Genomic DNA, 57,671 nt, shown 5'->3' with positions numbered 1-57,671 from the left:
AAATGACTTCTCTTGAATAAATATAGGGAATGGAATTTTATAGGACATTGTGCCAATAATATTCCACATAGGTAAACCATACTAAAAGTTCTAAGGGGGTAAAGGATGACTAATATTATGTTAGTTTGTTCAGCAGGTATGTCAACTAGTTTGCTCGTAAACAAAATGAAAGATCACGCGGAGGCGCAGGGCATGGAAGTGAATATTTGGGCAAATTCTGAAGCGGAAGCAAAATCTGTTTGGGAGAAGGCGGATATTATTCTTCTAGGACCACAAGTAAAATATCTGGAATCAAAAATTAGAGAAATGGTTCAAAACAAGATTCCCGTTGCAGTGATTGATATGATGTCTTACGGGACCATGAATGGAAAAAAAGTATTAGAAGATGCATTAGCTAAATTAGGCTAATATTTCTTATAAAAGGGAGAGGAGAATACTATGACAGGTTTTATTAAATGGATGGAGCGGTACTTTATACCAGTTGCTGTTAGAATCGGAGGACAGCGTCATTTAGTAGCAATTCGTGATGGATTCATCGCATTAATGCCATTAATTATGGCGGGTTCATTGGCTGTTTTATTAAACAACCTTTTCTTTACACCAGCTTCACTTATCGCAGATTGGTTTAACTTAAATCCAGAAACAAGCGGTTATTTACAATTTACAACAAAGTACCTTCAGCCACTAATGGGGAATATATGGTGGGGAACTTTCGCAGTTCTTGCATTAGTGGTAGTATTCACAATCGCTTATAGTTTGGCAAAATCTTATGAAGTGAACCCATTATCGGCGGCAGTTGTAGCTGTTGCAGGTTTCCTTGCATTAACTCCACAAGGTGTAACTATTACATTAGAAGATGGTACTACTCAAGGTACATGGGGTAACTTCGGTTGGCAATATTTCAACTTTGGTGCATTATTAACAGCCATAATCGTTACACTAGTCATTACACAAATTTTCGTAACGTTAATGAGAAAAAATCTTACAATTAAATTACCAGATAATGTTCCACCTGCGGTTGGGCGTGCCTTCGCTGCTATCATCCCTGGTTTAATCGCAATCATCGTTGGTGCATTTGTACCAGTATTGTTCTCAATCTTTAATCCAGATTCTAACCTATTCGACTTTTTTACAAAATTCATTACAGATCCATTTATGAACTTATCACAAAACCCATTCTCAGCAATTATTTATGTATTAATGATTCAAATTCTTTGGTTCTTTGGTTTACATGGTGGTAACATGATGGGTGCTATTACAAACGCAGTCTACCTACCAGCAGTTGCAGCAAATGCAGAAGGTGCACAGAATGTTTTCACATCTGTATTCTTTGATGCTTTTGTACACCTTGGCGGAGCTGGTGCCACATTATCACTAGTTATCGCGATTATGATTGCTTCGAAGCGTCGTGATTACAGAGAAATATCTAAAATTGGTGGACCAGCATCTGTATTCCAAATCAACGAACCAATCATGTTTGGTTTACCGGTTGTATTGAGCCCATTATTAATTATTCCATTCTTGTTTATACCAGTTGTATTAACCCTTACAGCTTATTTAGCTACTGTTTCAGGTTTCATTGGTTATACAAACGTTGTAGTGCCTTGGGTAACACCAGTTGGGATTAGTGCATTCTTATCTACTTCCGGTGACATTAAAGCTGCTTTAGTAGCGATTATCAACCTAGTAATTGCCATCATCATTTACTACCCATTCGTAAAGTTAGCAAATCGTTACGAATCAGAAAAAGTCTAATAATATCTAATAAAGGTAGAGAAAAGAAGATTACTTCTTTTCTCTCTTTTCTAAATTGCAAAATGGAGGGAAAGGAAATGGAGAATATCGAATTAGTTTGTTTCCAAATTATTTCAGCAGTTGGTTCTGCTAAATCCATGTATCTAGAAGCGATTCAAGAAGCAAAAAAAGGCGAATTTAACAAGGCAGCATCTTTAATTGAAGAAGGACGCACTCTTTATACGCAGGGGCATCACGCCCATTCCAAATTAATTCAACAAGAGGCAAGTGGAGAAAAAACAGATATTACTTTATTATTACTGCATGCAGAAGATCAAATGATGAGTGCAGAGACCATAAAGATTATGGCCGAAGAGTTTATTGAATTATATAAGAAATTAGAAGTACGATAAAGAGTATGGAAAAATGGAGATAAAAGTAGAATTACAGGTAAGTGCAAATGAAGTATTTGAACAATTGCTAGAATCACTCATCCAGGATATAAAAAATAGTACCGGCCAGACTATTCCTAAAAACAAGTTATCTAAGGGTTTTTCCTATAAAAAAATTCTTAGAAGCAACATGGGTTATGATGTGACTGTAAACGTTCAAATTAATGAGCTAATTCAACCAAATAAGTATAGTGCTACGATTGAAAATCCAAAGGGTACCAATACAATAGAATATTCGCTAAGAGATACTTTAAAAGGTGTAGAAATAACCTATAAAGAATATTACAAAGCCCTATCAAATTTACAAAATTGGAATTATTTATTAGTTTCCCTTATTTATTCTAGAAGAAGTAAAAAGAAAATGCGCAAGCAATTTGCCAATTTAGAACAACAAATACTAAATGCAAAAAACATTAAGTAAAAGAGGTTATGTTATGCCAAGATTAGGTGTTTCGATTTATCCGGAACATTCAACTAAAGATAAGAATTTAGAATATTTAACACTTGCCGCTAAATATGGCTTTAAACGTGTATTCACTTGTTTGTTAAGTGTTGAAGGAAAAAATGTTGATGAACTTAAAAATGAATTCAAAGAGATTATTAGTCATGCAAATTCATTAGATATGGAAGTTATACTAGATGTTGCTCCTAACATTTTTACTAAACTTGGTATTACCTATGAAGATTTAAGCTTCTTTGCTGAACTAGGTGCAGCAGGTATCCGGCTAGATGAAGGTTTTGATGGTGCAAAAGAGGCATTTATGACTTTTAACCCCTACAATCTTAAAATTGAAATCAATGCCAGTACTGGCACAAAATATATTGATAATATCTTAAGTTATAAAGCAAATAAAGAAAATATTATAACTTGCCATAATTTCTACCCACAAATGTATACAGGACTTGGCTTCAAGCATTTCGAAACATGTAGTAAAAGTTTAAAAGACCTTGGTCTTAGAGTTGCAGCATTTGTTTCTAGTCAGAATGATTCTACTTTTGGCCCTTGGCCGGTGAATGAAGGGCTTTGTACGTTAGAGGAGCATCGTTTTCTGCCAATGGATGTAGCTGCACGTCACTTGTTTGCAACTGGGTTAGTAGATGATGTTATTGTCGCCAATGCATATGCAAGCGAGGAAGAATTAAAAGCGCTTAGTAAGGTAAATCCAGCAAAGTTAACCTTCAAGATTGATTTAAATGATCAAGTGAGCGATGTGGAAAAAGAAATTATTTTTAATTTCCCACATTATGTTCGTGGAGACATGAGCGAATACATGGCACGATCAACCATGTCACGGATTGCATATGAAAAGGCGAGCATCGAGCCTCATCATACTGATAACTTAAAGTATGGTGACATCATTATTATCAACAATGAATATGGTCGCTATAAAGGAGAACTTCATATTATACTAAAAGATATGCCAAATGATGGCCGAAAAAATGTAGTTGGTCGTATACCGGAAAATGAACTAAAGCTCTTAGATTACATCGAACCCTGGAGAGTATTCGAATTCATTCAGTAAGAAAAAACTTAGTTTTAATAAGAGACAGAAATCTACTTTTTGGATGGTTACGCACCCCTTTTTTCTTGAGGCTCTTCTTCAATCAGAATTAAAGGATGAAACAAAAAACTGCCTATTTCTTATAGACAGTTTTTTGATTCTTGGACACACAGGGACGGATCTCTGCTTCAGAAGCAGAGATCCGTCCCTGATGAAGAAGCAATCACCGCAATCGTACTATCGTCCCTGTATCTCCTTAATCCCTTTCCCACCTAGAAAGGCATGACCTGTCTGTAAGGTTAAGGCTTTCGTAAATCCGTATCGACTGTACACCTTTTCGACTCGTTCCGTGATGGGGTATATCCATAGTTTTTCTAGTTGTAGGGTTTGGGCTTCTTGTTGAATGCGTTGTAGCAACAGTCCAACTAACCCTTTACCTCTATAGGCTTCTATTGTCGCGACACTTTCTACGCGCCCTTGGTCCCCATGAACAAATAGGCATGCTGTAGAACAAGGCTTTCCATCATAGCTTAATAGAAAATGCGTATAACGCTTATCGTTAAATTCTGTTTCAAATGCCTTTTCGCGAACTGATCTACCTCCAAATTCCTCTATCTGACATTCCACCTCTACCGCTTCAGCATAATTCGTAGCTGTTACCTTCTCAATTGTAATTTTTTCATTCACTGATAACGGTGTTACATCACCATCCCATTGCTGAATGAGCTCCGGAAAATCTTCATACTGAAAGCCCTTCTCTATTAATAGATCGATAAAGGATGTCAGCGACTCTATGTTATATAAGTAAAATCTTGGGGTAACTTGTATTTGTTCATAAAAAGAAATGACCTCATCGATTACCTTTTCTGGCTTCTCTGGTAATTCACTAACACGGGCATGATTGGCATCATAGTAGTCTGGTTGGTCTTCATTCCAAAACATGACACCCCACGGTTTATCCAGCCTAGTAGAAAAAGATTGTAACAGGGCATAATTTAATTCTTCTAACTGTTTTACTACATTCATTTGACTCCCACCTTTCCTGTGTTTTGGTACTCTTTCACTTCCACATCCCATTTACAATCTCCTTTATTCAATTAGGTTTGTCTATATTATTTAATTTAATTAATTAATTTTTTATTGAAATAAACATTTTCATAAAAAAATATTAAAAATAAAATTGACAGCTTAATAGTAACTTTGTAATATTTAACTGATAAAGAGAATCGTTTTCAATTAAAATAAATTTGATAGTTATACAAGCAAAAACAAAGGGGGGAAGCATGAATTGATAAAAAAATTATTTTTAATTATTTCACTTAAACGATATGGTGTTCTAATAACATCAAAACCTAAAGAAAAAGGGCACTTTTCTATACAAGAATTAATAAATAATCCAAATAAATTACACGAAATTCTTGTATGTCATCAAAAAGAAGGAATGAATAATCCCAACCTTACCATCATTGGTACAATGTTTGGTAAACGATATTCAGTCCTTGCTATGTCCGTAATAGATACGATGATTCTTAGTGGTAAGCTGTTTGATGCATCTCCAGAAAATATTTATTTAAAAATAACCGAGAGTGGAGCATTTTACTTTTATATTCATCCAAAAAATATTTTCCCTCTTCAATCTTTGACACTTGATGAGAAGCAGCAGCTAATTCAAAATTTTAATAACAATCATTTAAAAACATTATTTAAGGAAGTCGCAAAAATATCCAACAGTAAGGAGCAACATTTATTGTCGCTTGTTAGTCATAATCTACATCAAAGAAGTCTCTTTTTGCAAAGAAGATTTCCTAAAAAGAAAGGCAATATCGAGCAAATCTTAAACTTATTTATAAAAGATAATAACAGTGAACAAAATAACCCCCTGAACTTTACCTTTAACAAAATTGAAAATGCTGAAGGTTCAGTTCAGTATATTCGTAAATATTGTTGTCTTGAATATTTACAACATAATCGCAATCTCGATAAATGTTGTTCAACATGCCCCCATCTTTATAAATAATATCTAATTACCATCGTTAGACTGATTTTTATTTACTAAATAACCAAATGTAAAGGAGTACTTATGAAAACACGTGAAATAACACTACTTGGAGTAATGGCGGCCCTTTGTGTCGCAAGCATGCAATTTCTCCCATACATAATGCCGTTCTTGTTTATCGTAATATCCCTTACGTTCACAAGGAAACAATCATGTCTGCTTGGGGCTGTCCTCGGTCTTTTATCATTTTTTATTTATGGGAAAATTATGGCACTGACAAGCATCGTAATGTTGCCAGCCGTGGCGCTTGCAACTGCATGGGGCAGAGATCATATTTTGCTTCGCAACACACAAATAAACATATCATCAATACGTTCTAATAAAATGGTACTTTTTACTTTTTTCACTTTTGTTGTACAGTTAATTGTAAATATTTTAAGTGAAATTGCTACAAGCATAGTCTTTTCTTTCGGATTTACATATGTTATAGCATCACTACCGATTTCAATTGCTCTTTCAGCAGTTGCAGCAATTCTTGTCGGTTTGCTCGCGTTGCCACTTTGGAAAGTCTCTTCAAAGATTTATTGGGGATATACAGTAAACAATTAATCGTTGCTCTATTTATACAACATGAATGGTTACTTGTATTGAGGTAAATTGCTGGTGTAATGATTGTTAAACAAGGACAAAAAAGGACTGTCAATGCTCTGACAGTCCTTTTGCAAATACTCTTAACAGATCATTTTAATAGAGTCTTTATTAAAAATTTCATTTATTTATGATATGGTTCCCCCCGATTTATCCGAAACCCCCGATAAACCTGTTCCAACAATATCAACTTCATCAACTGATGCGGGAACGTCATTCTCGAAAAGGATAATGTATCATTTGCCCTCTTCATCACGTCCCCGCTCAAGCCTAATGATCCACCAATCACAAACGCCACCTTACTTTTCCCGTAAGTCGCAAGCTTGTCCATTTCCTTCGCCAACTCTTCAGAAGACCGCTGCTTTCCTTCAATCGCCAAAGCAATGACATGCGTGTCATCGGAGATTTTTCCTAGGATTCGTTCACCTTCTTTATTTTTCACCTGTTCCATTTCGGCGTCGCTTAGTTGTTCTGGTGCTTTTTCATCCGGAAGCTCCACGATGTCAATTTTTGCGTAGGCACTCAAACGCTTCAAATACTCATTTATTCCTTGTTTCAGATACTTCTCTTTCAGTTTTCCAATTGTGATTATTGAGATATTCACATGTCATACCACCTTGCAAACAGTTTATCCACAAAAGTTATCCACATATCAACAATTTCTATCCACATTTAGTGGGCGAATATCAGTTCCCCACCATATATATTGCAGCTTCTTTACAAAATTCACAGGGTGTTGATAACTTCTCTTCTTCCGGTAACATCTCTAATATCGGTGCTTCTTCGTGCTCATCTATGTACATTTCCATTGCTAATTCAATATGCTCTAAACAGCATTTCATTTTATCCACAATCCTTTCCATTCCTTCATTAACTTCACTAGGATACCATTTATCCACATGTGTGGAAACAAAAAGAGGAGAGATTTCTCTTATCCCTCCCCATTTTTACTATTCGCCGGTTGTATCTTCAGTCAAGTCAACCGTCGTTGTATTCTGATCCTGACCTCGATAAAATGTTACCTCCATCTTATCGCCGACTTGCTTTTCATTGTAGAGATGTTTTCGCAACTCGATAACATCACGAACTTGTTCCCCGTCTAGCTCCACGATCACATCATATTCCTGCAAACCTGCGCTAGCAGCCGGTGAACCTGGTGCTACTCCCGTAATATATACACCTGCACTAACATCTTTCGGAAGCTTCAGCGTCTGCTGCCAGTGATAGCTAGATACATCGGACAACGAGCCGATGCTGACGCCGAAGTAAGGACGTTTTACTTGCCCATATTGCTCCAAATCATTAATAATTGGAATCGCTGAGTTGACCGGAATAGCCAAGCCGATTCCTTCCACGGCAGACTGGGCAATTTTCATCGAGTTGATGCCGATAACTTTTCCTTGAATATTGATCAGAGCTCCTCCGCTGTTCCCAGGGTTGATGGCCGCATCCGTCTGCATAACATCTGCATGCCAGTCTGGTGTGCCGTCCCTGTTCACATCCACTGGAATGCTTCGGTCTGTTCCGGAGATGATTCCTTGTGTAACGGATCCGGAGAATTGTAAACCTAGTGGGTTTCCGATTGCAATGACAGGTTCGCCTGTACGGACGCTGTCAGAGTTGCCGAAGTCTGCCACTTTTGTGACCATTTCATCTGCCATTGACAACACGGCAAGGTCTGTAAGCGGGTCTTCTCCTAGTACCTCTGCTGGTACCCTTGTTCCGTCAACTAGGCTCAGCTCCACCTGGGTTGCCCCTTCAATAACATGATAGTTTGTTACGACATAAGCTTTTCCGTTCTCTTTTTTATATATAACACCTGAGCCTGTTCCGGCTTCGCCTTCCTCATCTGTTTCCACCTCTGTATCGTTCCAGAAGGAAGCGTTTTGAAGATTGATGACGCCGACGACTGCTTCTGCGACATTATCAACCGCTTCTGTAACACCTGATGTTACATTAACAGAGACGTTGCGGATTTCCGCTGCTGTCCCGCCTGATTCAGGCTGTTCTGGCAGCTGCTCTCGCTGTTCTACCGCCTGACGCTGACTACCATCTGGCATAACTCGGCCTGTTAACCCTGGGAACGCCACTACCAGTAATAAAACACCAAGAGACAATGCTACAATTCCAGGAAGAAAATACTTCCCCCTGTTTCCTTTTTGTTTAGAGTGGTCCGATGGATCTTGTTTGTCGTAATATCCCATGTTGTCCTTCCTTTCTTTCACGTTACAACCAACATTTGTCCGCTGCATCGTGTAAAAAAGGCAAAAAGAAAGGCGCTTAAGCCTAAGATTTTTACACGAAAGCAAGCGCGGTTGGTTTGTTCGGGTCTGTGTCATACAACTCCACTTGTTCTCCCACAATGACTCCTCGTGTGGCAAGTGTTTGCTGAACAGACATCCTCGCTAAATCTTTCATGTTATTATCTTTACTTAAATGCGCCAAATAAATACGCTTCGTTTTGTCACCCATGACATCTGCCATGGCAAGTGCTGCATCTTCATTGGATACGTGGCCGACATCACTTAGGATGCGGCGTTTGATGCTCCACGGATAGTGTCCCATCTGCAGCATCTGCACGTCATGATTGCTTTCAAAAACATAGGCGTCCGCATCGGAAATGAAGCCTTTCATCCTATCGCTAACATACCCTGTGTCGGTGATAACCACGACCTTCTTATCTCCATCATGGAAGGAATAGAACATCGGCTCTGCCGCATCGTGGGAAACACCAAATGACTGAACATCAAGTCCACCAAATGATTTCACCTGTTCTATTTCAAAGTTGAATTTTTGCTCTGTCGGAATGACCCCAACCAGGCCGTCCATCGCCTTCCATGTCTTTTCATTGGCATAGATTGGGAGCTTGTACTTTCTCGCAAGTACGCCAAGCCCTTTAATGTGATCACTATGCTCATGTGTGACCAAAATTCCAGATAGATCTTCTATTTTTTTGCCTATCCCGTTAAACAGTTCTTGCATTTTTTTGCCGCTCAAACCAGCATCGATTAATAAAGAATGCTCCTCTGTTGCGACATAAATTGCATTTCCTGTGCTGCCGCTAGCAAGCACGCTAAAATGCAGGCTCATGTCACTTCACTCCAATGTTCGTTCATCTTTTTTTATTACTGATCCTTCAAACGCGTTAACGTAAAAATCCTCTTCTTCATTGACGACTATATGCCACGTCGGGATTAGCACGTGGGAATTCGTATAGTCTACAAGGGTATAATATCCAAGCTGTACATTTCCTACTTCGCTCCCCGGCTTCAAATCCCCTGTTTTATATAGATTATACAGGGCATCCAGGACTGAAATGACGTCCTGTTCTACATCCATTTTTTCCGTATCCACAATATAGGTCTGTTTATAAGATACTAACTCGTTCAATTCGTTGAGATACGCTACCACCATTGCACTGTCATTGCTATAAATATTTTTCCCATCATACTGTTGGAAGAAAACAAGACTCCCGTTTTGTCGATTAAATCCCCAGAACTCATATTTTTCCCCAAACAGTAATTCTTCTTTAAAGATGGTCTCTAATCTAGTGACCATATTCATCTCAGGTAAAGGGATCGGCTCTTCCCATGTTGCAATAAGGTTGATGTCGTCTACAATCTCCGCCTTTTGCCCTTTTTCCATCAATTTTTTGGTATCTTCTTCTGTAAATACATAGCTGTTTCCACTTATATAACTTGCTTTGTCTGGCGCCTTTGGCAATTGGCCATATGATATTTCATCTACCTTGAACTGCTCTTCCATAGAAGCTTCCGCCAGAATTTCTAGCTGATTGTTCTCCCTTTTTTCAAGAATTTGAAAAACAAGGAATATATTCAGAATGAGGAAGGTGATGATAAAAATGGTTTTGGTTCTTCTCCAATCCATTTTATATTCCTCCTTCCAATTCATCGCTAGCGGTGAAGTTTAATTTGTTCCAAGTATTATTTTCCTTATACACCCAAATTGGCTCGATGATATAAACATCGGATTCCCTTCTCAATTCATATCCGACTCGTATGTCCTGAATATTTCTTAGGTCAATGAAATTATCAAGTTCTCGCCTAACATCCCTTCCAGACGGAATGTTTGTCGCAATCGATTTCCATGAGAGAAATTCAAAAACAGGTCTCACGTATTCATAAATCTCATTATTTCTCCATGACTGTGAGATATCCGCAACACCTTTTTCAGCAAAATAATAAATCGGATAATCTCCAATAAACATTCTGTAAACAACGTTATGTTCTAAAGTGCTGCTCGTCCAATTATCAAGTTTAAAGCGCTCCGGTTGACCTGTCCAACCACTATGCTCATTCACAAACTCAATTCCCCGTTCGATCACATTAAAGTCCATGGAATTCTCTGGTCCTGTATTCCCAGGGTTCACGTAATGCAGGTTGTTACTAGGACGGGATACACTCATCAGACTAGAATCATCACGGTACACTACCCCATCTGTTACTTGGTCTCGTGTCACGATGCTCGGATTGCTGAATAGGGCATTCTTGAAATCTTCTGGATTTAATTGTTTAGCGTAGTAGTAACCTGTTCGTACTTTTGGTGATTGTTCCGGGAAAAACACATACTGATTTTCATCCACTTCTTCATAAATAAATGTCGGTAAGATTTTTGCCGTCTGATAAAACGTTCGAGACAACTCATTGGTAGAAAGATTACGGACCCTTGCTTGATACACTTTCTGGTCATCATAATGGACCAAGTAGATAATTGGTTCACTCCCAAACGTTTCTCCTGAAAAATCAATCAGGATCCGGTTGATAGAAATATTCGGGGGAATTTCATTATCACTAAAACCAGTAATATATCTAAAAGTTTGTAATGGGATGGTAGTAGGAAAAACAACCTCCATTTTTTCACTGCCATGCATGAAAGAAAAGAAATCTTCTTCGGAATAACTCGTTGCTATCTGTATATCAAAAAGGCTCCATCTTCTCAATTCTTCCATAAATAAATTAAGATCTGCCAGTTCCTCTGTTCCATGATGGACACCATCAAAATGATATAACAGTTTGCTAGGTTGAATAAGCTGACCTATTTCCTGCTTCTCATTAATTGCCACTTCACTAATGGTACTATCCCGTTTGTCTAAATAATCAAAATCAGGTTGATAGGTCCATAAATTCCAAGTGAGAATCAAGCTTGTCAGGACAAGAATGGTTAATACAAGCGATTTAATATTTTCATATTTCATTCCCAGTCACCTTCTTGCTCTTCCTCGGAAATTGGAAGTGTAAAGTAAATAGTCGTGCCTTTCCCTTCTACACTAGATGCCCAGATGTCTCCATCATGTGCTTGAATCATTTCTTTTGCTATCGCTAAACCAAGTCCAGTTCCCCCAAGCATCCTTGTTCTTGCTTTATCGACTCGGTAAAAGCGTTCAAAAATCTTATTAATATCCGATTTTGGAATTCCTACCCCTTGGTCACTGATACTCACCAAAATTTGATTAGCGGCCTCTTCAATATCCACAGTAAACGTGATGGTGCCACCTTGCGGAGAATACTTCATCGCATTGGAAATAATGTTATCTAACACCTGCGTTATTTTATCTGTGTCAATGGAAACAAAGATTTCTTGATCTGGCATACTTCTGACGAAATCTACTTTTTGAGACTTAGACATTTCGAAACGGTCAATAATTTTATTGAAAAACTCCACAAAATCGACGCCATTTCTATAAAAGTTATAGTCTCTTGAATCCATTTTGGATAGTTGCAATAAATCATTCACCAATCGGATCATCCGCTCCGTCTCCGTTTGTGTAACATCTAGAAACCTCGGAGCAATCTCATCATCCTGCCACGCGCCGTCTGCCAACGCTTCTAAATAGCTTCTCATCGTGGTCAATGGCGTTCTGAGCTCATGCGACACATTTGCAACGAACTCTCTCCGTTCAAGATCAATTTTCTCTTGCTCCGTAATATCGTGTAAAACCGTAATTAAGCCATTAATGAAGCCTGTTTCCTTCTGAATGATGGAATTACTAGCACGCAAAATATAGCGTTCTTTTTCCGTACTAAAGTCCAAAATGAGAGATTCTTGTTCTGATACGAGATGATCAAAAGAATGCGTCTCTTCAATTCCAAGTACTTCTACAATCGGCTTGTTCAGTACTGTTTCACGTGAAACGTTTAACATCCCAAGAGCCGGCTCATTAATCAAAATGATTCTGCCTTTTCTGTCTGTTGCAAGAACTCCATCCGTCATGTGGGACAAGACCGAGCTCAATTTCCTTCTTTCACCCTCCGTAGTCGCCTGTGCTTCCTGAAGCTTTTTCGTTAGGTTATTAAAGGATAGGGCCAACTGACCTATTTCATCATTACCGTAAATATTTACTTTTCGTGAGAAGTTACCTCTTGCCATTTCAAGCGCTTGTTTCCTCATATCAGACATCGGCCTCGTAATGGTTTGGGCAAGCAACACACCAAGCACTGCTGTTACAGCAAGCGCAATGGTCGTCCCAGTTGCAAAGATACTATTGATCTGCCGCATTTGGGCATATACCTTTTCCATTGACGCTTCCAAATATATAGCGCCAATGATGTCTTGATTGTTCGATTTGACGGGCGCTGCAATCAGCTTCAGACGATTTTGAGTTTCCGCATCAATGACGGTCTTATTCGACATCTGTCCGACTACCAATGCTCGTTTAACCAGCAATATCGTCGTCCTTTTCCCTACACTTGACTGATTGTAGGGATTGGATGTTCCAAGGACCTTGCTTTGGTTATTTGTTATGCGAATTTCTTCTATATCTTCCATCGTGACATCCTGCAACACCTTTCGGATATCCTCTTCAATGGTTGGTGTTGTATCATCACGCTGTTTTTTTATTTCTTGCTCGATACTATAAGCAAGCAAATGAATTCTTTCTTCTAATGATTCATTAAAGTTACTCGTCAGTTGGCTCTCCAGCTTGCTGACAAAATAAACCCCAATGATCTGCATCGCAATTAGGATGAGTAAAACGTAAATCAACACAAATTTAAGATGAATGGAACGAAAAAAACCTACCTTTTTCATGTAAATTATTCCTGCTCAGTTTGTCGCAGGTAATAGCCAACTCCTCTTCTTGTTACAATCCATGTCGGGTGACTTGGGTTGTCTTCAATTTTCTCACGAAGGCGTCGAACCGTTACGTCCACTGTTCGTACATCTCCATAATAGTCATAGCCCCAAACGGTCTGTAAGAGGTGCTCACGTGTCATTACCTGGCCAATATGCTTCGCTAGATAATGCAGCAATTCAAATTCACGGTGAGTCAGCTCAATCATATCTCCCCTTTTGGTTACCATGTAAGCATCAGGGTGGATCACAAGGGAACCAATCGCAATCTCAGATGGTTCTTCTGTATCCGCAGCTTTCTGTTGGTGACGTCGCAAATTGGCCTTTACCCTCGCAATTAGTTCACGAGTGCTGAAGGGCTTTGTAACGTAGTCATCCGCACCTAGTTCTAATCCAAGCACCTTATCTATCTCCGAATCCTTTGCAGTCAGCATGATAATCGGCATTTCATATTTCTTACGTACTTCCCTGCAAACTTCCATCCCGTCTCGCTGAGGCAACATAATATCTAAAAGAATCAAGTCAGGGCGCACTTCCTCCACCTTATTGACCGCCTCTTCGCCATCATAGGCACAATACACCTCGTATCCTTCTTTTTGAAGATTGAACTTCAATATATCTGCAATCGGTTTTTCGTCGTCAACTACAAGTATTTTCTTTTCCATATGGTTTCGCTCCTTCTCAGCATCTATCTATTCTTATCTGTTAGTATGGCTCTTTTCCAAAGATTGTTGCCATTTTGCAGTAAATAGTCGGCAACTAACCGTTAATGATGATAAAAAACATTCTACTACATACTTTACCATGTACAGCGAGGTAGCGCATCTATTAAGAGAAAGCTCCAAAAAGTACATAATAAACATAAAAACCTCTAGCTCATTTATCAAGTTGCTAGAGGTTTCATGTATGTGTTTAGTTGTTTAAATACTGCATTGGATCTTTTAACTTGCCATCTTGGTACACTTCAAAGTGTAAATGAACGCCTGTAGATTGTCCTGTCGTACCCATGATACCAATCTTTGCACCGCGAGAAACAGTTTGTCCAACTGAAACGCTAATCGAATCAAGGTGAGCATAAGTTGTCTTCATCCCATTTTGGTGGTTGATGACCACTTTGTTTCCATAACCGCCGTCCCAGCCAGCTGATTCGATTATTCCATTGTCCGCTGCTTTAATAGTACGGTCGCTTGGGCGTGCTATGTCAATACCTTTATGCATCTTACCCCAACGGTGACCCATTTTACTGGAAATATAACCACCAACCGCTGGCCATGCAAGGGATCCACTGCCACGAGAAGGAATCACTTTCGTTCCTTTTACAACGATATGTTTCACAGGTTCCTTCAACGTTTCTTCATGAGTTACTTCAGTCTTGATGGTCATACCGTTTTCTTTTGTAGTGATGGTACGAACATTTTTCTCTCCGTTTTCACCTTGTTGCTTTACTTTCGTTTCTCCCTTAGGAAGCTCTTTATCTTCCACAACTTCCTGCACGTAAGGAATTTCTTCATTTTTAGAAGCTTCTTCTTTTACTTGTATATTCAGATAAGGCTTTTTCGCTGAAACATTTAGTACCTTACCGACCTTTAATAAAGTATCCATTGCGATATCAGGATTCATCTCCAGAAGTTCTTCTGAAGAAAGATCATGTTTCTCCGCGATATCTCCTAAAGAATCTCCTGCTTGTACTTCATACTTCTCCGCTTGCTTTTTGCCTTTTTTAATCAATTCCACTGCTTCTTTTACAGAAACAACTTGTTTAGGATCTACATTTTTATCACTAAATGAAACTTTTTCAGAAATAGTTACGTCTAATACACGAGACTCATTTTCTTTCAGCTCAGGAAGCTTGGACTCTTGGATGTCTTGTCGTTCTTCTAAAGCCTTCAAGTCTTCTTCAGAAACAAACCCTAACTTTAACAACTCAACAACCTTTTCCGCTTCTTCCTTGTCTTTTACAAGTACTACTTCTTCTCCGTTAATCGTCAGTGCAGAAGCGCTAGCTTTAACTTCTACTTGCTCTACTACTGTATCAATTGTTTCTTTGTTCTGTGCAGAAGGTCTAAAGACTTTCTCAGGAATAACTGATACTTGTTTTCCTACTGAAAGCTCTAGGTCCTTATGATCTTTCTGAACAGACTCCACTTTAGCTTCTAACGCCTTGTCTAACTGCGCCTTATCATCGACTGCACCAACACGCTCACCATTCAAATAAACGTGATATACCGTTCCAAGCAGTGAATTCTCACTAGCATGAACAGCCACTGCGCCAAGTGTAATAGTAGAAGCAGCAATAGTGGTAACCACCACTCTCTTTGTAAAAGTAGAAAGGCGATTTTTTTGAGATCTATGTTTACTATTTTGTTTTTCGGTGTATGTACTATATATACGCTTTAATCGGTTCATCATGGTCTTTCTTTCCCCCTGATTTATTCCCCGTTCTGTAAACAGTTTTATTTAGGTAACCCAGATTCCTTGTTTTAGGACTATTGATACCCATTTAAAATTTCCGACTACTTTACCATACCATAGGTTCATAAACAAATAGAATACTAGAACAAAAGATGTAATATAACTGTATTATAGTTGTCATATTTAGGCGATTTATAGGGTTTTTTCCTTATTTAGGTATAAAACATGGGTAATTTTACATAGTTTTGACGTCTTGGTTGGAAGTAGAGGAGAAATTACCCTGTTTTATTACAGTGGGGTAACAGGGTGGGTTCGGGGCTGTAGGGGTGGAGCGTTTTTATTGGGCTTTTGATGGGTTTTTTTGGGTTCTAATAGACAGTTGATGGGGTTTTTTAGAGATTTGGGATTATAGGGGTCTTGTATTAGACACTTGATGGGGGTTTGCTGACGGTTCGGGTTTATAGAGCGCTTCTATTAGACACTTGATGGAGGTTTGCTGACGCTTCGGGCTTATAGGATGCTTCTATTGGACAGTTGATGGAGGTTTGCTGACGCTTCGGGCTTATAGAACGCTTCTATTAGACAGTTGATGGGGGTTTGCTGCCGGTTCGGGCTTATAGGAGGCTTCTATTAGACACTTGATGGGGGTTTGCTGCGGTTCGGGCTTATAGGAGGCTTCTATTAGACACTTGATGGAGGTTTGCTGCCGCTTCGGGCTTATAGGAGGCTTCTATTAGACACTTGATGGAGGTTTGCTGCCGCTTCGGGCTTATAGAACGCTTCTATTAGACATTTGATGGGGGTTTGCTGCCGCTTCGGGCTTATAGAAAGCTTCTATTAGACACTTGATGGAGGTTTGCTGCCGCTTCGGGCTTATAGAAAGCTTGTGCAGTAAATTACTCAATAAGCATTTTCTTTACTTACAAAAAAGCAGCACGTTCATTAACATAATGAACGTGCTGCTTTGAGATGGCTCGGGACGGAATCGAACCGCCGACACATGGATTTTCAGTCCATTGCTCTACCAACTGAGCTACCGAGCCGTATATTTGGTTGTCGTAACAATATGATATGCACTCGCACCATCACCCAAATTTTAAAGTTCAAAAATTTGTGCGCTGTAGCAATGCTTTGAAGCTTACTCGAACGTGCTCTACCAACTGAGCTACCGAGCCTAACAAAACTTTAAATATGTAAATGGCGGTCCCGACCGGGATCGAACCGGCGATCTCCTGCGTGACAGGCAGGCATGTTAACCGCTACACCACGGGACCTAAAAACTAAAAATGGTGACCCATACGGGATTCGAACCCGTGTTACCGCCGTGAAAGGGCGGTGTCTTAACCGCTTGACCAATGGGCCTTACTTTTTGAAAGAAAATGGTGTGCCATGAAGGACTCGAACCTTCGACCCTCTGATTAAAAGTCAGATGCTCTACCGACTGAGCTAATGGCACCTATTAATAACTTCGCCTTATGTAACTTTGAATCTCTTTTGACGACGTTTTTAATAATATCATACTATCAACAAAACTTGCAATAACTTTTTTAAAAAAATATTAACTTCTAAAAAACTTACTAAATAATGTTGTCTATAAAAAAACTCACTAAATGTAATGAAGACACTTTGGGGGAGATTTTTTTGTCTTAAGTGTCTTCATACACTTAATGAAAACACTTTGACACGAATTTCCCCTATAAAAGTGTCATCATCACCCTATCAATCCTAGAAATCATTCAGATCAACAAGCATCAAGCTAAAGAGTAAAAAGCCCCCACTAAGGAGGGCTCCAAACAAAATCAATCACTTCGCATACACACTGCGTACCACGTTCGTCTGAGAGCGATCTGGGCCTACAGAGAAGATGGACAATGGAATGCCTGTAAGCTGGGATACGCGCTCAATGTAATGACGAGCGTTCTCTGGAAGCTCACTTAAGCTTCTAACACCAGTGATGTCTTCTGACCATCCTGGCATTTCTTCATATACCGGTTCACATTCAGCAAGTACTTTCAAACTTGCAGGGAATGCTTCCATTACTTCACCTTTGTATTTGTAAGCTACGCAAATTTTCAGCGTTTCAATACCTGTCAATACGTCGATGGAGTTCAAGGAAAGGTCTGTCATTCCACTTACGCGGCGTGCATGGCGTACAACGACACTGTCAAACCAACCTACACGGCGAGGGCGTCCAGTTGTTGTACCATACTCTCTTCCCACTTCACGGATTTGGTGACCAATTTCATTGTCTAGTTCTGTTGGGAAAGGACCGTCACCAACACGTGTCGTATATGCTTTTGCAACACCCACAACATGGTCGATTTTAGAAGGACCAACACCAGAACCGATTGTAACTCCACCCGCTACAGGGTTAGAGGATGTTACAAATGGGTATGTTCCTTGGTCAATATCAAGCATAACCCCTTGTGCGCCTTCAAAAAGAACGCGGCGGCCATCATCAAGCGCATCGTTTAACACAACGGAAGTATCCGTTACGTATTTTGCAAATTGCTGTCCGTACTCGTAGTACTCATCAAGAATATCTTCTAATTTGAAGCCTTCTGTTTCGTACATTCTTTCAAGCAAACGGTTTTTCTCCGCTAAGTTGTGTGCAAGCTTCGCTTCAAAAAGTTCGCGGTCAAGTAAGTCCGCAATACGGATACCAACACGAGCAGCTTTGTCCATGTAAGCTGGTCCGATCCCTTTTTTCGTTGTACCGATCTTGTTTGCGCCTTTGCGCTCTTCTTCCACTTCGTCAAGCTTTAAGTGGTAAGGAAGAATCACGTGTGCACGGTCTGAAATGCGCAGATTGTCTGTGCTAACTCCGCGGTCATGTAGATACTTTAATTCTTGGATTAAAGCTTTAGGATCTACAACCATTCCGTTCCCGATAACACATGTCTTGTCATTATAGAAAATCCCAGAAGGTATTAAGTGTAATTTATAAGTTTCACCGTTAAATTTAATTGTGTGTCCTGCATTGTTACCGCCTTGGTAACGTGCAATAAGCTCTGCATTCTCAGAAAGAAAATCGGTAATTTTTCCTTTTCCTTCGTCTCCCCATTGTGTTCCTACTACGACTACTGATGCCATAGAGCGTACACCTCCACTAAATATGTAACTTTTTTAAATTCATTTTTCAACAAAAGTAAGTTTATCAGCTGCTCACTAGAAAGTCAACCTAAACACGAACGTTACAGAAATTTAATATTGTGTTTGTTCGTAATTAAGGCGTAAAACTTCTTATAATGTTCCATAAAGTATAAAAAGGCACCTACATAACGTAGATGCCTTTTATTATGCCCCTGGAGGGACGGATTCATCATCAAATCGCCGCTCCAAATTAACAAATTTATTATATTCTTTTACGAAAGCCAAGGAGACCGTCCCAACAGGACCATTACGCTGTTTCGCAAGGATAATCTCGATGATGTTTTTGTTTTCACTTTCTTTGTCATAATAGTCATCACGATATAGGAAACCAACGATATCGGCATCCTGCTCGATACTTCCGGATTCACGAATATCGGACATCATTGGGCGCTTGTCTTGACGCTGCTCCACGCCACGTGAGAGCTGAGACAAGGCGATAACAGGGACCTCTAGTTCCCTTGCTAATGCTTTTAGGGAACGGGAAATCTCGGAAACTTCCTGCTGACGGTTCTCACCGCCACCGCGTCCGCTACCTTGAATTAACTGCAGGTAGTCAATCAGAATCATTCCAAGACCGCTCTCTTGTCTTAGGCGACGGCATTTAGAACGTATCTCACTGACACGGATACCTGGCGTATCATCAATGTAGATACCGGCATTGGACAAGCTTCCCATTGCCATTGTCAGCTTGCTCCAGTCCTCAGCGGTCAACTGGCCTGTCCTTAGATTCTGCGCATTGATGTTTCCCTCTGCACAAAGCATCCTCATGACCAGCTGCTCAGCACCCATCTCCAGACTGAAAATCGCGACATTTTCTCGAGCTTTTGTAGCGACGTTTTGCGCAATATTCAAGGCGAATGCCGTTTTACCAACGGAAGGACGGGCTGCAATGATAATTAAGTCATTTCGCTGGAATCCAGCCGTCATTCTGTCCAATTCGGTAAAGCCTGTCTCAATCCCTGTGACTTCCCCTTTACGATTGTGGAGGGTTTCGATATTATCATAGGTTTTAACGAGTACATCCTTGATGTTTTGGAACACACCGGAGTTTTTCCGTTGAGAAACTTCTAGGATCTGCTTTTCCGCTTCGTTTAATAAGCCTGCCACTTCATCTTCCCTGCTGTAGCCTTCTTGGGCGATGTTGGTTGCGGTACGGATAAGTCGGCGAAGAATAGACTTTTCTTCTACAATCTTTGCGTAATATTCTATATTGGCTGCAGTCGGCACCGAACCTGCTATATCACTCAGGTAAGATACCCCTCCAACTTCTTCTAAAAGCTTCAAGTTTGCAAGCTCGGATGTGACTGTGACGAGATCGACCGGTTCGCCCCGGTCGGAAAGATTCAGCATGCAGTCATATATCTTTTGATGGGCTGCGCGGTAAAAGTCATCTGGCATGACAAGCTCAGACGCCAATGTCAGGGCGGACGGTTCTAAGAAAATGGCCCCGATGACCGCCTGTTCCGCTTCTATATTTTGCGGTGGTATTCTATCTTCAAAAATATCACTCATCCTTGTTCCTCCTCCCAGAAAACGAAACCTTTATAGCCTCTCATAAAGAAAACTCGGCGTGATTGCCGAGCGCTCTTCTTACTTTTGTTCTGTTACATGCACCTTCAAGGTCGCTGTAACTTCTGTATGCAGCTTTACAGGTACGTTCGTATAGCCTAAAGCGCGAATAGCATCATTTAGCTCCATTTTGCGCTTGTCGATCTTTATTTTATGCTTCTTTTGAAGCTCTTCTGCGATTTGTTTCGTTGTGATGCTACCGAATAAACGGCCGCCTTCACCTGCTTTTGTTTGGAACTCAAGCGTAAGCTTTTCCAACGTCTCTTTGAGTTTCTTCGCGTTTTCTAGCTCTTGTTCTGCTTCTTTGGCTTCTTTGTTCTTTTGAGCTTCCAATGATTTAAGGTTACCATTTGAAGCCTCCATCGCCAACCCTTGTTTTAGTAGAAAATTATGGGCATACCCATCTGCCACGTTTTTGACTTCACCTTTTTTGCCTTTACCTTTTACATCTTTTAAAAATATTACCCTCATTCCTTGGAACCTCCTTCTAAGTACTCTATTAATGCTTGTTTCAGTTTTTCTTCTGCTTCATCAATGGTCGTATTCATTTGTGTGGCTGCATTTGTCAGATGCCCGCCGCCGCCAAGGCTCTCCATGACAACCTGTACGTTGACATCCCCAAGCGATCTTGCGCTGATGCTTACCTGTTCCCCGTTACGATGGGCGATGACGAAAGATGTATTAATGTCACTCATCGCAAGCAGTGTGTCTGCAGCCTGGGCAATCATCACCTGGTCGAACGACTCTTCAGGTACACCTTTGGCAATAACGATGCCTTCTTGGTACAAATACGCACTTTCTATCAATTTGGCACGTTTTACAAAACGGTCTAGATTTTCTTTTAACAGTTTTTGCACAAGGATTGTATCAGCTCCTTGTGAACGCAAGTAAGATGCTGCATCAAATGTACGGGAACCTGTACGGACCGTGAAGCTTTTCGTATCTACTATTATACCAGCTAACAGGGCGGTCGCTTCAAGCATTGTGATTTTGATGCGTTTTGGCTGGTATTGCAGGAGCTCTGTAACAAGTTCTGCTGTGGAAGAAGCATAAGGCTCCATATAAACAAGCAACGGATCCTCAATAAAGTCCTCTCCACGTCTGTGGTGATCAATCACCACCACATTATCGATTTTATTTAACAACTTTTCCTCGATTACAAGTGAAGGCTTATGTGTATCCACCACCACCAACAGTGTATCGTTTGTTGCTACTTCAAAAGCATCTTCTGGTGAAATGAACTTTTCCCAAAGCTCACTATGACTTTTTAATTCTTCTAACAATCGATAAATGCCAGCATCAATTTCCTGCTGATTTAAAACAATATACGCATCCTTATGATTGAGTTCCGCCACTTTGGCAATCCCGATAGCCGCTCCAAGCGCGTCCATATCCGGGTAGCGATGACCCATGATAATCACTTTGTCGCTTTCATGAATCAGTTCCTTCAACGCATGTGAAATAACGCGTGCACGTACTCTTGTCCGCTTTTCCATCGGGTTTGTTTTTCCACCATAGAAGCGGACCTTTCCATTGGTCTGCTTGATGGCTACCTGGTCGCCACCACGTCCTAAAGCAAGGTCTAGACTTGACTGGGCAAGGTGGCCAAGCTCAGGTAGAGAAGGGACTCCTGTTCCAATACCAACACTTAGTGTAAGTGGCATGCTTTGCTTGGATGTCTGTTCACGCACCTCGTCCAAAATGGAAAACTTGTTCTTTTCCAATTGCACAAGAATATGTTCATTTAAAACCACAATAAAACGCTCCATCGACGTTCTTTTTAAGAATACGCCGTTTTCTGTGGACCATTTATTGATAATGGAGGTCACCTGGCTGTTGATCGCACTTTTCGTCTGATCGTCCATTCCCTGTGTCACTTCATCATAATTGTCTAAGAAAATGATACCAAGCACCGTTCGCTCGTCTTCATATAATTTTTCAATATGGGTCTGTTCCGTAATGTCAAAAAAGTAAATGAGTCGTTCCGCTTTCTTAATGACCACTTTATATTTCCGATCATGTAAAGCGATCGTTTCCGTTTCAATATCCTGCTTTAAAAGAGGAATCAAGTTTTCCCCGACATCATATAACGACCTGCCTACGAGGGTTTCCTCATGAAAACAGGAAGCAAGAAATGGATTTGTCCATTCAATCTGATAGTCGTCATTGTAAAGCATGATACCAATCGGCATCTCCATTAACGCTTCTTCTCCGACCTTTTTTAACCGGTAGGAAAGGGTGGAGATGTACGTTTCCATTTCTTTTTTAGCCTTTTGTTCCACTTTGATGTAAAGATATACAACCAAGCCCAGGAGCAGAAAGCTGACAATCCCTATTTGCCATTGGAAAAACACAATTATCCCAAGTTGTATCAGTGCGATCACAAACAATAAATAGACGGGATAACGCAGATTCAGTTTTTCGAAATAATTAGGCATGTATGTTCAGCTCCTAATTAATAGTTTAGCTCTTTATTTTCCTTGATTATTTCTCTGTATTCTTTCTCTTAATTGAAAACCGATATCTATTATTCCTATCATTCTTATTATATAGACCAAAGGAGTGATTAGGAAGGATAAAATGACCAACGTAATTGGTATCGCTTTTGAGATTTTCTTTAAATGACAAAAGAAGAAAATGAATGAGAACCCTTGAACTGTCATTAACAGCATTAATATAAAGGAAAGATTAAGGACTACCATAAATAAAGTTGTCCCTTCTTCAGGGGCCATAAGCGATAAGATGAGGACGATCAAGTAGTACCACAATAGGCTCTTTGGAAGCACCAATTCCCGAAATGGCGGGAAGGGACTAACCTTCATCTTCAGTCTTTTTAAAATAAATACTGTGATTAGCTGCGAGAAAAATGCATGAACAAAGGAGGTCAATACCAACATGGTCGGCAATAGGTAGGTTGTATAGCCGAGGGCATTTTCAAACACTTCCAAGGCTTCTTTTGCATTCTCTTGACCAAGGGAGGTAGCAATTGCTTCTGATGCCCGCATGGACTCCCGGATCATTTCTTGCAGAACTTCTATAAAATCAATATTGAAAAGGACGATTGCCACAACATATGCCAAAATGTAATTCAGCAAAAATACCCCTGTAGCAGCGCCTAAAATGGCATAGCGACTGGCATTCTTTTGGATAAGGTGGCCCATTGCAAGCCCGACGGTACTAGCTGGAATGCTGAATGTTAAAGCAACTGGTGATCCAATCACAACACTAAGGACTCCGGCAACCACAATGAGCCAAATTCCTGATTTCCACCCGTTTCTGGCTGTATAGATGACAAATGGGACAACGAGTGCGAGAAAGGTGACCAGCCCTATAATAGGGATGAAGAGTGTCATGAGAAGGAGCAGGACGTATATACCGAGCAATGCTGCACCTTCTGTTATATGTTTTGTTTCCTTCATAAGTATAAACCTCCAAGAACGCTTAGTTACAATATGTATAGTTTATCCTTAAGATTCTATTACAATCAAATGTTATGTAGAGACTAGCGTAAACTCCCTGTTGTCCTCCGTTCCAGGTGTTCGCTTTCCTAGGGACGGTGCTTGAGCCTCCTCGGCTTCGCCTGTGGGGTCTCAAGCTACCGTTATTCCCCGCAGGAGTCTCACACCCTGCACTTCGGACAACAGGGTAGAATTTATAATTACGCTTAATGTCTCACTAGCAAAAAGGAAGGCAGCAAGATATTCTCTCACTGCCTTCCTTTTAATTATTCGGCTGTATTACTCACCAGATACGTATGGTAGTAATGCCATTTGACGAGCGCGTTTGATTGCGATCGTTAATTTACGTTGGTATTTAGCGCTAGTTCCTGTTACACGACGAGGTAAAATTTTACCACGCTCAGAAACGAACTTTTTCAATACATCGATGTCTTTGTAGTCGATGTGAGTGATACCGTTAGCTGTGAAATAACAAACCTTACGACGTTTGTTACGTCCACCTCTGCGTCCTCCTGCCATTTTATTCACCTCTTCTTTATTGGATTTTTCGGCTTATAGAGCCATTTTTATAAAACGATTCCTTCTAGAATTAGAACGGCAAATCGTCATCGGATATATCAATCGGTTGGCCATCATTCTTAAATGGGTCGTCATCAACACGAGTATAACCTTGGTTGTTGTTATTGCTGCGCTGTTGGTTCTGATCATACCCAAAGTTAGGTGATGAACCATAGCCTTGATTTTGATTTGGATTAGGTCGAGAAGCATTACCAGTGCCGCCGGATCCTTTAGGCTCCAGGAACTGAACACTTTCTGCCACTATTTCCGTTACGTATACACGTTTTCCATCTTGGCCTTCATAATTGCGTGTCTGCACACGGCCATCCACACCAGCTAGGCTTCCTTTTTTCAGGAAGTTTGCTGCGTTTTCAGCTTGTTTTCTCCAGACAACACAGTTAATAAAATCAGCTTCGCGTTCGCCCTGCTGATTCTGGAACGTACGATTGACTGCCAATGTAAAAGTAGCAACCGCCACTCCACTTGGGGTATAGCGCAATTCAGGATCTTTGGTCAAACGACCGACCAATACTACGCGATTTAACATCAGAACCACTCCTCCTTGAGACGACGTCCATAAAGAGGACAACTATTATTTTTCTTCTTTTTTCACAACGATATGACGGATGATGTCTTCGCTGATTTTAGCAAGACGATCAAACTCTTGAACTGCAGCTGGCTCAGCAGCTACGTTTACTAGCATATAGTAGCCGTCACGGAAATCATTGATTTCGTAAGCTAAGCGGCGTTTGCCCCACTCTTTTGCTTCAGAAAGATCTGCACCGTTGTCAGTTAGGATCGTATTGAAACGTTCTGTAAGAGCTTTTTTAGCGTCTTCCTCAATGTTTGGACGGATGATATACATGATTTCGTACTTGTTCATCACAGTCACCTCCTTTTGGTCTAAGCGGCCCTTGGTGGGCAAGGAGCAATCAATTATAAATAATCATTACTCACAAATTAAGATTATACCAGAGGGGCCGGATTTTTGCAACATGTCCTATCAAGCTCCTTTAGATGGCGGGAAACAGTTATAATGGATAAATCTTTTTTACAATGGATATATCCTGATTACGATGGATAAATCTTTTTTACAATGGATATCCCTGACTATAGGATGGATAAAACCTTTTTATAATGGATAAACGATTTTAGAATATAAAAACCTACGCATATACCCATAAAATCAGATTAATTACCCACCCCCTACTAAAAAAAGGTCACTAAAACAAAAAAGAGAGGGAAATTCCCCTCTCATCGAACCAAATTTATACGTTAAAGCGGAAGTGAATAACGTCTCCGTCTTTTACGATGTATTCTTTTCCTTCTAGGCGGACTTTTCCTGCTTCTTTGGCAGCTGTGTGAGAGCCTGCTGCAAGTAAGTCTTCATAGGATACTGTTTCAGCACGGATGAATCCTCGTTCGAAGTCGGTATGGATGACTCCCGCACATTGTGGAGCTTTCATGCCTGTACGGAATGTCCATGCACGAACTTCTTGTACACCTGCTGTGAAGTAAGTAGCTAGTCCAAGCAAGTTGTATGCTGCACGAATCAGTTGATCTAGACCAGATTCTTTAATGCCAAGCTCCTCAAGGAACATCGCTTTTTCGTCTGCATCTAGTTCCACAATTTCAGACTCGATTTTCGCACAAACTGTAATAACTTCTGCATTGTCTTTTGCGGCAAATTCACGTACCTGTTGCACGTATTCGTTGTCGGAAGTGTCGGCTACATCTTCTTCGCCAACGTTCGCAACATAAAGGACAGGCTTGCTTGTTAATAGATGCATACCTTTTAGGTATTTCATCTGCTCGTCTGTCACTTCTACTGTACGGGCCGGAAGCTCGTTTTCAAGCGCTTCTTTTACTAGTACAAGTACTTCATGCTCATATACCGCTTCTTTATCTTTTTGCTTCGCTAATTTAGCGACACGCTCAAGACGCTTATCGACAGATTCTAAATCAGCCAAAATAAGCTCAAGGTTGATGGTTTCGATATCATCAATCGGGTTTACTCCACCAGATACGTGAGTGATATTGTCGTCAGCAAAGCAACGAACCACGTGGCAAATTGCATCTACTTGACGGATGTGAGATAAGAACTTGTTTCCAAGTCCTTCCCCTTTGCTTGCGCCTTTTACGATACCGGCAATGTCGGTAAACTCGAAGTGTGTTGGTACTGTTTTCTTCGGATTTACAAGTTCTGTTAATTTTTGCAGACGCTCATCTGGAACATCTACGATACCTACGTTCGGATCTATGGTACAGAACGGGTAGTTGGCAGATTCCGCCCCCGCTTGTGTGATTGCATTAAAAAGCGTTGATTTCCCTACGTTTGGAAGACCAACGATACCTGCTGTTAAAGCCATTTTATCCACTCCTAACTTCCGTTAACACATATTTAAACCTCCCACAATTATAGATAGAATGGGAGGAAAAGACAAGTTTATTTGAATTCCAGCTGGTTAGACAACCGCTGTTGATTTCCGCAAATGGCTTCGCTTTCCGCGGGGCGACCTTGAGCCTCCTCACAACGCTTGGGGGTCTCAACATTATCGCTACTCCCCCGCAGGACAAGGAAGGCTTCGGAAGCAATACATCGCACGAAGAAAATGCGTAGCATTTTCGAGGAGTCTACGCCATTTGCTCCAATCCACAGCTAGATACTAGATAACCGGTGGATTTAACTTAATTACTCTTCATTTCTAACCAATATCTTCTTAATCTTCCTTGTAAACTCTTTTCTCGGCATGAGGACGGTGTGGTCGCAGCCTTCGCACTTGATGCGGATGTCCATTCCCATTCGCACTACTTTCCATCTGTTTGTCCCACAAGGGTGTGCTTTTTTCATCTCCACTAAATCGTTCAAGCCAAATTCTTTATCTGTCATGTTTCTACACTCCCTATTTTTCTACTCGGAAGCATGCCCATCTTGCTTTGGTTCCCGGTTATAGAGGACCAGCCGCGGAAATGGAATTTCTATTCCTGCTTCGTCTAGACGGTTTTTGACTTCCTTTCTGATTGAACGCCCGATAAACCAATGCTTCATCGGCACTGTTTCACATGTGATCCTGAGTACAACCTCGGAATTGCCCAACGTTTGAATGCCAAGCAGCTCTGGTGGTTCTGTCATTTCCATATATCTTGCCGGCATTTCTGCAAGTAATTCTTTTATCACTCGCTCCGCTTCTTCTATTTTTCCTTCATATGCGATGCTTACATCCACTACGGCAACACTGTTATGAATGGAGAAATTCGTTAATTCTACAATACTGCCATTGGGCAATATATGCAATTCCCCTGTCCAACTTTTTATTTTCGTAGTGCGAAGGCCAATCTCTTCCACATACCCTTCAAATGTGCCCGTTCGGATATAATCCCCGACAGAAAATTGGTCTTCAAATATAATAAAAAATCCTGTAATGATATCTTTTACCAAGTTTTGTGCTCCAAAGCCGACAGCAAGTCCAACGATTCCAGCCCCGGCTAAAAGTGCTCTAACATCAATATGAACGATTTCGAGAATCATAATGAAGGCAATAAAATAGACCACATAGGTTAACACATTTTGTAAAAGCTTCAAGAGGGTGTTCTCTCTTCGTTCCGATATGCGTATTGGCCCTTTTTCTCTTAGTTTTACAAAGTTTTGAATGATTTTTTTTCCTAACTTAATTATCAGGGCTGCAACAAGGATGATCAGAATAATTTTGAGAAATCCTTCTCCAATAGAAACCCAGAGATCTTCATTTAGTAAGGAATTCTTCATTTGTATAAGTACTCGGTTTGTCCATTCCATCATCGCTCTACCTCGTTATCTTCATTTGTTTTACATCTAGATTCCCCACAAATTGCTATTTTACTAAAACATACACAGCGTTCGCTTATGAGCTTTCACGGTTTTTGATCGGATAAAGCAGAATACAAACAAGCAGATAGAGATTGATTAAGCCGAATAGTGGGTAAAGTATTGCTACGAGGACAGAAAAGCCCACTGCAGTGAAGGGAACCATTAATAAAATGAATAATAAACACATGAGCCAAAGTGGAATTGGCACGACATTTCGAAATCTCGTGACTAATCCGAGCAACCCGGAGGCCGCCGTAGTATAGATGGCCACCCAGAGTAAGATGGTCATAAAGAACAACATATAAAAAGGATAACTCTGGATGATGGCAAAGAGCGGGATTTCAAATAGACCCAGCTTACTTTGTACCAGAATAAGAGTTTGATTATAAAAAAGCGAGATGACTCCCAAAATGACCCCGCTTCCTACACTTGCGATGATAATTTCCCCTTTACCTTTCACTTCTTTTCCGATCGCAGATAAAACAGCAACAAGCGGAAGAATATTCAATGCTGTAAAGGTAAATCCAGCGGGCCAATTGCTTTGTTTAAGTACGGAAGTAGGGATAACATCCGGGCTATTAAGCACCGCATCTATCAGCACATAGGCTAAGGTCAAAACAATTATTGGGATAATCACGACGTTTACCGTTACCATTCCTTTAACGTCGTAAACAAACAACACAATTAATAAGGTGCATATGATCGCAATCCCTCCCCAATAAGGGATGGAAAAGACCTGTAACGCCGCCCCACCACCTGCCAGCATCACAACTGTAGTGGTAAATAAGTAAACGACCATTACGATATTGTATAAATACGATGCCCTCGGCCCGACAAGTTTTCTTAATACGGGGGAGAAATGCTCTGTCTGCTCCTTGCTGCTGATTTGCAGGATGACATAGCACGAAATGATAAAGAACAAGGTAAATAAAAGAATGGCTAGTCCGCTTTCCGAACCGAAAAATTGCCAAAGTTCCCTGCCGGATGCATACCCTGCACCAATCACTGTACCTAATATTAAAAACATCCAGCGAAACCCGCTTTTCCACATACATGTAACCCCCTAAAATATCCGAAAATAAAAAAGTGGACGTATAGTTTCCCATCAATAGTCGTATACTGTTACTACTATTAAGAAGGAGTGGAACCTATGAATCTTAAATCTAATTTTTTTGAGAAGAAGGGAGGCAATATTCGTATTGCTCATGATGAAGTAAATGCTTATAAGGAACTTGCACTTACTTTACAATCCAACCTTCCAACGAGCCTGGTGTACCGCCCCATCGTCATTGTATGCATTGGCACAGACAGGTCAACCGGAGATTCCTTGGGACCACTAGTCGGTACAAAGCTTCATGATATAAAGCTTGACCATGTTCATGTATATGGCACATTAGATGATCCTATTCATGCCGTTAACCTAGAAGAGAAGCTTGCACATATTCAAGAAAAGCATCTTACACCTTTTATCATTGCAATTGATGCCTGTCTTGGCAGGTTGAAGAGCGTCGGACAAATTACCATTGGAGAGGGTCCTGTAATGCCGGGGGCAGGAGTAAAGAAAGACTTGCCGCCAGTCGGAGATATTCATATTACAGGAATTGTTAATGTTAGCGGATTTATGGAATTTTTTGTTTTGCAGAATACGAGATTAAGTCTAGTCATGAAAATGGCGACCATAATAGCGAAATCCATCCAAGAATTAGATCGGTCTATTGAGCGTAAGAATTTCCTTGCATCTGCTGCGAGGGACTCTGAACCACCATTCATTCAAAGCCAAGAATAGAAAAAAGGCCGACCCATAAAAAGTCGACCTTGTAAGAAAGAAATAGTTTACATGATAGAAAAATATTGTATAAGCACAAGTGCAGCTGCTACTAAAATTCCTGGAAGCAGATTAGCCACTCGAATAGCGGTCACACCTATGATATTCATACCAATTGCCATAATCATAACCCCGCCAGTAGCGGTGATCTCAAATATGAGCAACTCCAGTAAATCTGGTGGGACAAACAGGTCAATTTGAGTAGCAAACAAAGCAATACTACCTTGATAAATCATGACAGGGATGGCAGAAAACAGTACCCCGATTCCTAAAGTCGTAGTCAGAACAATACTAGTGAAACCGTCAATGATAGATTTTGTGTACAGCACTTGATGATCGCCTCTAAGACCACTATCTAAAGAACCGACAACCGACATTGCTCCGATAACAAAGATGAGCGTTGCCGTTACAAACCCCTTTGATACGGAGCCCTGCTGTTTTGATCCCATTTTACGTTCCAGCCAATTGCCGACATTGTTCAGCTTTCGGTCCAGATTGATCCACTCACCAACTACCGCACCTACCACCAGGCTGATAATGACAATGAGAAATTCATTACTCTTAAAACCCATCTGTGCCCCAAGTAAAAATACGGCAAGACCAATGATTTTCATTACCGTTTCTTTCGTATTTTCCGGTATACGGGTGAAAATTTTCCCTATTAATGTACCGAGCACAATACATATTCCATTAACAATGGTTCCTAATAAAACCACTCTAAAGCCCCATTTCTATTAAAGTAACGCCTATCCAAAAAAGCAAACCACCTTAAAGTGATCTGCTTTTTATTCTTCTGTCTGAGCTAACAATTCTAACAATCTGTTGAGGTCATCATCAGAGAAGAATTCAATTTCAATTTTCCCCTTGTTTTTAGAACGTTTTATAAAGACAGACGTTCCAAAACGCTCTCGTAACACTGATTCATGATCCTTAAGGAAAATATCTTTTTCCTCAGTGTCCTTTTTCGTTTCACGTGGAACACTTTCATTTAACTGCTGAATCAACTGTTCTAACTGACGCACATTTAAGTGCTCTTGCAACACCTTGTCAATGACCGCTTTTAACTTTTCTTTCCTTTTGAGACCCAAAAGTGCCCGGCCGTGTCCCATGGAAAGTTTTCCATCGTTCATCAGCTCTTGGACAGATTTTGGAAGAGATAATAAACGAATATGATTGGCGATATGTGGTCTGCTTTTCCCAAGTCTGCTTGCTAACTGTTCTTGTGTCAATTCCAACTTTACCATCAAAGATTGATAGGCTGCAGCTTCTTCAATAGGTGTAAGATCCTCCCGTTGCAAATTCTCCAGAAGCGCAAGTTCCATCATTTGTTGTTCTGATAATGAGCGGACTACTACAGGAACTTTGGACAACTTCGCTTCTTTTGCGGCACGAAAACGGCGTTCCCCTACGACAATTTCGTATCCCTTAATGCTTTTACGAACAATAATCGGTTGAAGAATTCCGTGTTGCAGGATGGATTCTTTTAATTCTTCAATTGCTTCAGGCTCAAAGTATTTACGTGGTTGGTAGGGGTTTGGTCGCAATTCTTTGATACTGATTTCTTGAACGGCTTCTTCTTTAGAAGCTTCCATAGAAGGAAACAGCGCATTTATGCCTTTACCTAATCCTTTACCCATGTGTCACCACTTCCTTTGCTAGATCTAAGTAAACTTCCGCTCCACGTGACTTTGGATCATAAATAATGATGGGTTCTCCATGGCTTGGCGCTTCACTCAAACGAACATTACGAGGAATGATGGTTCGGTACACTTTATCTTGGAAATACTTTTTCACTTCTTCAATCACTTGAATACCCAAATTTGTTCTGGCATCGAGCATCGTCAGCAAGACACCATCAATCATAAGTTCTTTATTTAAATGTTTCTGTACTAACCTTACCGTATTTAATAGCTGACTTAATCCTTCAAGTGCATAATATTCGCATTGTACCGGAATCACAACTGCATCAGAAGCTGTTAAAGCATTGATGGTTAATAAGCCCAAAGATGGGGGACAATCGATGATTATGTAGTCAAAAAGATGCTTCACATCATCTAATGCTCTCTTTAAACGTACTTCTCTTGAAATAGTAGGAACTAATTCAATTTCAGCACCTGCGAGTTGTATAGTTGCGGGGATGATGGAAAGGTTCTCTACCTTTGTTGATAGAATTGCCTTTTTTGCTTCCACATCTTCTACTAAAATATCATAAATGCACTGATGGACTTCTGCTTTTTCTATTCCCACTCCACTAGTGGCGTTTCCTTGTGGGTCCACATCTACTAAAAGCACTCTTTTACCAATGTAGGCTAAACAAGCGCCTAAGTTAACGGATGTAGTCGTTTTTCCAACTCCACCTTTTTGGTTAGCAATAGCAATAATTCTGCCCATGCTGTCACCTGCCTTCAGAAAAGAACATACTTTTTATTCGTTGGTTCTGGATAACACCGCTGTTGATTTCCGCACTGGGCTTCGCTTTCCTAGGGGCGATGCTTGAGCCTCCTCACTTCGTTGCGGGGTCTCAACATTGCCGCTACTCTCCCGCTGGAGTCTTCGCCATTTGCTCCAATCACCAGCTAGAAACTACTATATCGTTGATGATTCTAATTAACAGGACTTTTGTTTCTCATATATTTTATCATGAATTGACAGAAATTTAACTTGTTTTTGAGAATAATTATTAGAAGGGCGGGGGAGTGGGGAAATTGTCGAAGAATGTTTCTCGGGAAATAATTGAATGTGAAGCATAAAAAAGATGGCTTCGCTTATTACTTATCGGTTCGTAGCGACTAGTGATATTACTAGATTGCTAGGTTTTTGATAAATAACGGCGAGGGCCATCCTGATCGAGGTATTATTTTTTCGGTATTCGGATCGTAAATTGATAATATTCTTCGGTTTCTTCTTCTTGTGAATCCAGCTTAATACCGCTGTCGTTTACCATAGTAAGGGACTGGCGGATCGTGTTCATCGCGATACGCATATCTTTACTGAAAGCTTTTCGCTTAGCCTTTGGTTTTGGATTAGCAGCTTCCAGCAGTTTTACTACGCGTTCTTCTGTTTGCTTTACATTTAGTTGTTTTTCCAAAATTTCAGCAAGGACGGCCACTTGTTTTTCCGGTAGCTTTAACGGAATAAGGGCACGAGCATGACGCTCGGTAATTTTTTTCTGAAGCAGGGCATCTTGAATTTCAGAAGGCAGCTTTAATAGACGCAGCTTATTTGCCACAGTGGATTGCCCTTTACCTAAACGCTGGGCTAATGCTTCTTGTGTCAAACTATGCAATTCCAACAACTTGGAATAAGCGATTGCTTCTTCAATAGCCGATAACTCTTCCCGTTGAAGGTTCTCAATAAGAGCTACAGAGGCAGTTTCTGCATCGTTAAACTCTTTGACAATCGCAGGAATAGTCTCCCAACCTAGCTTTTGAACCGCTCTCCAACGGCGTTCTCCAGCAATAATTTCATATTTTCCCTCATCAAATTGACGGACTACGATAGGTTGGATAATTCCATGTGTCCGGATAGTCAGAGATAACTCTTCTATTCTTTCATCTACAAAAACAGTACGTGGTTGGTATCTATTCGGAACAATGTCCTTTACAGCTACCTGCATAATTTTTTCATGATCAGTCTTTTCTACTATTTCCTGTTCTTCTTTTTCGCCGATTCCAAAAAAACGAGAGAACGGAGACTTCATAGTTCCACCACCTTATGGATAGAATCCCTATTAACGTAATTCGCTTTTCACGTTAATAAGTCCTGTTTTTCCGATCAAAATGTTTCACATGAAACGAGGTTTTATATGCACTATAACATTTTATTCTAACGGTTGTTTATTAGGTGTACCTGGTTTGCGAGGGTACTTCTTAGGTGTAGATTTAATCTTATTGATGATCAGGATATTTCTTTCACTTTCCTCTAACGGCAAGGAGAAAGAATGCACTTTTTCTAGCTTTCCACCTAATATTTGCAAAGCTTTTTTCCCTTTTTCAAGCTCCTCGCTTGCAGCCGCAGCTTTCATTGGCACAAACATACCGCCTTCTTTAACTAATGGCAGACAAAGTTCACTTAACACAGATAAACGTGCTACAGCTCTTGCTGTAACGAGGTCGAATTTCTCGCGATAGTCGGCATTTTTACCGAATGTTTCAGCCCTGTCATGAACAAAATGAACATTCTTCAAACCTAGTTCACTTGCAAGATTCTGTAAAAAAGTTATTCGCTTATTAAGCGAGTCCACAATGGTAACCTTTAGATTAGGAAAACATATTTTCAGAGGAATGCTTGGGAAACCTGCACCTGCTCCCACATCACATAGAGATAATTCTTGTTTTAGATCGACATAGAACGATGCGGTAATGGAATCATAGAAATGTTTAAGATAAACCTCTTTTTCATCCGTAATGGCAGTAAGATTCATCTTTTCATTCCATTCCACCAGCAGCTTGTAATATGTATCAAATTGAGAAAGCTGTTGAGGAGAAAGGGAGATCCCCTTCTCCTCCAACAGGGAAATGAATTGTTCTTTATTCATGTGTTCGTATCCTTTCTATCGTTGGATTTACTCGTTGGATACTTTGGCAATACGACCTTGTTCCAAATAAACAAGCAAAATGGAAACGTCCGCTGGATTTACCCCTGAAATTCTTGAAGCCTGGGCAACGGATAAAGGACGCACTTCTTTTAGCTTCTGCCTTGCTTCGTTCGCAAGTCCGTGAATGTCATCATAATCGATGTTTTCTGGTATTTTCTTATTTTCCATTTTCTTCAGGCGGTCCACTTGTTGAAGGGATTTTTGGATATATCCTTCGTATTTGACCTGAATTTCTACCTGTTCTGCTACATCAGGAGTAATCTCCTTGTCTGCAGGCACCATCTGATGAATATGATTATAGGTCATTTCAGGACGCTTCAGAAGGTCTGCTGCCCTGATGCCATCTTTCAACTCACTTCCGCCAGCTTCTCTAATGATGGTCTGAACCTGTTCATTCGGTTTAATGATGATGGATTGAAGGCGTTCTTTTTCTGCCTCGATTTCTTGTTTTTTCGCTTCAAATTTTGCAAATCGTTCCGGGGAAATAAGTCCGATTTTATGACCGATTTCCGTTAAACGCAAGTCTGCATTGTCATGGCGCAAGAGCAGGCGATATTCCGCACGGGAAGTAAGCAAGCGGTATGGTTCATTCGTTCCTTTTGTCACCAAGTCGTCAATCAGGACGCCGATATAAGCATCGGAACGGCTTAAGATTAGATCTTCCTCACCTAGGGCACGTCTTCCGGCATTGATACCTGCCATAATCCCTTGCCCGGCCGCTTCCTCATACCCCGAGGTCCCGTTAATTTGCCCTGCTGTGTAAAGGTTTTGTACTCTTTTTGTTTCAAGTGTCGGCCATAATTGCGTTGGGACGATGGCATCATATTCAATGGCATACCCCGCTCGCATCATGCGGACATTTTCAAGGCCTGGAATAGTAGAAAGAATTTTACGCTGTACATCTTCCGGAAGACTTGTGGATAGTCCCTGCACATAAACTTCTTGCGTATTTCTTCCTTCTGGTTCTAAGAAAATTTGGTGTCTAGGCTTGTCGTTGAAACGCACCACTTTATCCTCAATAGACGGGCAATACCTTGGCCCGGTCCCTTTGATCATCCCAGAGTACATCGGAGAACGGTGAAGGTTGTCATCAATTAGTTGGTGTGTTTCGGCACTAGTATACGTTAACCAGCAAGGTAGCTGATCGGTAATGTATTCCGTTGTTTCATAGGAAAACGCGCGCGGCACATCATCGCCCGGTTGGATTTCCGTCTTGCTGTAGTCAATGGAAGCACTATTTACACGAGGAGGGGTTCCTGTTTTAAAACGAACCAAATCAAACCCTAGTTCCTCCAAATGCTCTGAAAGCGTGATAGAAGGCTGTTGGTTATTGGGACCGCTTAAATATTGAAGTTCTCCCAGTATAATTTTTCCGCGCAGGAATGTCCCTGTGGTGATAACGACTGTCTTGGACTCATAAATGGCACCTGTTTGAGTGATTACACCTTTACATACTCCGTCCTCGACAATTAACTTTTCCACCATTCCTTGTAGCAAGGTAATATTTTCTTCATTTTCTATGGTTTTTTTCATTTCATGCTGGTAAAGGAACTTATCAGCCTGTGCACGCAATGCGCGTACCGCAGGACCTTTCCCCGTATTCAACATACGCATTTGAATATGCGTTTTATCGATATTTCTTCCCATTTCCCCACCAAGCGCATCAATTTCACGCACGACGATTCCTTTAGCAGGACCACCGACTGATGGATTACATGGCATAAAAGCAACCATATCCAGGTTGATGGTCACCATTAACGTTTTCGCTCCCTGACGAGCTGCTGCCAATCCTGCTTCAACACCAGCATGACCGGCTCCAATTACAATTACATCATAGGAACCTGCATGATATTCCATGTGTGTTCCCTCCTATTCTAGGCTCTTTTCACATTAAATTATGAGAGTAGCCGTTATTTCCCTAAGCAGAATTGCGAGAACAACTGATCAATCAGGCTTTCATGTACTGCATCGCCGATAATTTCACCGAGTATTTCCCATGTTCTGGTTAAATCTATTTGAACAATATCTATTGGCACGCCGCTTTCCATTCCTTCTATCGCATCTTCTAACGCTTGTTGGGCTTGGGTAATCAACCCGATATGACGAGAGTTAGAGACATATGTCATATCACCGGCTTCTAAGTCTCCTTGGAAGAACATTGAAGAAATGGCCTCTTCTAGTTCGTCAATTCCTTGTTCCTCTTTTAAAGAGGTGGAAATGACGGTGTGTTGTTTGGCAAGCTCTTTCACTAGCTCTATATCAATTTTCGTCGGCAGGTCCGTTTTATTGACAATAACAATGACATCCATGCCTTTAACCGCTTCAAACAACTGCTTGTCCTCATCTGTCAGGTCATCGTTATTATTTAAAACAAGCAAAATCAGGTCAGCCTTTTTCAATACTTCTCTTGATCTCTCCACTCCAATGCGTTCCACTATATCTTCAGTTTCCCGAATCCCGGCAGTATCTACCAAGCGTAATGGTACACCACGGACACTTACATATTCCTCAATGACATCGCGTGTGGTCCCGGGAATATCTGTTACAATCGCCTTATTTTCATGTACAAGACTGTTAAGCAAAGATGACTTCCCGACATTTGGTCTTCCGATAATAACAGTAGAAAGACCTTCTCTTAATATCTTACCCTGTTGGGAAGTTTGTAACAGCTTTTCCAATTCTTCTTTAACATATGTCGACTTTTCGAGCAATAACTGATGGGTCATTTCTTCGACATCATCATATTCTGGATAGTCGATATTTACTTCGACATGCGCCAGTGTTTCTAAAATTTCTTGACGAAGTTTCTGGATCAGTTTCGATAACCGGCCTTCCATCTGACCTAAAGCCACATTCATCGCTCGATCTGTTTTGGCACGAATCAAATCCATCACTGCTTCTGCCTGTGAAAGGTCAATACGTCCGTTTAAAAAGGCACGCTTGGTGAATTCTCCAGGTTCTGCAAGCCTTGCTCCCCTGCTTAATACAAGTTGAAGGAGTTTATTAACGGAAACAAGCCCGCCATGGCAGTTAATTTCCACCACATCTTCCCTTGTAAAAGTTTTAGGTCCTCGCATAACAGACACCATTACTTCTTCTATTGTCTTTTCCGTTTTTGGATCTACGATGTGTCCGTAGTGAATGGTATGAGAGGCAACGTCTTTCATTTTCTTGGATGACGGGGTGACAAAAATTTCATCAATGATTCGGTAAGCTTCATCACCGCTCAGGCGGACAATCGCAATTGCGCCTTCCCCCATTGGAGTCGAAATAGCTGCTATCGTGTCAAACTCATACATATCATTCACCTCATTTCTTTTTCTTTTTGTAACTTCTATATCAATGTAAACTTGTTCGCCCTTTAACTTACTAAGGTTAGCATAATTTTTATGTCTTTTAAAGTATTCCTGTTCGACAGTTATCCACAAAAATTTCCCGAACGATTCTTTTGTCATCAATTATTTTAACTTATCCACATGTGAATAACAATAAACAAATCTCGCACAGTTCTTTCATCAGTTTTGCCGAAGTTTGTATTAGCTAAAACAACGCCAAAGATTTTAGGACTTGCTGTTTCTTTAGCCGTTTCTTTCCGGTGAAGACGTCGCTCATCCCTTTTGCCTTGGCACTCAGGTCTTCATGTCGGTGATGAGGACCTCTGTTCTCTTTTTCCCTTGGCAATCAGGTCTTCATACCGTTCATGAGGACCTCTCTTCTCCTTTTTCCTTGGCAATCAGGTCTTCATACCGTCCATGAGGACCTCTCTTCTCCTTTTTCCTTGGCACTGAGGTCTTCATACCGTCCATCAGGACCTCTTTTCTCCTTTTTCCTTGGCAATCAGGTCTTCATACCGTTCATGAGGACCTCTCTTCTCCTTTTTCCTTGGCAATCAGGTCTTCATACCGTCCATGAGGACCTCTCTTCTCCTTTTTCCTTGGCACTGAGGTCTTCATACCGTCCATCAGGACCTCTCTTCTCCTTTTTCCTTGGCAATCAGGTCTTCATACCGTCCATGAGGACTTCTCTTCTCTTTTTTCCTTGCCATTGAGGTCTTCATACCGTCCATGAGGACCTCTTTTCTCCTTTTCCCTTGGCAATAAGGTCTTCATACCGTCCATGAGGACCTCTCTTCTCCTTTTTCCTTGGGACTGAGGTCTTCATCACAACGTTGAAGCACTACTTGAAATATTCCGCTATTCAATTAATTTATAATTTCCTAATCAAAAAACGGCTGACCCTATCAATAAGGGTCAGCCGTTTTGGTTTGGATTATCTTTTTGCGACTTTGTTCTTTTTTGCTGTGATGACAAGGGAGCGGTTCGGTTCTTTTCCTACGGAGTAGGTTTCTACTTCCGGGTAGGCAGAGATGATCGAGTGCATCACTTTGCGTTCAAAAGAAGGCATCGGCTCAAGATGTACATCCTGTTTTGTTTTCATCGCTTTTTGTGCAAGCCGTTCAGCAAGCTGCTCCAGGGTTTCCCGGCGTTTCTCGCGGTATCCTTCTGCATCGATGACGACATTTAGATACTGATTAGAAAAGCGGTTTGCGACAATTTGCGTTAAATATTGAAGGGAATTAAGGGTTTGTCCCCTTTTTCCGATAATTAGAGCTGTTTTTTCGCCACTGATGCTAATGAAGATATTTCTACCTTCCACCTTTACATCGAGTTCTGCGACAATATTCATTTCAGTAAGAACTTTTTTCAAGAAATTCGTTGATTCTTCGATTGGGTCCTGCTTCAATTTGACGGTTACAACACTAGGTTTAGAGCCAAACAATCCGAAGAGACCTTTCTTGCCTTCGTCAACGATTGTAATTTCTGCACGGTCTTTTGATGTGTTTAGTTGAGCTAAAGCAGATTGGACAGCTTCCTCGACTGTTGGACCAGTTGCAGTTATTTCTTTCACTTTTTCGTTCCTCCTGCAGTTCCAGCAGCTGTTTCTTTTGCTTTTCTCAGCTCCGGTCCTTTAATAAAGTAAGTTTGAACAATCATAAAGATGTTACCCACTACCCAGTATAAAGATAGTGCCGCAGGGAAATTGATCGCAAAAACAACGATCATTATTGGCATGATCCAAAGCATCATCACCATTTGCGGGTTGTTGTCCATCCCAGCCATCATGATTTTTTGTTGGATGAATGTCGTGATACCAGCAACAACAGGCAGGATGAAAAATGGGTCCGGATCTCCCAAGTCAAACCATAAGAAGTTATGGTTTGCAATTTCCGTCGTACGAGTAATCGCATGGAAAAATCCAATAAGGATCGGCATTTGAACCAATAACGGGAAACATCCAGCAAGCGGGTTTACACCATGCTTTTGGAAAAGACCCATTGTCTCTTGCTGTAATTTCTGTTGTGTTTTTTGATCTTTGGAACTATATTTTTCACGAAGTGCTTTCATTTCCGGTTGTAAAGCTTGCATCGCTTTTGCATTCTTTGTTTGTTTAATCATCAACGGTAAGATAGCAAATCGGATTAATAACGTTACAATAATAATGGATAGACCGTAGTCATTGTTCATTAGTTCAGCAAAATACGTAATCAACCAAGATAATGGATAAACCACAAACTCATTCCAGAAGCCTTCGCTTTCATTGGTAATTGGCTGGTTGATTTCTGTACAGCCTGATAGTAAGACTACAAGTCCGATAAGGGCCGTTAGTAGCCATATTCGATTTTTCAACCTCTTTTTCCTCCTTTTTACACAAAAAAAATGATTCCTTTTACATCCTATCATTTTTATCTGACAAATTGAATATATGTCACACTTCCAACACATTTTTTCCTATCTCATTAACACCGCTTTTGATTTCCGCAAACGGCTTCGCTTTCCTAGGGGCGCTGCTGGAGCCTCCTCACTTCGTTGCGGGGTCTCCACCTAGCGCTATCTCCCTTAGGAGTCTTCGCCTTTTGCTCCAATCAAAAGCTATAGACATATTGAATATAAAAAATCTTAATGTTTTATTATTTGGTAGAAAGTGTCGGGAGTTTTCTTATGACGTGTTGTAGGCTTTTCTTTACTTCTTCAAATGACATGTCCGCAGCTGGTTTTCGGGCAATCACGACAATGTCGACGCCACCAGGTAGCTGTTCGTGCATTTCGTGAATGGCTTGTCTGACTAGCCGCTTTATTCGATTCCTTGTTACAGCGTTTCCAATTTTCTTGCTGACAGATAGACCAATCCGAAATAGGGGCTGGTCCTCTTTCTGCACAGCATATATAACAAATTGTCGATTAGCCATCGACTTTCCTTTTTGGAACACATGTTGGAACTCTTTATTTTTTTTGATTCTTTGTTCTTTCCTCAATGTGTCTCCTCCTGCCTTACACAAATCCTCTAATTCGGTCCTATTTCAACATTCTTTCTCAAATCTCGTGAAAAAATAACCGAAATATGCCCGAAATAGTAAAAAAGACCACTGACAGTCAGTGGCCTTATGCTGATAATACTTTTCTTCCTTTGCGACGACGACGTGCAAGAACTTTACGTCCATTTGCAGAACTCATACGCTCACGGAAACCGTGTACTTTACTACGTTTACGATTATTTGGTTGAAACGTTCTTTTCATTACTATGACACCTCCCTGAGGATACTTCAAAATCTAAGTGGAAAAACACCTCTATATGATCGATAGACATTTATAAGCCGTTTTTCAACACTACTGGAAAGTCTTGCTTTCCTATAATATAAAATTTCTTTACAGACAGTCTTAATAATTATAGAGAATATACCATCGGAATGTCAACTTCCCAAATGTAAGTATAAATTCCCCAGCCCCACAAAGCAACCCTTTCTTTTTATATAGTAAAAACTAACAACCAAATTCACTTCATTAAACCAACAACAAAATCAAACAAAAGGTGCCTGACCCCGAAAACAAACTTTTGATCTTGCTAAGCTATTTCAATGTCGGGGCCTGGAACCTCAAAAAAGGGGTCTGACCCCATTTATACGTTTAACTTTTTTTAACCTGTGAATAACTTTTTTCGCTATTTTTCGTCATCCACAGCACTTATCGACAAGGTTTACACAGTATCTTGTGTTGTGGAAAACTTTTCTCCACAATTTGTGGTAGTTGTGGATAATCATAAAAAGCAATTGCAACATAAGGTTTTTTTTGATATTATTATTGTGTTTTCACTCTTAATAAATGATTAACAGAAAATAGTTTTCCACAGATTGTGGATAAGATGTGGATAGTTATCCAAGGGTGTGTGTAAGTATTTGTCCACAGGTGTGGTTTTTTGTCGAAAACTACTTTTCTACTATATAATATCTTTTTCACAGTATACGAATGAATAAACATACAACGGGTGTTTTTCTAGCAGAGTGTTTGTTGAACAAAACTTGTACAGATAAGCACCTTTTTCTTTTGTAAAAGGGGTGCCAGACACAAAACGAAAGGGGGATTCATGATGAAAAATATTTCTGATCTATGGGTCAAAGCACTAAGTCAGATAGAGAAAAAAATAAGTAAACCAAGCTTTGAAACATGGTTGAAGAGTACCAAAGCTCATTCTTTGCAGGGAGATAATCTCGTAATCACTGCACCAAATGAATTTGCACGTGACTGGCTCGAGTCCAGATATTCCGGTCTTATCGCAGAAACCATCTCTGATATCACTGGTGAAGAATTATCCATCAAATTTATTATTCCTCAAAACCAAGCAGATGAAGAGATTGAGATAAAAACTCCTCCTGCAAAAATGAAAAAAGACGATGATATGATCGAAATTCCTCAAAATATGCTGAATCCGAAATACACATTCGACACATTCGTCATCGGTTCTGGAAACAGGTTTGCTCACGCTGCCTCTTTGGCAGTGGCTGAAGCTCCAGCTAAAGCCTATAATCCTCTATTTATTTACGGGGGAGTAGGACTAGGAAAAACCCACTTAATGCATGCCATCGGCCATTATGTTATTGAGCATAATCCTGCAGCAAAGGTGGTCTATTTATCATCTGAAAAATTCACGAATGAATTCATTAACTCCATTCGTGACAACAAGGCTGTCGATTTTCGTAATAAATATCGAAATGTCGATGTGTTGCTTATTGATGATATTCAATTCCTTGCCGGAAAAGAACAAACTCAAGAGGAATTTTTCCATACATTTAATACATTGCACGAAGAAAGCAAACAGATTGTCATCTCTAGTGACCGGCCTCCAAAAGAGATTCCGACATTGGAAGACCGCCTTAGATCCCGCTTTGAATGGGGCTTAATTACAGACATCACACCACCAGATTTAGAAACCCGTATTGCTATCTTGCGTAAGAAGGCGAAAGCAGAAGGGTTAGATATCCCAAATGAAGTGATGCTCTACATCGCTAATCAAATTGATTCTAATATCCGTGAACTTGAGGGGGCACTTATCCGTGTGGTTGCCTATTCTTCCCTGATCAATAAGGATATTAATGCTGACTTGGCAGCAGAAGCACTGAAAGATATCATTCCAAGTTCTAAGCCTAGAGTAGTGACTATTCATGACATTCAACGGACCGTTGGAGAAGAATACAATGTCAAATTAGAGGACTTTAAAGCAAAGAAACGAACGAAATCGGTTGCTTTCCCTCGACAAATTGCCATGTATCTTTCAAGAGAACTCACAGATTATTCCTTACCGAAAATTGGAGAGGAATTCGGAGGGCGAGATCATACGACCGTTATTCATGCCCATGAAAAGATCTCCAATCTCGTAAAAACAGATACAACATTACAAAAACAAATTCAATCAATAGCTGACTCTCTTAAAAGTTAAATAGAGCAATAGTGGAAACTGTGTATAAGTGGTGCTTGGTTAAACACAGGTTATTCACATGTGGATATCTACTCTTCGTAACAAAAATACGAGTTATCCACATAATCACAGCCCCTACTATTACTTCTACTAGTTTTTTATTAATAAAATATATAAATAGACCTGCCCATTAAGGAGGATTACGATGAAATTTATTATCCAACGCGACAAGCTGGTTCAAAGCGTTCAAGATGTACTAAAAGCAGTATCTTCCCGGACAACCATTCCAATTTTGACTGGAATAAAGATTGTCGCTACAGAAGAAGGAGTTACTCTTACTGGGAGTGATTCTGATATCTCCATTGAGTCTTTCATTCCTTGTGAAGAAGATGGATCGGAAAATGTAGAAGTGAAAACAGCAGGAAGTGTTGTACTGCAAGCCCGCTTCTTTAGTGAAATCATTAAAAAACTTCCCATGGATACTGTCGAAATCGAGGTGCAAAATCAGTATGTAACGACCATCCGTTCTGGTAAATCAGAATTTAACCTAAATGGTCAGGATGCTGCAGAATATCCTCATCTGCCACAAGTTGAGGAACACAACGTATTTCGTGTTCCAACAGACCTACTAAAAAACATTATTCGACAAACTGTCTTTGCAGTGTCCACCTCAGAAACACGCCCTATCTTGACAGGTGTAAACTGGAAGCTTGAAAACCATGAGCTCATCTGTATTGCAACAGATAGCCATCGCTTGGCTTTACGCAAAGCTAAGGTGGAAGCAGAAAACGACATTACGTGCAATGTAGTCATTCCAGGTAAGAGTTTGAATGAATTAAATAAAATTTTAGATGATACGAACGAACTGCTTGATATCGTTGTGACAGAGAACCAAGTACTGTTTAAAGCTAAAAACATCCTATTTTTCTCCCGTCTGCTTGACGGAAACTATCCAGATACGTCCAGATTGATTCCTGCAGAAAGTAAAACGGATATCACGGTAACAACAAAAGATTTCCTACAAGCGATCGATCGCGCGAGCCTGCTTGCAAGAGAAGGACGAAACAATGTAGTAAAGCTTGCTACTTTAGAGTCTGATACACTGGAAGTTTCCTCTAATTCTCCAGAAGTCGGAAAAGTAGTGGAACAAGTCCAAAGCAATTCCATTGATGGTGAAGAACTGAAAATTTCTTTTAGCGCAAAATATATGATGGATGCCTTAAAGGCGCTTGAAGGAAACGAGATATTAATAAATTTCACCGGTGCGATGAGGCCGTTTGTCATCAAAACATTGCATGATGACTCCATGCTTCAACTTATCCTGCCAGTCAGAACGTACTAATAAACATAGAGTCAGAAAGCTGCTAGTGACCATTCCTAGTGGCTTTCTTTTCTATATGGAGAAGTTCTAGTACAATAGGAAGTAGACAATAAGGGAATAGTATAAGAATTACTAATCCCTAAAAAGAAAGTGAGCGCGAAATAATGACAGAAATTCAAATATCAACAGAAATGATTACACTTGGACAATTCTTAAAGTTGGCCGATGTCATTCAATCAGGCGGGATGGCAAAATGGTTTCTTTCAGAATACGAAGTGAAAGTGAACGGAGAGCTTGAAGACAGAAGAGGAAGAAAACTGAAAGTACAAGATGTAATTGAAATAGATGGTCATGGAAAATATGTCGTTGTTTCCTGATGAGTTGGTGATACGGATTGTATATTGAAGAATTGACGTTAAGACACTATCGCAATTATGAAAGCTTGCATGCCGTATTTGAAAATGGTGTGAATGTCATATTAGGAGAAAATGCACAAGGAAAGACAAATGTGATGGAATCTATCTATGTATTGGCAATGGCAAAATCACACAGGACGTCCAATGATAAAGATCTTATCAGATGGGACGAAGAGTATGGTAAAATAGAAGGCAGGATACATAAACGGAATGGAGAGTTGCCGCTGCAACTAGTCATAAGTAAAAAAGGGAAGAAAGCAAAGATTAATCATATTGAACAAACCAAATTAAGTCAGTATATCGGAAATATGAATATCGTTATGTTTGCACCTGAGGATCTAACCCTTGTAAAAGGTAGTCCTCAGGTAAGACGACGTTTTATAGATATGGAACTTGGACAAGTATCACCGCGGTATATGCATGACCTGTCGAGGTATCAAAAAGTACTTCAGCAGCGCAATCATTACTTAAAGCAGTTACAGACAAGAAAGCAAAAAGACGAAACCATGCTGTTTGTTTTAACAGAGCAGCTTATCGAATTGGCTGCGAGCGTGACGGAAAAGAGGCAGGAATTTGTTCAACTGCTGCAAAGCTGGGCTCAGCCAATTCATAAAAGCATCAGCCGTGATTTGGAAGAATTGACTATTATCTACAAACCATCCATTGATTATGTATCAGAAACAACAAACTTGTCGAAAATGATAGAAGCATATAACGAAAAGTTTGATAAAATAAAAGATAGAGAAATTGAAAGAGGCGTGACACTATTTGGTCCCCATCGTGATGACCTGCTCTTTCAAGTGAACGGAAAAGATGTCCAGACATTTGGATCACAAGGACAACAGCGCACGACAGCTCTGTCGCTGAAGCTTGCAGAAATAGACCTCATTCACTCGGTAGTAGGGGAATATCCGATACTGCTCTTAGATGACGTATTATCTGAGTTAGATGATTATAGGCAGTCCCATCTCTTAAACACCATTCAGGGGAAGGTTCAAACCTTCGTGACGACAACAAGTGTGGATGGAATTGACCATCAAACCCTGAAACAAGCGGCTACATATGAGGTGGTCTCCGGTACGATCAAGAAACGAAATTGAGGTGAAGTCTCATGTATTTGCATATTGGAGAAGAAGTAATGGTGCGCGCTTCTAAAATTATTGCTATTTTAGATCGCAGGCTCCTGCAATCTGACTGGAAAAGTACTCTTCCGGAAGTAGCAGACAAATCCATTAAAAATATCAGTAAACATGACATCAAATCAATCGTGATTACCGAAGAAAACATATACCTTTCTCCGTTAGCCTCAACAACCTTGAAAAAAAGAATGGATACTTCGGTGGAGGAGTTCCTTTATTAGAGAAACTGCCTGTTATAGATGCGTTTGTTGTCCAAAAGGACAATCAGTCTATTGTGTAGAAATAAAAAGTGAAGGTGATAGATATGACGATGGACCAAAAAGAATTGCAAGAAAACAGCTATGATGAAAGTAATATACAGGTACTAGAAGGCCTTGAAGCCGTAAGAAAGCGACCAGGTATGTACATTGGTTCCACCAGTGCCAAGGGTCTGCATCACTTAGTGTGGGAGATTGTCGATAACAGTATCGATGAAGCATTGGCGGGGTATTGCTCTGAGATCAATGTGATTGTCGAAAAAGACAACAGCATCACTGTAAAAGATAATGGCCGTGGAATTCCAGTTGGAATTCATGAAAAAATGGGTCGTCCGGCAGTAGAAGTAATTATGACGGTTCTTCATGCAGGTGGAAAGTTTGGCGGTGGCGGTTATAAAGTATCCGGAGGTCTGCACGGGGTTGGTGCATCCGTTGTTAATGCCCTTTCCTCCGAGCTTAAGATTTATGTCCATCGTGATGGAAATATCCATTACCAGAAATACAACAAAGGGGTACCAAATGAAGATCTGAAAGTGATTGGCGAAACAGATATCACAGGTACGATCATTCATTTTGTTCCCGATGAAGAAATCTTTACAGAAACAAAAGAGTATGACTACGATACGCTTGCACACCGTCTTCGTGAGCTTGCGTTCTTAAATAAAGGAATACGTATCACCATTGAAGATAAGCGCGAAGAGACACCGAAAAAGAATGAATACCACTACGAGGGCGGTATCGCTTCTTATGTAGAGCATTTAAACCGTACAAAGGAAGTCATTCATGAGGAAGTTGTATTTGTGGAGGGAGAAAAGGACGGTATCTCCATAGAAGTGGCACTGCAGTACAATGACAGCTACACAAGCAATCTGTACTCTTTTGCCAACAATATCAGCACCTATGAAGGCGGAACCCATGAATCTGGCTTTAAGACGGCATTGACAAGAGTAATCAACGACTATGCCCGTAAGAACAATATTTTTAAAGATGCGGACAGCAACCTGACAGGGGAAGATGTTCGAGAAGGCTTGACGGCTATCGTTTCGATTAAACACCCAGACCCTCAGTTTGAAGGCCAGACGAAAACTAAATTAGGAAACAGTGAAGCAAGAACGGTGACGGATTCTGTTTTTACGGAAAAATTCGAAGGCTTCCTTCTTGAAAACCCTTCTGCAGCGAGAAAAATTGTGGAAAAAGGTTTAATGGCTTCCAGAGCAAGAATGGCAGCCAAAAAAGCAAGAGAACTCACAAGAAGAAAGAGTGCCTTGGAAATCTCCAGTCTTCCTGGAAAGTTGGCGGACTGCTCCTCTAAAGATCCGTCTATTAGCGAATTATATGTGGTAGAGGGAGATTCTGCGGGAGGATCGGCGAAACAAGGCCGTGATCGTCACTTCCAAGCGATTTTGCCGTTGCGCGGTAAGATTATCAATGTGGAGAAAGCACGTTTGGATAAAATCTTATCCAACAACGAGGTACGTGCCATCATCACCGCTCTAGGTACTGGAATCGGAGAAGACTTTGACATTTCCCGTGCCCGTTACCATAAGATTGTTATCATGACGGATGCAGATGTTGACGGTGCTCATATCCGTACCCTTTTGCTGACATTCTTCTACCGTTACATGCGCCAGATTATCGAACATGGATACATCTACATCGCCCAGCCGCCTCTTTACAAGATTCAGCAGGGTAAAAAGATTGAGTATGCATACAATGAACGCCAGCTTGAAGAAGTCCTTGCGACCATGTCTGATCAACCAAAAGCCGGCATCCAGCGCTATAAAGGATTAGGGGAGATGAACCCTGAGCAGCTTTGGGAAACAACGATGGATCCTATGACTAGAACGTTGTTACAGGTAAGTTTGCAAGACGCAATTGAAGCGGATGAAACATTTGAGATTCTAATGGGGGATAAAGTAGAACCGAGAAGAAACTTTATCCAGGATAATGCCCGTTATGTAAAAAATCTGGATATCTAATTTATATATCCATAAAAAAGCGGGGTAGTACTATGCCGAGCCACTGAAAAATCAAAACTAAAGTTCTAATGGTTTCTAGCTGGTGATTGGAGCAAATGGCGAAGACTCCAGCGGGAGGGTAGCGACAATGTTGAGACCCCGCAGGCTTGCCGAGGAGGCTCAAGGTCGCCCCGCGGAAAGCGAAGCCATTTGCGGAAATCAACAGCGGTTGTTAACAAACACCAAGAATTTAGTGATAATTCAGTGGCGACGTGTCATGCTATCCTGTCTTTTACATAGAGAAGAGCGAAAGCGAATGTGGTCTTGAACTCACATTTCGCAAGGAGGTTCGTTATTATGTCTGAGAGGTCCTCAGTTAAAGAAATAAATATCAGTCAGGAAATGAGAACATCATTCCTGGACTATGCCATGAGTGTTATCGTATCCCGTGCCCTGCCGGATGTAAGGGACGGATTAAAACCTGTACACCGACGTATCTTGTACGCCATGAATGACTTAGGAATGACTGCTGATAAAGCCTATAAAAAGTCCGCCCGTATCGTAGGGGAAGTAATCGGGAAGTACCATCCACATGGTGACTCTGCTGTTTACGACACGATGGTACGTATGGCACAAGACTTTAACTTCCGTTACATGCTGATCGATGGTCACGGAAACTTTGGATCTGTCGATGGGGACGCAGCAGCTGCCATGCGTTATACCGAAGCAAGAATGTCGAAGATCTCCATGGAGATACTTCGCGATATCAATAAAGACACAATTGACTATCAAGATAACTATGATGGTTCCGAGAGAGAGCCGGTTGTTTTGCCTGCCCGTTTTCCTAACTTGCTTGTAAACGGTGCTTCCGGTATCGCCGTAGGGATGGCAACCAATATCCCCCCTCATCAACTAGGCGAAATTATTGATGGAGTACTTGCCGTAAGTAAGGACCCTGACATTACCATTCCCGAATTGATGGAAATCATTCCGGGGCCAGACTTCCCGACAGCGGGCCAAATCTTAGGCAGAAGCGGTATTAGAAGAGCCTATGAAACGGGTCGTGGCTCCATCACGGTTCGTGCTAAAGTGGAAATCGAAACAAAACCAAATGGCAGAGAAGTTATCCTTGTCCACGAACTACCTTATCAGGTTAATAAAGCAAAGCTGATTGAAAAGATTGCGGACCTTGTTCGTGATAAAAAAATAGAAGGCATTTCTGACTTGCGTGATGAATCAGACCGTAATGGTATGCGTATTGTCATGGAAGTCAAAAAAGATGCGAATGCTAATGTTCTTTTAAATAACTTATATAAACAGACTTCCCTTCAAACAAGCTTCGGTATAAACCTGCTTGCATTAGTAAACGGGGAACCGAAAGTATTAAACTTGAAACAGTGTCTGTATCACTACCTAGAACATCAAAAAGTGGTAATCAAGCGCCGAACAGCATTTGAACTGCGTAAAGCGGAAGCAAGAGCACACATCTTAGAAGGTCTGCGTATAGCGTTAGATCATTTAGATGCTGTTATCACCTTGATTCGCAGTTCCCAAACGGCTGATATAGCCCGTGAAGGCTTAATGACGGAATTCTCTCTATCTGAGAAACAAGCACAAGCAATTCTAGACATGCGTCTACAACGTCTAACAGGCTTAGAGCGCGAAAAGATAGAAGAAGAGTATCAAGGACTAATGCAGCTTATTGCTGAACTAAAAGCAATCCTTGCAGATGAAGAAAAAGTACTTGAAATTATCCGTGAGGAACTAACAGAAGTAAAAGACCGTTTCAACGACACTCGCCGTACGGAGATCATGGTAGGTGGTTTTGAAAATATTGAAGATGAGGATTTAATTCCACGTCAAAATGTCGTTATTACCCTTACACATAATGGCTATATTAAACGTCTGCCTCTTTCCACATACCGTAGCCAGCGAAGAGGAGGCCGTGGAATTCAAGGGATGGGAACAAACGAGAATGATTTTGTTGAACATCTATTGACCACTTCCACTCATGACACACTTCTTTTCTTTACCAACAAAGGGAAAGTATATCGTGCAAAAGGGTATGAAATACCAGAATTCAGCCGAACAGCAAAAGGAATTCCAATCATTAACTTGCTTGAGGTGGAAAAAGGAGAATGGGTCAACGCCATTATTCCGGTAGAAGACTTTGTGGATGACTGGTATCTATTCTTTACAACAAAGCATGGAATATCCAAGCGTTCCCCATTATCTCAATTCGCCAATATCCGTAAAGGCGGCCTAATCGCCCTTGGATTGCGCGAAAGTGATGAACTAATCTCTGTAAAATTAACAGATGGCACAAAAGAAATGATCATTGGAACGAAAAACGGGATGCTCATTCGCTTCCATGAAACAGACGTACGTTCCATGGGCAGAACGGCAACGGGCGTAAAAGGAATCTCCATTGCTGAAAATGATGAAGTAGTAGGAATGGAACTGCTTGATGAAGGCTTAGATGTGTTAGTTGTAACCAAAAACGGTTATGGAAAACGAACTCCTGCGGAAGAGTACCGTGTACAAAGCCGTGGAGGAAAAGGGATTAAAACATGTAATATCACCGAACGTAATGGTGAACTTGTATCTGTTAAAACCGTAACCACTGAGGAAGACCTAATGCTGATTACAGCAAGTGGTGTCTTAATCCGCATGTCGGTCGATGGAATCTCACAAATGGGCCGAAACACCCAGGGAGTGAAGCTCATTCGTCTTGCAGAGAACGAATTTGTGACAACAGTCGCAAGAGTAGACAAAGAAGACGAGCCAGAAGATGGTACGGAAGATACAGAATTGGAAGAAGGAAATTTCACAGAAGAGGTCGAAGAATAAGAAGAGTAAATGATCAACTCTAAGAGAGGAGCACTTTTATGTGTTCCTCTTTGTTTATAAGGAGAGAGCGTTCATGTTAGTGAAAACCGAACAGCTAGTGGAAGGATGTATTCTGGCACAAGAAATAAAGGCACTTACATCAAAACCGATTATGCCAAAGAGAACCGTTCTGACAAATCAACATATCGAAATTTTAGAGTCTTTCTTGGTAGAAAAAGTCGAAATAGAAGCTTTCCTTTCAAACGGCCAACCCTTCAACCCTCAATTGTTAACCATGATTGAAGATAAACCAAAAGAGGATTCCTTCTTACAGATGTACTTAAAAGCAACGCAATCTTACAAAAAAATGTACGAGGCATGGGGCTCAGGTGCCCCAATTGATTATAGTGCCGTTCGCAAGACAATTATCCCTTTAATTGAAAAATCCCTTCAATATCAAGAAGAAGTCTTTGCCGTCTATCATTACACAAATGAAGAAGACTATATCTATCATCATTCTGTAGCAGTGGCCATCATTGCTTCTGCGATAGCAAAATCACTTGGCTATAAAAAGAAAGATATCATTCAAGTCGGCATAGCTGGCTTCTTAATGGATTGCGGCATGTCCCGCATCGATCAGAAAATCTTGAAAAATGTTGCGACCCTAAGAAAAGAGGAATTTGCGCAAATAAAAGAACACCCTATCTTCAGCTATCAAATGGTAAGCAAACAACCAGTAATTCAGGATGAAATAAAGCTTGCTGTATTGCAGCATCATGAACGCTACGATAAAACTGGCTATCCTTTTGGACTTTCAGAAGACAAAATACACACCTATACAAAAATACTTGCAGTCGCAGACGTTTTTCATGCGATGACGTCACCAAGGAAGTACCGCAGCAAACAATCGCCATTTAAAGTGATCGAACAGCTGAAACATGAAACCTTTGGGAAATATGATCTTTCTATCGTTCAAGCTCTCACGTCAAATGTTTGCAGTTTCAGCATAGGTGACAAGATAAAGCTTTCTAATAATAAAATTGTAGAGGTTGCCTTTATTGATCCGCAATATCCGTCTAGGCCGATGGTTAGAGACATTGATTCCAATCAATTCCTCACCTTAAATCAAGAATTAGATATTCATATAGAAGAAGTTTTAAAATAACTCTATTGCTATATGTCCCAACAAAAAAACGAAGGAAATCTATCAGGTTTCCTTTGTTTTTTCTGTTACAAACAAGAAAATAAAAATATATTAAAAAAGTAATTGCATCCCTAATCCACCCATGCTATAATCAATCAAGTCAGCAACGACAACGAGTTGCATCTTACATAACTATCGAAAAAAGATAATAAAAAGATGTTGACTTAAAATGAAATAAATGATATATTAATGAAGTCGCTTTTGAAAGGCGACAACACAAAAGAGTTCTTTGAAAACTAAACAAAACAACAGCGTCATAACGTCGGTTCTACGGAACACGACAAAATGATTTAAGTAACACAAGCTAGCAAATTTTGAGCAAAAGCTCAGACTCTTTATTGGAGAGTTTGATCCTGGCTCAGGACGAACGCTGGCGGCGTGCCTAATACATGCAAGTCGAGCGGACCTTTTAAAAGCTTGCTTTTGAAAGGTCAGCGGCGGACGGGTGAGTAACACGTGGGCAACCTGCCTGTAAGACTGGGATAACTTCGGGAAACCGGAGCTAATACCGGATAATATAAGGAACCTCCTGGTTCTTTATTGAAAGATGGTTTCGGCTATCACTTACAGATGGGCCCGCGGCGCATTAGCTAGTTGGTGAGGTAACGGCTCACCAAGGCGACGATGCGTAGCCGACCTGAGAGGGTGATCGGCCACACTGGGACTGAGACACGGCCCAGACTCCTACGGGAGGCAGCAGTAGGGAATCTTCCACAATGGACGAAAGTCTGATGGAGCAACGCCGCGTGAGCGATGAAGGCCTTCGGGTCGTAAAGCTCTGTTGTTAGGGAAGAACAAGTGCGAGAGTAACTGCTCGCACCTTGACGGTACCTAACCAGAAAGCCACGGCTAACTACGTGCCAGCAGCCGCGGTAATACGTAGGTGGCAAGCGTTGTCCGGAATTATTGGGCGTAAAGCGCGCGCAGGTGGTCCTTTAAGTCTGATGTGAAAGCCCACGGCTCAACCGTGGAGGGTCATTGGAAACTGGGGGACTTGAGTGCAGAAGAGGAAAGTGGAATTCCAAGTGTAGCGGTGAAATGCGTAGAGATTTGGAGGAACACCAGTGGCGAAGGCGACTTTCTGGTCTGTAACTGACACTGAGGCGCGAAAGCGTGGGGAGCAAACAGGATTAGATACCCTGGTAGTCCACGCCGTAAACGATGAGTGCTAAGTGTTAGAGGGTTTCCGCCCTTTAGTGCTGCAGCTAACGCATTAAGCACTCCGCCTGGGGAGTACGGTCGCAAGACTGAAACTCAAAGGAATTGACGGGGGCCCGCACAAGCGGTGGAGCATGTGGTTTAATTCGAAGCAACGCGAAGAACCTTACCAGGTCTTGACATCCTCTGACACTCCTAGAGATAGGACGTTCCCCTTCGGGGGACAGAGTGACAGGTGGTGCATGGTTGTCGTCAGCTCGTGTCGTGAGATGTTGGGTTAAGTCCCGCAACGAGCGCAACCCTTGATCTTAGTTGCCAGCATTCAGTTGGGCACTCTAAGGTGACTGCCGGTGACAAACCGGAGGAAGGTGGGGATGACGTCAAATCATCATGCCCCTTATGACCTGGGCTACAGATTGCAGGCTGCAACTCGCCTGCATGAAGCCGGAATCGCTAGTAATCGCGGATCAGCATGCCGCGGTGAATACGTTCCCGGGCCTTGTACACACCGCCCGTCACACCACGAGAGTTTGTAACACCCGAAGTCGGTGGGGTAACCTTTTGGAGCCAGCCGCCTAAGGTGGGACAGATGATTGGGGTGAAGTCGTAACAAGGTAGCCGTATCGGAAGGTGCGGCTGGATCACCTCCTTTCTAAGGAATGTACGCTTGTTGTTTTGTTTAGTTTTGAGAGATCTCTCTCATAGATAGTCGGGGCCTATAGCTCAGCTGGTTAGAGCGCACGCCTGATAAGCGTGAGGTCGGTGGTTCGAGTCCACTTAGGCCCACCATTTTTTAATTATAGAACTTTAAGGGGCCTTAGCTCAGCTGGGAGAGCGCCTGCAGTTGTTCCTTGAAAACTAGATAATGTAACTAATATCAAGATATTCACAAAATATCGTTCATCTTAGTAATTTTCTTTATAGATATCATCGCTGATATCGACACATGACCTATTTTGGTCAACGGTTAAGTTATTAAGGGCGCACGGTGGATGCCTTGGCACTAGGAGCCGATGAAGGACGGGACTAACACCGATATGCTTCGGGGAGCTGTAAGTAAGCTTTGATCCGGAGATTTCCGAATGGGGAAACCCACTGCTCGTAATGGAGCAGTATCCTTATCTGAATACATAGGGTATGGAAGGCAGACCCGGGGAACTGAAACATCTTAGTACCCGGAGGAAGAGAAAGCAAACGCGATTTCCTGAGTAGCGGCGAGCGAAACGGAATTAGCCCAAACCAAGAGGCTTGCCTCTTGGGGTTGTAGGACACTCAACATGGAGTTACAAAGGAACGGGGTAAATGAAGCGATCTGGAAAGGTCCGTCATAGAAGGTAAAAACCCTGTAGTTGAAACTTCGTTCCCTCCTGAGTGGATCCTGAGTACGGCGGGACACGAGAAATCCCGTCGGAAGCAGGGAGGACCATCTCCCAAGGCTAAATACTCCCTAGTGACCGATAGTGAACCAGTACCGTGAGGGAAAGGTGAAAAGCACCCCGGAAGGGGAGTGAAATAGATCCTGAAACCGTGTGCCTACAAGTAGTTAGAGCCCGTTAATGGGTGATAGCGTGCCTTTTGTAGAATGAACCGGCGAGTTACGATCCCGTGCAAGGTTAAGTCGAAGAGACGGAGCCGTAGCGAAAGCGAGTCTGAATAGGGCGAATGAGTACGTGGTCGTAGACCCGAAACCAGGTGATCTACCCATGTCCAGGGTGAAGTTCAGGTAACACTGAATGGAGGCCCGAACCGACTCACGTTGAAAAGTGAGCGGATGAGGTGTGGGTAGGGGTGAAATGCCAATCGAACCTGGAGATAGCTGGTTCTCTCCGAAATAGCTTTAGGGCTAGCCTCATGTGTTAGAGTCTTGGAGGTAGAGCACTGATTGGACTAGGGGTCCTCATCGGATTACCGAATTCAGTCAAACTCCGAATGCCAAAGACTTATCCATGGGAGTCAGACTGCGAGTGATAAGATCCGTAGTCAAGAGGGAAACAGCCCAGACCGCCAGCTAAGGTCCCCAAGTATACGTTAAGTGGAAAAGGATGTGGAGTTGCTTAGACAACCAGGATGTTGGCTTAGAAGCAGCCACCATTTAAAGAGTGCGTAATAGCTCACTGGTCGAGTGACTCTGCGCCGAAAATGTACCGGGGCTAAACGTATCACCGAAGCTGCGGACTGTTCTTACGAACAGTGGTAGGAGAGCGTTCTAAGGGCGTTGAAGCTAGACCGTAAGGACTGGTGGAGCGCTTAGAAGTGAGAATGCCGGTATGAGTAGCGAAAGAAGGGTGAGAATCCCTTCCACCGAATGCCTAAGGTTTCCTGAGGAAGGCTCGTCCGCTCAGGGTTAGTCGGGACCTAAGCCGAGGCCGAAAGGCGTAGGCGATGGATAACAGGTTGATATTCCTGTACCACCTCCACTCCGTTTGAGCAATGGGGGGACGCAGAAGGATAGGGTAAGCGCGCTGTTGGATATGCGCGTCTAAGCAGTAAGGCTGAGAAGTAGGCAAATCCGCTTCTCGATAAGGCTGAGCTGTGATAGCGAGGGAAATATAGTACCGAAGTTCCTGATTTCACACTGCCAAGAAAAGCCTCTAGCGAGGAGTATGGTGCCCGTACCGCAAACCGACACAGGTAGGCGAGGAGAGAATCCTAAGGTGAGCGAGAGAACTCTGGTTAAGGAACTCGGCAAAATGACCCCGTAACTTCGGGAGAAGGGGTGCTCTGTTAGGGTGTTAAAGCCCGAGAGAGCCGCAGTGAATAGGCCCAGGCGACTGTTTAGCAAAAACACAGGTCTCTGCGAAGCCGTAAGGCGAAGTATAGGGGCTGACGCCTGCCCGGTGCTGGAAGGTTAAGGGGAGAGGTTAGCGCAAGCGAAGCTTTGAACCGAAGCCCCAGTAAACGGCGGCCGTAACTATAACGGTCCTAAGGTAGCGAAATTCCTTGTCGGGTAAGTTCCGACCCGCACGAAAGGCGTAACGATCTGGGCACTGTCTCAACCAGAGACTCGGTGAAATTATAGTACCTGTGAAGATGCAGGTTACCCGCGACAGGACGGAAAGACCCCGTGGAGCTTTACTGTAGCCTGATATTGAATTTTGGTACAGCTTGTACAGGATAGGTAGGAGCCTGAGAAGCCGGAGCGCTAGCTTCGGTGGAGGCGTCGGTGGGATACTACCCTGGCTGTATTGAAATTCTAACCCGCAGCCCTTATCGGGCTGGGAGACAGTGTCAGGTGGGCAGTTTGACTGGGGCGGTCGCCTCCTAAAGAGTAACGGAGGCGCCCAAAGGTTCCCTCAGAATGGTTGGAAATCATTCGCAGAGTGTAAAGGCACAAGGGAGCTTGACTGCGAGACCTACAAGTCGAGCAGGGACGAAAGTCGGGCTTAGTGATCCGGTGGTTCCGCATGGAAGGGCCATCGCTCAACGGATAAAAGCTACCCCGGGGATAACAGGCTTATCTCCCCCAAGAGTCCACATCGACGGGGAGGTTTGGCACCTCGATGTCGGCTCATCGCATCCTGGGGCTGTAGTCGGTCCCAAGGGTTGGGCTGTTCGCCCATTAAAGCGGTACGCGAGCTGGGTTCAGAACGTCGTGAGACAGTTCGGTCCCTATCCGTCGTGGGCGCAGGAAATTTGAGAGGAGCTGTCCTTAGTACGAGAGGACCGGGATGGACGCACCGCTGGTGTACCAGTTGTCTTGCCAAAGGCATAGCTGGGTAGCTACGTGCGGACGGGATAAGTGCTGAAAGCATCTAAGCATGAAGCCCCCCTCAAGATGAGATTTCCTTTTACTTCGGTAAG

49 protein-coding genes, 5 tRNA genes and 2 rRNA genes are annotated in these 57,671 nt (G+C 41.5%); 19 read left to right on the top strand and 37 right to left on the bottom strand.

Annotated elements, in window-relative coordinates; translation table 11 throughout:
- Positions 1-105: 105 nt before the first annotated feature.
- The 5 genes from FZC76_RS04255 to FZC76_RS04235 all read left to right on the top strand — a co-directional run bounded on the left by FZC76_RS04255 (position 106) and on the right by FZC76_RS04235 (position 3,709).
- Positions 106-408 (top strand): PTS sugar transporter subunit IIB, encoded by a 303-nt coding sequence (locus FZC76_RS04255; RefSeq protein WP_148987038.1) that lies wholly within the window; start codon positions 106-108, stop codon positions 406-408.
- Between the two features lie 30 nt (positions 409-438).
- Entirely contained in the window at positions 439-1,755 is a 1,317-nt protein-coding gene (locus FZC76_RS04250; protein WP_148987037.1) for a PTS sugar transporter subunit IIC, read from the top strand.
- Positions 1,756-1,832: 77 nt separating this feature from the next.
- Entirely contained in the window at positions 1,833-2,147 is a 315-nt protein-coding gene (locus FZC76_RS04245) for a PTS lactose/cellobiose transporter subunit IIA (RefSeq protein WP_148987036.1), read from the top strand.
- Positions 2,148-2,160: 13 nt separating this feature from the next.
- Positions 2,161-2,607, top strand: coding sequence for a DUF3284 domain-containing protein (locus FZC76_RS04240; protein WP_148987035.1), 447 nt, complete (start codon positions 2,161-2,163; stop codon positions 2,605-2,607).
- A 13-nt stretch (positions 2,608-2,620) separates the two neighbouring features.
- Positions 2,621-3,709, top strand: a complete 1,089-nt coding sequence (locus FZC76_RS04235) for a DUF871 domain-containing protein (RefSeq protein ID WP_148987034.1) — start codon at positions 2,621-2,623, stop codon at positions 3,707-3,709.
- 216 nt (positions 3,710-3,925) lie between these two features.
- Here the strand turns inward: FZC76_RS04235 and FZC76_RS04230 are convergent, their stop codons facing one another.
- Positions 3,926-4,714, bottom strand: a complete 789-nt coding sequence (locus FZC76_RS04230; protein WP_148987033.1) for a GNAT family N-acetyltransferase — start codon at positions 4,712-4,714, stop codon at positions 3,926-3,928.
- A 262-nt stretch (positions 4,715-4,976) separates the two neighbouring features.
- Here FZC76_RS04230 and FZC76_RS04225 point away from each other — a divergent pair, with 262 nt between their 5' ends.
- Positions 4,977-5,705 carry a hypothetical protein gene (locus tag FZC76_RS04225; protein WP_148987032.1) on the top strand — a complete coding sequence of 243 codons (729 nt, stop codon included), beginning with the start codon at positions 4,977-4,979 and terminating at the stop codon, positions 5,703-5,705.
- 63 nt (positions 5,706-5,768) lie between these two features.
- A complete protein-coding gene (locus tag FZC76_RS04220) occupies positions 5,769-6,293 on the top strand; it encodes a hypothetical protein (RefSeq protein WP_148987031.1) in 525 nt (174 codons plus the stop codon).
- Positions 6,294-6,456: 163 nt separating this feature from the next.
- Here FZC76_RS04220 and rlmH read toward each other — a convergent pair whose 3' ends face one another.
- The 25 genes from rlmH to FZC76_RS04090 form a co-directional block, all read right to left on the bottom strand.
- Positions 6,457-6,936, bottom strand: a complete 480-nt coding sequence (gene rlmH / locus FZC76_RS04215) for a 23S rRNA (pseudouridine(1915)-N(3))-methyltransferase RlmH (RefSeq protein ID WP_148987030.1) — start codon at positions 6,934-6,936, stop codon at positions 6,457-6,459.
- Positions 6,937-7,018: 82 nt separating this feature from the next.
- Positions 7,019-7,195, bottom strand: a complete 177-nt coding sequence (locus FZC76_RS04210; protein WP_148987029.1) for a CxxH/CxxC protein — start codon at positions 7,193-7,195, stop codon at positions 7,019-7,021.
- A gap of 87 nt (positions 7,196-7,282) precedes the next feature.
- Positions 7,283-8,536 carry a S1C family serine protease gene (locus FZC76_RS04205; RefSeq protein WP_148987028.1) on the bottom strand — a complete coding sequence of 418 codons (1,254 nt, stop codon included), beginning with the start codon at positions 8,534-8,536 and terminating at the stop codon, positions 7,283-7,285.
- A gap of 91 nt (positions 8,537-8,627) precedes the next feature.
- Positions 8,628-9,422, bottom strand: coding sequence for an MBL fold metallo-hydrolase (locus tag FZC76_RS04200; protein WP_148987027.1), 795 nt, complete (start codon positions 9,420-9,422; stop codon positions 8,628-8,630).
- A 6-nt stretch (positions 9,423-9,428) separates the two neighbouring features.
- Positions 9,429-10,220 (bottom strand): two-component system regulatory protein YycI, encoded by a 792-nt coding sequence (locus tag FZC76_RS04195; RefSeq protein WP_187441950.1) that lies wholly within the window; start codon positions 10,218-10,220, stop codon positions 9,429-9,431.
- Position 10,221: 1 nt separating this feature from the next.
- Complete coding sequence (locus FZC76_RS04190; RefSeq protein ID WP_148987025.1) at positions 10,222-11,547, bottom strand: YycH family regulatory protein; 1,326 nt, start codon at positions 11,545-11,547, stop codon at positions 10,222-10,224.
- The gene (gene walK, locus FZC76_RS04185; RefSeq protein WP_148987024.1) at positions 11,544-13,379 is read right to left on the bottom strand and encodes a cell wall metabolism sensor histidine kinase WalK; all 1,836 of its coding nucleotides are present in this window, start codon (positions 13,377-13,379) and stop codon (positions 11,544-11,546) included. Before walK ends, FZC76_RS04190 begins: the two co-directional genes overlap by 4 nt.
- A gap of 5 nt (positions 13,380-13,384) precedes the next feature.
- Entirely contained in the window at positions 13,385-14,086 is a 702-nt protein-coding gene (gene yycF, locus FZC76_RS04180) for a response regulator YycF (RefSeq protein WP_010197838.1), read from the bottom strand.
- Between the two features lie 247 nt (positions 14,087-14,333).
- Positions 14,334-15,830 (bottom strand): M23 family metallopeptidase, encoded by a 1,497-nt coding sequence (locus FZC76_RS04175; RefSeq protein WP_148987023.1) that lies wholly within the window; start codon positions 15,828-15,830, stop codon positions 14,334-14,336.
- A 973-nt stretch (positions 15,831-16,803) separates the two neighbouring features.
- Positions 16,804-16,876 (bottom strand) — tRNA-Phe (locus FZC76_RS04170).
- A 155-nt stretch (positions 16,877-17,031) separates the two neighbouring features.
- Positions 17,032-17,107 (bottom strand) — tRNA-Asp (locus FZC76_RS04165).
- Between the two features lie 13 nt (positions 17,108-17,120).
- Positions 17,121-17,195: transfer RNA gene (locus tag FZC76_RS04160), tRNA-Glu, on the bottom strand.
- Positions 17,196-17,213: 18 nt separating this feature from the next.
- Positions 17,214-17,289: transfer RNA gene (locus FZC76_RS04155), tRNA-Lys, on the bottom strand.
- 347 nt (positions 17,290-17,636) lie between these two features.
- Positions 17,637-18,926 carry an adenylosuccinate synthase gene (locus FZC76_RS04150; RefSeq protein WP_148987022.1) on the bottom strand — a complete coding sequence of 430 codons (1,290 nt, stop codon included), beginning with the start codon at positions 18,924-18,926 and terminating at the stop codon, positions 17,637-17,639.
- Positions 18,927-19,130: 204 nt separating this feature from the next.
- Entirely contained in the window at positions 19,131-20,498 is a 1,368-nt protein-coding gene (gene dnaB, locus FZC76_RS04145; protein WP_060665649.1) for a replicative DNA helicase, read from the bottom strand.
- Between the two features lie 78 nt (positions 20,499-20,576).
- Positions 20,577-21,026, bottom strand: a complete 450-nt coding sequence (gene rplI / locus FZC76_RS04140; protein WP_148987021.1) for a 50S ribosomal protein L9 — start codon at positions 21,024-21,026, stop codon at positions 20,577-20,579.
- On the bottom strand, positions 21,023-22,993 hold the full coding sequence (locus FZC76_RS04135) for a DHH family phosphoesterase (RefSeq protein ID WP_148987020.1): 1,971 nt from the start codon (positions 22,991-22,993) through the stop codon (positions 21,023-21,025). Before FZC76_RS04135 ends, rplI begins: the two co-directional genes overlap by 4 nt.
- Positions 22,994-23,026: 33 nt before the next feature.
- Positions 23,027-23,974, bottom strand: coding sequence for a YybS family protein (locus tag FZC76_RS04130; protein WP_148987019.1), 948 nt, complete (start codon positions 23,972-23,974; stop codon positions 23,027-23,029).
- 318 nt (positions 23,975-24,292) lie between these two features.
- Positions 24,293-24,532 (bottom strand): 30S ribosomal protein S18, encoded by a 240-nt coding sequence (gene rpsR, locus FZC76_RS04125; protein WP_060665645.1) that lies wholly within the window; start codon positions 24,530-24,532, stop codon positions 24,293-24,295.
- Positions 24,533-24,602: 70 nt separating this feature from the next.
- The gene (ssb, locus tag FZC76_RS04120) at positions 24,603-25,118 is read right to left on the bottom strand and encodes a single-stranded DNA-binding protein (RefSeq protein ID WP_148987018.1); all 516 of its coding nucleotides are present in this window, start codon (positions 25,116-25,118) and stop codon (positions 24,603-24,605) included.
- A gap of 45 nt (positions 25,119-25,163) precedes the next feature.
- A complete protein-coding gene (gene rpsF, locus FZC76_RS04115) occupies positions 25,164-25,454 on the bottom strand; it encodes a 30S ribosomal protein S6 (protein ID WP_060665643.1) in 291 nt (96 codons plus the stop codon).
- 385 nt (positions 25,455-25,839) lie between these two features.
- The gene (gene ychF, locus FZC76_RS04110) at positions 25,840-26,940 is read right to left on the bottom strand and encodes a redox-regulated ATPase YchF (RefSeq protein WP_148987017.1); all 1,101 of its coding nucleotides are present in this window, start codon (positions 26,938-26,940) and stop codon (positions 25,840-25,842) included.
- A 323-nt stretch (positions 26,941-27,263) separates the two neighbouring features.
- Positions 27,264-27,461 (bottom strand): DUF951 domain-containing protein, encoded by a 198-nt coding sequence (locus FZC76_RS04100; RefSeq protein WP_148987015.1) that lies wholly within the window; start codon positions 27,459-27,461, stop codon positions 27,264-27,266.
- Positions 27,462-27,482: 21 nt separating this feature from the next.
- The gene (locus FZC76_RS04095) at positions 27,483-28,367 is read right to left on the bottom strand and encodes a mechanosensitive ion channel family protein (protein ID WP_148987490.1); all 885 of its coding nucleotides are present in this window, start codon (positions 28,365-28,367) and stop codon (positions 27,483-27,485) included.
- An 85-nt stretch (positions 28,368-28,452) separates the two neighbouring features.
- Positions 28,453-29,469: a YkvI family membrane protein gene (locus tag FZC76_RS04090; protein ID WP_148987014.1), complete on the bottom strand. Its 1,017-nt coding sequence runs from the start codon at positions 29,467-29,469 to the stop codon at positions 28,453-28,455.
- Between the two features lie 99 nt (positions 29,470-29,568).
- On the opposite strand from FZC76_RS04090, the gene yyaC reads away from it, so the two are divergent.
- A complete protein-coding gene (gene yyaC / locus FZC76_RS04085) occupies positions 29,569-30,204 on the top strand; it encodes a spore protease YyaC (RefSeq protein WP_148987013.1) in 636 nt (211 codons plus the stop codon).
- A gap of 47 nt (positions 30,205-30,251) precedes the next feature.
- Here yyaC and FZC76_RS04080 read toward each other — a convergent pair whose 3' ends face one another.
- The 11 genes from FZC76_RS04080 to rpmH all read right to left on the bottom strand — a co-directional run bounded on the left by FZC76_RS04080 (position 30,252) and on the right by rpmH (position 41,415).
- Positions 30,252-30,959 (bottom strand): DUF554 domain-containing protein, encoded by a 708-nt coding sequence (locus tag FZC76_RS04080; RefSeq protein WP_148987012.1) that lies wholly within the window; start codon positions 30,957-30,959, stop codon positions 30,252-30,254.
- 69 nt (positions 30,960-31,028) lie between these two features.
- Entirely contained in the window at positions 31,029-31,880 is an 852-nt protein-coding gene (locus FZC76_RS04075) for a ParB/RepB/Spo0J family partition protein (protein ID WP_148987011.1), read from the bottom strand.
- Complete coding sequence (locus FZC76_RS04070) at positions 31,873-32,634, bottom strand: ParA family protein (RefSeq protein ID WP_060665635.1); 762 nt, start codon at positions 32,632-32,634, stop codon at positions 31,873-31,875. The genes FZC76_RS04075 and FZC76_RS04070 overlap by 8 nt, the downstream gene beginning before the upstream one ends.
- Positions 32,635-33,097: 463 nt before the next feature.
- Positions 33,098-33,943 (bottom strand): nucleoid occlusion protein, encoded by an 846-nt coding sequence (gene noc / locus FZC76_RS04065; RefSeq protein WP_060665634.1) that lies wholly within the window; start codon positions 33,941-33,943, stop codon positions 33,098-33,100.
- A 120-nt stretch (positions 33,944-34,063) separates the two neighbouring features.
- Positions 34,064-34,780 carry a 16S rRNA (guanine(527)-N(7))-methyltransferase RsmG gene (rsmG, locus tag FZC76_RS04060; protein ID WP_148987010.1) on the bottom strand — a complete coding sequence of 239 codons (717 nt, stop codon included), beginning with the start codon at positions 34,778-34,780 and terminating at the stop codon, positions 34,064-34,066.
- Positions 34,781-34,807: 27 nt separating this feature from the next.
- Positions 34,808-36,697: a tRNA uridine-5-carboxymethylaminomethyl(34) synthesis enzyme MnmG gene (mnmG, locus tag FZC76_RS04055; protein WP_148987009.1), complete on the bottom strand. Its 1,890-nt coding sequence runs from the start codon at positions 36,695-36,697 to the stop codon at positions 34,808-34,810.
- A 53-nt stretch (positions 36,698-36,750) separates the two neighbouring features.
- Positions 36,751-38,139, bottom strand: coding sequence for a tRNA uridine-5-carboxymethylaminomethyl(34) synthesis GTPase MnmE (gene mnmE, locus FZC76_RS04050; protein ID WP_148987008.1), 1,389 nt, complete (start codon positions 38,137-38,139; stop codon positions 36,751-36,753).
- A 970-nt stretch (positions 38,140-39,109) separates the two neighbouring features.
- Positions 39,110-39,748 (bottom strand): RNA-binding cell elongation regulator Jag/EloR, encoded by a 639-nt coding sequence (gene jag, locus FZC76_RS04045; RefSeq protein WP_148987007.1) that lies wholly within the window; start codon positions 39,746-39,748, stop codon positions 39,110-39,112.
- The gene (spoIIIJ, locus tag FZC76_RS04040) at positions 39,745-40,527 is read right to left on the bottom strand and encodes a YidC family membrane integrase SpoIIIJ (RefSeq protein WP_148987006.1); all 783 of its coding nucleotides are present in this window, start codon (positions 40,525-40,527) and stop codon (positions 39,745-39,747) included. The genes jag and spoIIIJ overlap by 4 nt, the downstream gene beginning before the upstream one ends.
- A gap of 281 nt (positions 40,528-40,808) precedes the next feature.
- Entirely contained in the window at positions 40,809-41,153 is a 345-nt protein-coding gene (gene rnpA / locus FZC76_RS04030) for a ribonuclease P protein component (RefSeq protein WP_148987005.1), read from the bottom strand.
- A 127-nt stretch (positions 41,154-41,280) separates the two neighbouring features.
- Entirely contained in the window at positions 41,281-41,415 is a 135-nt protein-coding gene (rpmH, locus tag FZC76_RS04025) for a 50S ribosomal protein L34 (protein ID WP_010197888.1), read from the bottom strand.
- Between the two features lie 847 nt (positions 41,416-42,262).
- On the opposite strand from rpmH, the gene dnaA reads away from it, so the two are divergent.
- From dnaA to FZC76_RS03965, 11 genes are all read left to right on the top strand, one after another.
- Positions 42,263-43,609, top strand: coding sequence for a chromosomal replication initiator protein DnaA (gene dnaA, locus FZC76_RS04020; RefSeq protein ID WP_148987489.1), 1,347 nt, complete (start codon positions 42,263-42,265; stop codon positions 43,607-43,609).
- 184 nt (positions 43,610-43,793) lie between these two features.
- Entirely contained in the window at positions 43,794-44,930 is a 1,137-nt protein-coding gene (gene dnaN, locus FZC76_RS04015) for a DNA polymerase III subunit beta (protein WP_148987004.1), read from the top strand.
- A gap of 140 nt (positions 44,931-45,070) precedes the next feature.
- A complete protein-coding gene (gene yaaA / locus FZC76_RS04010; RefSeq protein ID WP_392396780.1) occupies positions 45,071-45,286 on the top strand; it encodes a S4 domain-containing protein YaaA in 216 nt (71 codons plus the stop codon).
- 17 nt (positions 45,287-45,303) lie between these two features.
- Positions 45,304-46,425 carry a DNA replication/repair protein RecF gene (recF, locus tag FZC76_RS04005; RefSeq protein ID WP_148987003.1) on the top strand — a complete coding sequence of 374 codons (1,122 nt, stop codon included), beginning with the start codon at positions 45,304-45,306 and terminating at the stop codon, positions 46,423-46,425.
- 11 nt (positions 46,426-46,436) lie between these two features.
- Positions 46,437-46,685 carry an extracellular matrix regulator RemB gene (remB, locus tag FZC76_RS04000; protein ID WP_148987002.1) on the top strand — a complete coding sequence of 83 codons (249 nt, stop codon included), beginning with the start codon at positions 46,437-46,439 and terminating at the stop codon, positions 46,683-46,685.
- An 89-nt stretch (positions 46,686-46,774) separates the two neighbouring features.
- Positions 46,775-48,700 (top strand): DNA topoisomerase (ATP-hydrolyzing) subunit B, encoded by a 1,926-nt coding sequence (gene gyrB / locus FZC76_RS03995; protein ID WP_148987488.1) that lies wholly within the window; start codon positions 46,775-46,777, stop codon positions 48,698-48,700.
- A gap of 336 nt (positions 48,701-49,036) precedes the next feature.
- Complete coding sequence (gene gyrA / locus FZC76_RS03985) at positions 49,037-51,529, top strand: DNA gyrase subunit A (protein WP_148987000.1); 2,493 nt, start codon at positions 49,037-49,039, stop codon at positions 51,527-51,529.
- Positions 51,530-51,602: 73 nt separating this feature from the next.
- The gene (locus FZC76_RS03980; protein ID WP_148986999.1) at positions 51,603-52,673 is read left to right on the top strand and encodes an HD-GYP domain-containing protein; all 1,071 of its coding nucleotides are present in this window, start codon (positions 51,603-51,605) and stop codon (positions 52,671-52,673) included.
- A 374-nt stretch (positions 52,674-53,047) separates the two neighbouring features.
- Positions 53,048-54,522, top strand: a 16S ribosomal RNA gene (locus FZC76_RS03975).
- A gap of 60 nt (positions 54,523-54,582) precedes the next feature.
- Positions 54,583-54,659 (top strand) — tRNA-Ile (locus FZC76_RS03970).
- A gap of 176 nt (positions 54,660-54,835) precedes the next feature.
- Positions 54,836-57,671 (top strand): 23S ribosomal RNA (locus tag FZC76_RS03965); the annotation flags it as partial.

This window comes from Sutcliffiella horikoshii (genome assembly GCF_008180725.1).
GTDB lineage: Bacteria > Bacillota > Bacilli > Bacillales > Bacillaceae_I > Sutcliffiella_A > Sutcliffiella_A horikoshii_B.
Note: the sequence above shows the minus strand (reverse complement) of the source record. Positions and strands in the feature narration are given on the sequence as shown.

Bases quoted from the DNA above. Each gene is read 5' to 3' on its own strand.
- ychF (WP_148987017.1), bottom strand. From the start codon at position 26,940: ATGGCTTTAACAGCAGGTATCGTTGGTCTTCCAAACGTAGGGAAATCA.
- dnaN (WP_148987004.1), top strand. From the start codon at position 43,794: ATGAAATTTATTATCCAACGCGACAAGCTGGTTCAAAGCGTTCAAGAT.
- mnmG (WP_148987009.1), bottom strand. From the start codon at position 36,697: ATGGAATATCATGCAGGTTCCTATGATGTAATTGTAATTGGAGCCGGT.
- walK (WP_148987024.1), bottom strand. From the start codon at position 13,379: ATGAAAAAGGTAGGTTTTTTTCGTTCCATTCATCTTAAATTTGTGTTG.
- FZC76_RS04255 (WP_148987038.1), top strand. From the start codon at position 106: ATGACTAATATTATGTTAGTTTGTTCAGCAGGTATGTCAACTAGTTTG.
- rpmH (WP_010197888.1), bottom strand. From the start codon at position 41,415: ATGAAAAGAACGTTTCAACCAAATAATCGTAAACGTAGTAAAGTACAC.
- FZC76_RS04195 (WP_187441950.1), bottom strand. From the start codon at position 10,220: ATGGATTGGAGAAGAACCAAAACCATTTTTATCATCACCTTCCTCATT.
- yycF (WP_010197838.1), bottom strand. From the start codon at position 14,086: ATGGAAAAGAAAATACTTGTAGTTGACGACGAAAAACCGATTGCAGAT.
- FZC76_RS04130 (WP_148987019.1), bottom strand. From the start codon at position 23,974: ATGAAGGAAACAAAACATATAACAGAAGGTGCAGCATTGCTCGGTATA.
- FZC76_RS04220 (WP_148987031.1), top strand. From the start codon at position 5,769: ATGAAAACACGTGAAATAACACTACTTGGAGTAATGGCGGCCCTTTGT.
- FZC76_RS04250 (WP_148987037.1), top strand. From the start codon at position 439: ATGACAGGTTTTATTAAATGGATGGAGCGGTACTTTATACCAGTTGCT.
- mnmE (WP_148987008.1), bottom strand. From the start codon at position 38,139: ATGTATGAGTTTGACACGATAGCAGCTATTTCGACTCCAATGGGGGAA.
- FZC76_RS04240 (WP_148987035.1), top strand. From the start codon at position 2,161: ATGGAGATAAAAGTAGAATTACAGGTAAGTGCAAATGAAGTATTTGAA.
- FZC76_RS04245 (WP_148987036.1), top strand. From the start codon at position 1,833: ATGGAGAATATCGAATTAGTTTGTTTCCAAATTATTTCAGCAGTTGGT.
- gyrA (WP_148987000.1), top strand. From the start codon at position 49,037: ATGTCTGAGAGGTCCTCAGTTAAAGAAATAAATATCAGTCAGGAAATG.
- FZC76_RS04175 (WP_148987023.1), bottom strand. From the start codon at position 15,830: ATGATGAACCGATTAAAGCGTATATATAGTACATACACCGAAAAACAA.
- dnaB (WP_060665649.1), bottom strand. From the start codon at position 20,498: ATGAGTGATATTTTTGAAGATAGAATACCACCGCAAAATATAGAAGCG.
- FZC76_RS04135 (WP_148987020.1), bottom strand. From the start codon at position 22,993: ATGCCTAATTATTTCGAAAAACTGAATCTGCGTTATCCCGTCTATTTA.
- remB (WP_148987002.1), top strand. From the start codon at position 46,437: ATGTATTTGCATATTGGAGAAGAAGTAATGGTGCGCGCTTCTAAAATT.
- FZC76_RS04150 (WP_148987022.1), bottom strand. From the start codon at position 18,926: ATGGCATCAGTAGTCGTAGTAGGAACACAATGGGGAGACGAAGGAAAA.
- noc (WP_060665634.1), bottom strand. From the start codon at position 33,943: ATGAAGTCTCCGTTCTCTCGTTTTTTTGGAATCGGCGAAAAAGAAGAA.
- FZC76_RS04230 (WP_148987033.1), bottom strand. From the start codon at position 4,714: ATGAATGTAGTAAAACAGTTAGAAGAATTAAATTATGCCCTGTTACAA.
- FZC76_RS04235 (WP_148987034.1), top strand. From the start codon at position 2,621: ATGCCAAGATTAGGTGTTTCGATTTATCCGGAACATTCAACTAAAGAT.
- FZC76_RS04070 (WP_060665635.1), bottom strand. From the start codon at position 32,634: ATGGGCAGAATTATTGCTATTGCTAACCAAAAAGGTGGAGTTGGAAAA.
- rsmG (WP_148987010.1), bottom strand. From the start codon at position 34,780: ATGAATAAAGAACAATTCATTTCCCTGTTGGAGGAGAAGGGGATCTCC.
- FZC76_RS03980 (WP_148986999.1), top strand. From the start codon at position 51,603: ATGTTAGTGAAAACCGAACAGCTAGTGGAAGGATGTATTCTGGCACAA.
- FZC76_RS04210 (WP_148987029.1), bottom strand. From the start codon at position 7,195: ATGGAAAGGATTGTGGATAAAATGAAATGCTGTTTAGAGCATATTGAA.
- gyrB (WP_148987488.1), top strand. From the start codon at position 46,775: ATGGACCAAAAAGAATTGCAAGAAAACAGCTATGATGAAAGTAATATA.
- FZC76_RS04190 (WP_148987025.1), bottom strand. From the start codon at position 11,547: ATGAAATATGAAAATATTAAATCGCTTGTATTAACCATTCTTGTCCTG.
- FZC76_RS04100 (WP_148987015.1), bottom strand. From the start codon at position 27,461: ATGACAGATAAAGAATTTGGCTTGAACGATTTAGTGGAGATGAAAAAA.
- FZC76_RS04075 (WP_148987011.1), bottom strand. From the start codon at position 31,880: ATGGGTAAAGGATTAGGTAAAGGCATAAATGCGCTGTTTCCTTCTATG.
- FZC76_RS04200 (WP_148987027.1), bottom strand. From the start codon at position 9,422: ATGAGCCTGCATTTTAGCGTGCTTGCTAGCGGCAGCACAGGAAATGCA.
- rplI (WP_148987021.1), bottom strand. From the start codon at position 21,026: ATGAGGGTAATATTTTTAAAAGATGTAAAAGGTAAAGGCAAAAAAGGT.
- rpsR (WP_060665645.1), bottom strand. From the start codon at position 24,532: ATGGCAGGAGGACGCAGAGGTGGACGTAACAAACGTCGTAAGGTTTGT.
- FZC76_RS04205 (WP_148987028.1), bottom strand. From the start codon at position 8,536: ATGGGATATTACGACAAACAAGATCCATCGGACCACTCTAAACAAAAA.
- FZC76_RS04090 (WP_148987014.1), bottom strand. From the start codon at position 29,469: ATGTGGAAAAGCGGGTTTCGCTGGATGTTTTTAATATTAGGTACAGTG.
- FZC76_RS04095 (WP_148987490.1), bottom strand. From the start codon at position 28,367: ATGGAATGGACAAACCGAGTACTTATACAAATGAAGAATTCCTTACTA.
- ssb (WP_148987018.1), bottom strand. From the start codon at position 25,118: ATGTTAAATCGCGTAGTATTGGTCGGTCGTTTGACCAAAGATCCTGAA.
- rpsF (WP_060665643.1), bottom strand. From the start codon at position 25,454: ATGAACAAGTACGAAATCATGTATATCATCCGTCCAAACATTGAGGAA.
- dnaA (WP_148987489.1), top strand. From the start codon at position 42,263: ATGAAAAATATTTCTGATCTATGGGTCAAAGCACTAAGTCAGATAGAG.
- yyaC (WP_148987013.1), top strand. From the start codon at position 29,569: ATGAATCTTAAATCTAATTTTTTTGAGAAGAAGGGAGGCAATATTCGT.